This is a genomic window from Paenibacillus sp. 7523-1 (assembly GCF_002276415.1).
In the GTDB taxonomy this organism is placed as follows: Bacteria; Bacillota; Bacilli; order Paenibacillales; family Paenibacillaceae; genus Paenibacillus; species Paenibacillus illinoisensis_A.
In genome coordinates, this window is record NZ_NPBR01000010.1 from 461,373 (window position 1) to 519,043 (window position 57,671).

Annotated in this window: 47 protein-coding genes and 2 riboswitches (2 of these 49 cut by a window edge); of the genes, 11 read left to right on the top strand and 36 right to left on the bottom strand. The window is 48.7% G+C overall.

What is annotated here, in order from left to right; translation table 11 throughout:
• On the bottom strand, positions 1 to 305 hold the 5' end (the start) of the coding sequence (locus CHH60_RS14155) for a glycoside hydrolase family 1 protein (protein WP_095289585.1). The gene continues 1,129 nt to the left of window position 1, outside the view; 305 of the gene's 1,434 nt are visible here — the first part of the coding sequence; it begins with the start codon at positions 303 to 305; its stop codon lies off the left edge, out of view.
• Between the two features lie 114 nt (positions 306 to 419).
• On the opposite strand from CHH60_RS14155, the gene CHH60_RS14160 reads away from it, so the two are divergent.
• The 3 genes from CHH60_RS14160 to CHH60_RS14170 all read left to right on the top strand — a co-directional run bounded on the left by CHH60_RS14160 (position 420) and on the right by CHH60_RS14170 (position 2,922).
• Positions 420 to 1,340: a helix-turn-helix transcriptional regulator gene (locus CHH60_RS14160; protein ID WP_095359852.1), complete on the top strand. Its 921-nt coding sequence runs from the start codon at positions 420 to 422 to the stop codon at positions 1,338 to 1,340.
• Between the two features lie 73 nt (positions 1,341 to 1,413).
• Positions 1,414 to 2,229, top strand: coding sequence for a class I SAM-dependent methyltransferase (locus tag CHH60_RS14165; RefSeq protein WP_095359726.1), 816 nt, complete (start codon positions 1,414 to 1,416; stop codon positions 2,227 to 2,229).
• Positions 2,230 to 2,280: 51 nt separating this feature from the next.
• A complete protein-coding gene (locus tag CHH60_RS14170) occupies positions 2,281 to 2,922 on the top strand; it encodes an SMI1/KNR4 family protein (protein ID WP_095359727.1) in 642 nt (213 codons plus the stop codon).
• A gap of 62 nt (positions 2,923 to 2,984) precedes the next feature.
• Here the strand turns inward: CHH60_RS14170 and CHH60_RS14175 are convergent, their stop codons facing one another.
• From CHH60_RS14175 to CHH60_RS14190, 3 genes are all read right to left on the bottom strand, one after another.
• Positions 2,985 to 3,779, bottom strand: coding sequence for a hypothetical protein (locus CHH60_RS14175; RefSeq protein WP_095359728.1), 795 nt, complete (start codon positions 3,777 to 3,779; stop codon positions 2,985 to 2,987).
• An 88-nt stretch (positions 3,780 to 3,867) separates the two neighbouring features.
• Positions 3,868 to 4,284 (bottom strand): hypothetical protein, encoded by a 417-nt coding sequence (locus CHH60_RS14180; RefSeq protein WP_095359729.1) that lies wholly within the window; start codon positions 4,282 to 4,284, stop codon positions 3,868 to 3,870.
• A gap of 276 nt (positions 4,285 to 4,560) precedes the next feature.
• Positions 4,561 to 5,841: a transcriptional regulator gene (locus CHH60_RS14190; RefSeq protein ID WP_095359731.1), complete on the bottom strand. Its 1,281-nt coding sequence runs from the start codon at positions 5,839 to 5,841 to the stop codon at positions 4,561 to 4,563.
• Between the two features lie 200 nt (positions 5,842 to 6,041).
• On the opposite strand from CHH60_RS14190, the gene fabV reads away from it, so the two are divergent.
• Positions 6,042 to 7,232 (top strand): enoyl-ACP reductase FabV, encoded by a 1,191-nt coding sequence (gene fabV / locus CHH60_RS14195; protein ID WP_095359732.1) that lies wholly within the window; start codon positions 6,042 to 6,044, stop codon positions 7,230 to 7,232.
• A gap of 158 nt (positions 7,233 to 7,390) precedes the next feature.
• On the opposite strand, the gene CHH60_RS14200 is transcribed toward fabV, so the two are convergent.
• The 3 genes from CHH60_RS14200 to CHH60_RS14210 all read right to left on the bottom strand — a co-directional run bounded on the left by CHH60_RS14200 (position 7,391) and on the right by CHH60_RS14210 (position 9,726).
• A complete protein-coding gene (locus CHH60_RS14200) occupies positions 7,391 to 8,638 on the bottom strand; it encodes a winged helix-turn-helix domain-containing protein (RefSeq protein WP_095359733.1) in 1,248 nt (415 codons plus the stop codon).
• A 125-nt stretch (positions 8,639 to 8,763) separates the two neighbouring features.
• Positions 8,764 to 8,994, bottom strand: coding sequence for a hypothetical protein (locus tag CHH60_RS14205; RefSeq protein WP_095359734.1), 231 nt, complete (start codon positions 8,992 to 8,994; stop codon positions 8,764 to 8,766).
• Between the two features lie 135 nt (positions 8,995 to 9,129).
• On the bottom strand, positions 9,130 to 9,726 hold the full coding sequence (locus CHH60_RS14210; protein WP_095359735.1) for a restriction endonuclease: 597 nt from the start codon (positions 9,724 to 9,726) through the stop codon (positions 9,130 to 9,132).
• 257 nt (positions 9,727 to 9,983) lie between these two features.
• On the opposite strand from CHH60_RS14210, the gene CHH60_RS14215 reads away from it, so the two are divergent.
• Entirely contained in the window at positions 9,984 to 11,255 is a 1,272-nt protein-coding gene (locus tag CHH60_RS14215) for a hypothetical protein (protein ID WP_095359736.1), read from the top strand.
• A gap of 80 nt (positions 11,256 to 11,335) precedes the next feature.
• On the opposite strand, the gene msrA is transcribed toward CHH60_RS14215, so the two are convergent.
• The 6 genes from msrA to CHH60_RS14245 all read right to left on the bottom strand — a co-directional run bounded on the left by msrA (position 11,336) and on the right by CHH60_RS14245 (position 17,336).
• Entirely contained in the window at positions 11,336 to 11,851 is a 516-nt protein-coding gene (gene msrA / locus CHH60_RS14220) for a peptide-methionine (S)-S-oxide reductase MsrA (RefSeq protein ID WP_095359737.1), read from the bottom strand.
• Between the two features lie 204 nt (positions 11,852 to 12,055).
• On the bottom strand, positions 12,056 to 12,313 hold the full coding sequence (locus tag CHH60_RS14225) for a GlsB/YeaQ/YmgE family stress response membrane protein (protein ID WP_095359738.1): 258 nt from the start codon (positions 12,311 to 12,313) through the stop codon (positions 12,056 to 12,058).
• A 284-nt stretch (positions 12,314 to 12,597) separates the two neighbouring features.
• Positions 12,598 to 13,902, bottom strand: coding sequence for an AAA family ATPase (locus tag CHH60_RS14230; protein WP_095359739.1), 1,305 nt, complete (start codon positions 13,900 to 13,902; stop codon positions 12,598 to 12,600).
• Positions 13,902 to 15,365, bottom strand: coding sequence for an RtcB family protein (locus tag CHH60_RS14235; RefSeq protein ID WP_255247942.1), 1,464 nt, complete (start codon positions 15,363 to 15,365; stop codon positions 13,902 to 13,904). The genes CHH60_RS14230 and CHH60_RS14235 overlap by 1 nt, the downstream gene beginning before the upstream one ends.
• A gap of 544 nt (positions 15,366 to 15,909) precedes the next feature.
• Positions 15,910 to 16,728 carry a TerC family protein gene (locus CHH60_RS14240; RefSeq protein WP_095359740.1) on the bottom strand — a complete coding sequence of 273 codons (819 nt, stop codon included), beginning with the start codon at positions 16,726 to 16,728 and terminating at the stop codon, positions 15,910 to 15,912.
• Positions 16,729 to 17,021: 293 nt separating this feature from the next.
• On the bottom strand, positions 17,022 to 17,336 hold the full coding sequence (locus CHH60_RS14245) for a DUF3817 domain-containing protein (RefSeq protein WP_170948165.1): 315 nt from the start codon (positions 17,334 to 17,336) through the stop codon (positions 17,022 to 17,024).
• 161 nt (positions 17,337 to 17,497) lie between these two features.
• On the opposite strand from CHH60_RS14245, the gene CHH60_RS14250 reads away from it, so the two are divergent.
• Positions 17,498 to 18,592, top strand: a complete 1,095-nt coding sequence (locus CHH60_RS14250) for a glycosyltransferase family 4 protein (RefSeq protein WP_095359742.1) — start codon at positions 17,498 to 17,500, stop codon at positions 18,590 to 18,592.
• A 56-nt stretch (positions 18,593 to 18,648) separates the two neighbouring features.
• Here the strand turns inward: CHH60_RS14250 and CHH60_RS14255 are convergent, their stop codons facing one another.
• The 12 genes from CHH60_RS14255 to CHH60_RS14310 all read right to left on the bottom strand — a co-directional run bounded on the left by CHH60_RS14255 (position 18,649) and on the right by CHH60_RS14310 (position 36,143).
• Positions 18,649 to 19,011 carry an HIRAN domain-containing protein gene (locus CHH60_RS14255; RefSeq protein ID WP_095359743.1) on the bottom strand — a complete coding sequence of 121 codons (363 nt, stop codon included), beginning with the start codon at positions 19,009 to 19,011 and terminating at the stop codon, positions 18,649 to 18,651.
• A gap of 57 nt (positions 19,012 to 19,068) precedes the next feature.
• Positions 19,069 to 20,034: a helix-turn-helix transcriptional regulator gene (locus tag CHH60_RS14260; RefSeq protein WP_095359744.1), complete on the bottom strand. Its 966-nt coding sequence runs from the start codon at positions 20,032 to 20,034 to the stop codon at positions 19,069 to 19,071.
• Positions 20,035 to 20,307: 273 nt separating this feature from the next.
• Positions 20,308 to 20,826 (bottom strand): hypothetical protein, encoded by a 519-nt coding sequence (locus tag CHH60_RS14265; RefSeq protein ID WP_095359745.1) that lies wholly within the window; start codon positions 20,824 to 20,826, stop codon positions 20,308 to 20,310.
• A gap of 175 nt (positions 20,827 to 21,001) precedes the next feature.
• Positions 21,002 to 21,637, bottom strand: coding sequence for a 50S ribosomal protein L25 (locus tag CHH60_RS14270; protein WP_095359746.1), 636 nt, complete (start codon positions 21,635 to 21,637; stop codon positions 21,002 to 21,004).
• Between the two features lie 283 nt (positions 21,638 to 21,920).
• Positions 21,921 to 24,797 (bottom strand): type I pullulanase, encoded by a 2,877-nt coding sequence (pulA, locus tag CHH60_RS14275; RefSeq protein WP_095359747.1) that lies wholly within the window; start codon positions 24,795 to 24,797, stop codon positions 21,921 to 21,923.
• Positions 24,798 to 25,091: 294 nt separating this feature from the next.
• Positions 25,092 to 27,161, bottom strand: coding sequence for a type I pullulanase (gene pulA, locus CHH60_RS14280; RefSeq protein WP_095359748.1), 2,070 nt, complete (start codon positions 27,159 to 27,161; stop codon positions 25,092 to 25,094).
• 172 nt (positions 27,162 to 27,333) lie between these two features.
• Positions 27,334 to 28,845, bottom strand: a complete 1,512-nt coding sequence (locus CHH60_RS14285; RefSeq protein WP_095359749.1) for an extracellular solute-binding protein — start codon at positions 28,843 to 28,845, stop codon at positions 27,334 to 27,336.
• A 96-nt stretch (positions 28,846 to 28,941) separates the two neighbouring features.
• Complete coding sequence (locus tag CHH60_RS14290) at positions 28,942 to 30,045, bottom strand: glycoside hydrolase family 88/105 protein (protein ID WP_095359750.1); 1,104 nt, start codon at positions 30,043 to 30,045, stop codon at positions 28,942 to 28,944.
• Positions 30,046 to 30,068: 23 nt separating this feature from the next.
• Positions 30,069 to 31,568 (bottom strand): extracellular solute-binding protein, encoded by a 1,500-nt coding sequence (locus tag CHH60_RS14295; RefSeq protein WP_095359854.1) that lies wholly within the window; start codon positions 31,566 to 31,568, stop codon positions 30,069 to 30,071.
• An 83-nt stretch (positions 31,569 to 31,651) separates the two neighbouring features.
• Positions 31,652 to 32,524 (bottom strand): carbohydrate ABC transporter permease, encoded by an 873-nt coding sequence (locus tag CHH60_RS14300; protein ID WP_095359751.1) that lies wholly within the window; start codon positions 32,522 to 32,524, stop codon positions 31,652 to 31,654.
• A 44-nt stretch (positions 32,525 to 32,568) separates the two neighbouring features.
• The gene (locus CHH60_RS14305; protein WP_095289557.1) at positions 32,569 to 33,522 is read right to left on the bottom strand and encodes an ABC transporter permease; all 954 of its coding nucleotides are present in this window, start codon (positions 33,520 to 33,522) and stop codon (positions 32,569 to 32,571) included.
• A gap of 284 nt (positions 33,523 to 33,806) precedes the next feature.
• The gene (locus CHH60_RS14310) at positions 33,807 to 36,143 is read right to left on the bottom strand and encodes a helix-turn-helix domain-containing protein (protein ID WP_176476067.1); all 2,337 of its coding nucleotides are present in this window, start codon (positions 36,141 to 36,143) and stop codon (positions 33,807 to 33,809) included.
• 558 nt (positions 36,144 to 36,701) lie between these two features.
• On the opposite strand from CHH60_RS14310, the gene CHH60_RS14315 reads away from it, so the two are divergent.
• Both CHH60_RS14315 and CHH60_RS14320 read left to right on the top strand, forming a co-directional pair.
• Complete coding sequence (locus CHH60_RS14315; RefSeq protein ID WP_095359753.1) at positions 36,702 to 38,711, top strand: endonuclease MutS2; 2,010 nt, start codon at positions 36,702 to 36,704, stop codon at positions 38,709 to 38,711.
• A 53-nt stretch (positions 38,712 to 38,764) separates the two neighbouring features.
• A complete protein-coding gene (locus CHH60_RS14320) occupies positions 38,765 to 39,040 on the top strand; it encodes a cysteine-rich CWC family protein (RefSeq protein WP_095359754.1) in 276 nt (91 codons plus the stop codon).
• Positions 39,041 to 39,105: 65 nt separating this feature from the next.
• On the opposite strand, the gene CHH60_RS14325 is transcribed toward CHH60_RS14320, so the two are convergent.
• From CHH60_RS14325 to gcvH, 5 genes are all read right to left on the bottom strand, one after another.
• Positions 39,106 to 40,251 (bottom strand): mannitol-1-phosphate 5-dehydrogenase, encoded by a 1,146-nt coding sequence (locus tag CHH60_RS14325; protein WP_095359755.1) that lies wholly within the window; start codon positions 40,249 to 40,251, stop codon positions 39,106 to 39,108.
• A complete protein-coding gene (locus tag CHH60_RS14330; protein WP_095359756.1) occupies positions 40,248 to 40,682 on the bottom strand; it encodes a PTS sugar transporter subunit IIA in 435 nt (144 codons plus the stop codon). The genes CHH60_RS14325 and CHH60_RS14330 overlap by 4 nt, the downstream gene beginning before the upstream one ends.
• Before the next feature lie 5 nt (positions 40,683 to 40,687).
• On the bottom strand, positions 40,688 to 42,784 hold the full coding sequence (locus tag CHH60_RS14335) for a BglG family transcription antiterminator (RefSeq protein WP_095359757.1): 2,097 nt from the start codon (positions 42,782 to 42,784) through the stop codon (positions 40,688 to 40,690).
• Between the two features lie 39 nt (positions 42,785 to 42,823).
• Positions 42,824 to 44,284: a PTS mannitol transporter subunit IICB gene (locus CHH60_RS14340; RefSeq protein WP_095359758.1), complete on the bottom strand. Its 1,461-nt coding sequence runs from the start codon at positions 44,282 to 44,284 to the stop codon at positions 42,824 to 42,826.
• A 428-nt stretch (positions 44,285 to 44,712) separates the two neighbouring features.
• Positions 44,713 to 45,105 (bottom strand): glycine cleavage system protein GcvH, encoded by a 393-nt coding sequence (gcvH, locus tag CHH60_RS14345; protein WP_095359759.1) that lies wholly within the window; start codon positions 45,103 to 45,105, stop codon positions 44,713 to 44,715.
• A gap of 340 nt (positions 45,106 to 45,445) precedes the next feature.
• Positions 45,446 to 45,570: riboswitch (glycine riboswitch) on the top strand.
• Between the two features lie 3 nt (positions 45,571 to 45,573).
• Positions 45,574 to 45,676: riboswitch (glycine riboswitch) on the top strand.
• 186 nt (positions 45,677 to 45,862) lie between these two features.
• Here gcvH and gcvT point away from each other — a divergent pair.
• The 3 genes from gcvT to gcvPB all read left to right on the top strand — a co-directional run bounded on the left by gcvT (position 45,863) and on the right by gcvPB (position 49,901).
• Positions 45,863 to 46,999 carry a glycine cleavage system aminomethyltransferase GcvT gene (gcvT, locus tag CHH60_RS14355; RefSeq protein WP_095359761.1) on the top strand — a complete coding sequence of 379 codons (1,137 nt, stop codon included), beginning with the start codon at positions 45,863 to 45,865 and terminating at the stop codon, positions 46,997 to 46,999.
• Positions 46,996 to 48,351 carry an aminomethyl-transferring glycine dehydrogenase subunit GcvPA gene (gene gcvPA / locus CHH60_RS14360; RefSeq protein ID WP_095359762.1) on the top strand — a complete coding sequence of 452 codons (1,356 nt, stop codon included), beginning with the start codon at positions 46,996 to 46,998 and terminating at the stop codon, positions 48,349 to 48,351. The genes gcvT and gcvPA overlap by 4 nt, the downstream gene beginning before the upstream one ends.
• A gap of 74 nt (positions 48,352 to 48,425) precedes the next feature.
• A complete protein-coding gene (gcvPB, locus tag CHH60_RS14365) occupies positions 48,426 to 49,901 on the top strand; it encodes an aminomethyl-transferring glycine dehydrogenase subunit GcvPB (protein WP_095359855.1) in 1,476 nt (491 codons plus the stop codon).
• 245 nt (positions 49,902 to 50,146) lie between these two features.
• On the opposite strand, the gene ptsP is transcribed toward gcvPB, so the two are convergent.
• The 6 genes from ptsP to CHH60_RS14395 form a co-directional block, all read right to left on the bottom strand.
• Entirely contained in the window at positions 50,147 to 51,859 is a 1,713-nt protein-coding gene (ptsP, locus tag CHH60_RS14370) for a phosphoenolpyruvate--protein phosphotransferase (protein ID WP_095289546.1), read from the bottom strand.
• On the bottom strand, positions 51,852 to 52,127 hold the full coding sequence (locus CHH60_RS14375; protein WP_036617010.1) for an HPr family phosphocarrier protein: 276 nt from the start codon (positions 52,125 to 52,127) through the stop codon (positions 51,852 to 51,854). The genes ptsP and CHH60_RS14375 overlap by 8 nt, the downstream gene beginning before the upstream one ends.
• 78 nt (positions 52,128 to 52,205) lie before the next feature.
• On the bottom strand, positions 52,206 to 54,260 hold the full coding sequence (gene ptsG, locus CHH60_RS14380) for a glucose-specific PTS transporter subunit IIBC (protein ID WP_095359763.1): 2,055 nt from the start codon (positions 54,258 to 54,260) through the stop codon (positions 52,206 to 52,208).
• A gap of 287 nt (positions 54,261 to 54,547) precedes the next feature.
• Entirely contained in the window at positions 54,548 to 55,402 is an 855-nt protein-coding gene (gene glcT, locus CHH60_RS14385) for a glucose PTS transporter transcription antiterminator GlcT (protein ID WP_095359764.1), read from the bottom strand.
• A gap of 166 nt (positions 55,403 to 55,568) precedes the next feature.
• Complete coding sequence (locus CHH60_RS14390; RefSeq protein WP_095359765.1) at positions 55,569 to 57,116, bottom strand: flotillin family protein; 1,548 nt, start codon at positions 57,114 to 57,116, stop codon at positions 55,569 to 55,571.
• Between the two features lie 51 nt (positions 57,117 to 57,167).
• Positions 57,168 to 57,671: the 3' portion of a protease gene (locus tag CHH60_RS14395; RefSeq protein ID WP_095359766.1), read on the bottom strand. The gene runs 33 nt beyond the window's last position; 504 of the gene's 537 nt are visible here — the last part of the coding sequence; its start codon lies beyond the right edge, outside the window; the stop codon is at positions 57,168 to 57,170.

Here is a 57,671-nt window from a genome sequence, read left to right on the forward strand (position 1 = left end):
TTGGGCTCCAGATCGTAACCGTTCGGATAGATCCGGGACCAGTTAATGGACATACGGAACATTTTGAAGCCCATCTCTGCCATCATGGCAATATCTTCTTTGTAATGTCCGTAAAAGTCTACAGCCTCATGGCTCGGGTAATACGTGCCCTCTTCAAGTACTGGCGTAATCCGCCGCGGAGTTGTATGGGTTCCGCCTGTCATCATATCGGATGTGCTTGGGCCTTTGCCGCCCTGGTTCCATCCACCTTCGAATTGATTGGCAGCTGTTGCGCCGCCCCAGTAAAATCCATCTTTCATTTTCATGACAAGTCCTCCTATGAATGAGCTGCTTAACACTGTAATACCAGTGTAGCATCCATACCCTGACACCTATTGTCATGGTATAATCATGACATGGAAAATAACCGATTATTCCGAATGCTGCTCCTATTACTCGAAAAGAAGAAAGCCACCGCGCCTGAACTCGCCCGCTTGTTTGAAATCTCGGTACGAACGGTTTACCGTGACATCGACCGGCTGAGCGCAGCGGGAATTCCCGTCTACACCACCACGGGCAAGCACGGGGGCATCCATCTGATGGACAATTATGTTATGGACAAGTCCCTGCTGTCTGAAGAAGATCAGAACGAAATTTTGCTTGGTCTGTACAGTATCAGTGCCATTCCACACCTAAACAGTGTTCATATGCTCAAACGGCTGACTGCCTTGTTTGATCACAAACTGGATTGGATTGAATTCGATTTCTCCCCGTGGGGCAATATCCCTATGCAGGAAAGAGAAATGTTCAACTTAGTGAAGCAGGCCATACTGACCAAGCAAGGGATGACATTCAACTATATCGACTCTGACGGAGAAGCAAGTGTGGAAACCATCGCACCCGCCAAACTCATTTTCAAAAATAGTACATGGTATATCGAAGGACAAGACGAAGGCCTGCCGTATTCTATCGAGAAAAAGACATTCAAGATGAAACGGATCTCCGAGCTCCGTTTGCTGCCCAGGCTGCAAGAGCATGAATCAGCTTCTTCTACAGCCGATGTAGAAAAGACACCTGTGAACGCTCCCTTATCTCTGGATCTCTTATTTTCAAGTTCCATTGCTTATCGGGCGCTTGATTTCTTCGAACCTTCCCGGATGAACAAACAGCCGGATGGTCGGCTGCGCGTGACGTTGGAAATTCATGAAGGAGAGCGGCTCTATTCGTTTCTGATGTCATTTGGTGCGGAACTGACCGTTCTCGAACCTCCACATGTCAGACATGAACTGCTCCGCCGATATCAAAAAGCCGTTAAACACGTGCAAGAATTCATTCATGACGGTACCAAGCCCAATGAATGATATAATGGAATCGCCAATAACCTGAATTTATGAATTCATTGTAAGTCGCCCATTTTGTAGAGGAGGTTTATCCATGCAAGACATCAGACGCAACAATGTGGAACGTTTCAAAGGCTTCGGTACGTTATATGACCAGAATCGCCCGGCTGCACCCACAGAAGTCGTGGAAATTCTGAACACCTATCTCGGTACCAAACCAAGATTGGTTGCAGATGTGGGCTGCGGCACCGGATTATCCTCATGGATCTGGCTGAATGAAGCTGAACGCATTATTGGTGTAGAACCCAGTGATGACATGAGAGCAGTGGCGGAGGCCAAATGGGAGGCTGCGGGTAAACCGGATCATCTGCGATTTGTATCAGGCCTGTCGCATGAACTGGGATTGCCAGACGGCAGTGTGGATATTGTAACCTGCTCCCAATCGTTCCACTGGATGGAGCCTGAGTCCACATTGCGTGAATTCGCACGTGTACTGCGACCAGGAGGCATATTTGCCGCCTATGATTGTGACTGGCCGCCTATCCTCGATTGGCAGCTGGAGCAGGCATATCAGCAGTTGATATACGAAGCCGATCATCAAGCCTCCAGTCTGGAAGCACAGGAAAACCAGGCTCATAAATGGAGCAAGGACGGACATCTGCAGCAAATAAGCCAATCGGGCCTGTTCCGCTATGTCCGTGAGATCGTATTCCATCACCATGAGACGTTTGATGCAGATCGTTATGTCAATTTGGCCCTCAGCCAGGGCGGCTTGCAGACAGCGCTGAAGCTTGGAGCGGACGAACTATTAACGGCCGCGGAAGAATTCAGAGCGCTCGCAAACCGGATATTTGACGGGCAAACGAGAAAGGTCATGTTTTCTTATCGCATGCGACTGGGTATCATCTGATCATTTCATCATTCCAATTATACAGATTCAAACCGGGAAGAAAGGCAGTGAATGGATTTGAAAGATTCGAACATCTTGCTGCAAGAACGGGCTTATATTGAACAATGCCTGGATAACTATTTCAATACCCCTCATCAAGACATCCTGATGTCCCTTCCTGCCAAAACAAAGGACGAGGATTACGGTGTTCCTGTGGATATGCAGGATGGCGCGGTAGATGAAGAAGGCTGGGTTCGCTGGAGAATGCTCGCTTCTATGGTGACGGAGGATGAGATTCGCGATCTGGAAAAGTCCTGTGGATTGCCCGTTCCCGTCCCGCAGCTATATCGTGCATATCTGAGCACAAGATATGTCATGAATGTCTATCTGCGTTACGATGATTTTGTCATAGGTCTGCCGGATTTACCCTCCGATCGTCCATTACGTCGCCTACAGGATTTATGGGTAGCCTGGAAACCACTAATCGCCGAAGGGTACATTCCACTCGCTACATACGAAGATGACGCCGGACCGGTATGCTGGGACATTCGCAAACCCGATGGTGACCATGATTATGCTGTCGTTTGGTTCGATCATGAACTGCTGGTGCATCATGAATTGCCTAGTCGCGAACAGCTTGAAGGCTGGGCTGTACCTCTATTCCCATCATTCCGGGATATGCTCAGCCCACTCGCGTCCAGCCACGATTCATAACATTGAGCTATTCAAAAAAGACGGTTCCTCCTCTGTGGAGAGAACCGTCTTCAACATATGGATCACGATGAGAACAAATGGCTTAACTGCTCCTCCTGCACATTCAATGCAAGTACCAGCTTGGATGGATCCTGCTTGGAATAGATGACGTTAATGATGTGACCCTGCTGAACCTGAGAGAGGGCGGAGGGCAGAATATCCTTTTGCGTTGTCACTTGAAACGTCCCCCCATTCGGTGGGGTCACACTGAGCGTGAGCTGAAGCTTGATCTTGCCTGTTCCCGAATTCCCCAGCGGGGTGACGTCGAGAATTTTGGCCATGGCTTTCTCCCCCGTACGTGCAATATCCATCATATCTGGAGAAACGCCCTCCTGGATCATCTTCTCGTTAAGCAGTTCCTGCAGGTCCGCTTGCGATAGCTGTCCTTTCAGATCAATCCCCACCTTACGTTCATCCTTCTCGGAAACGACCAGCGGAACAAATCCTCCTGGCTGAAACTGTGCCAGCGCTGTAAGGGGGACGACCGTCTTTAATTCAGTGTCATATTTCTCCCGGCCTTTGCGCGATACAGTCAGGCTGAGCCGTACTTCTGGCTGTTCATTAATATACGTGCCTGTCTGCTGAACACTTCGAATGACGCCCACAGCAGGCAGTCCTGACTTTACCCGACCCACGCCGAAGATGTTACTTAGAATGGTCGGAATGAAGATTAATCCAAAGCCTGCAAAGATCGCCGGTTTATACCACCAGGCCTGCATGATAATAAAGGGATCATTCCAGAGCTGCTGTGCCAGAAATGGCGAAAATCCCACCCCGAATACGGTCAACACACCAATCATTCTCAATATACCTGTCATATCCCCCACTCCTTCATCTCTATCTATCGTTGTTATAAGAATAAATACAAACTGTCTCTATCCGTACTGCTTAATCCTTGGGGTGCACTTAACCTGTCAACAATCCCATATAAATCAGTTCTGACGGATTCGCAGGATTCTGACCTAATCCAACCCGGTCTCCTACCCGGGGAATCTGCATCTTGGATACTAGCGTTTCCAGCGTTCGCTGATACTGTCTGCCACTCGTCTCAGTTACATCCAATACGAGCACCACAATGGGATCAAAGTTGATCAGCTTGCCTGTATCGGTTATTTTGACGACCGTAGCCGTGGCTGTTAAGGGAAGTGAACCCGTCGCCGCCAGTTGTGCCTGTTTCGCCGAATCCAGACTCTGATTGATTGCTTCCCGGTGCTGCTTGGGTACGAAGCCTTTCATCATCAGGCCGGTCAGTCCTTTGTTCATCATTCGATCTGCTTTTGCAATGGCGTCTTCCTGTTTGTTCTTTTTGCTAAACCATCCCATCCGAAACACCTCATTTGTTTGTTTTTTGTTATATATTAATTATAAACAGGAGAGCCTCGCCTTGAATATACTTCTGACTGCATACAAAATAAACGCCAAATCCGTAAATTCAATCGCGATATTATGGCTGATTTTTATGTTATATCATTTAATTAGCAAAAAAAGAGCCGAGTATCGGCCCTTTAATTGGCTCCAGAATCTTTTGTTTTGTAGAAAATGGACCACCGCTGAACAAAAAATGTGATCCAAGCATGAATTTCAAGCCGATTCAGTCCCTTATTTTTTGCGCAGCAGATAAACCAGCTTCTTATAATACATCGCTGCCTCTTTATACCTGCGCTGATCCTCGGATACCACGGCGAGCCCCTCATATAACGGTTCCAGTCTCATTGCATGCTGTGTCGATTCGAAATAGGGGAGGCAAGCGAGCGCCCGTTCCATAAACGCTTCACGATTCCCATGTGCCAGGGCCAGATGACTCTGATAAAACGTTCCACTCATCTGTTGATCCTCTGTTATTGCACATTTCAGCAGTTGATCCACACTTTGCGCTAGCATGCCCCAATGTTTGCGGCCAAGTGCCACCTCACAGCGATACACACAGGTGAGCGGCTTCATCGCCTGCTGTGTTTCCTCCGGTTCCTGGATTAGCAGCGTCTCAAATCGCTCAATCTCCGTCTGAGCCTTGTCTAACTCACCCGTCATGGTCAGCATGACAATCCGATTGTTTGCAATTGCAGTAACGAGATCTCCCTGATTCCCGGCATACACCAGATTGGCTTCCGCCATCGTAAGAGCCGAGAGGGCTTCCTGCACAAGCCCCATGGCGAAGCAATAACCGCTATATGCAACATATAAACCCGACAAGCGGTGGAATAGACGCTGATCATACACATGCCGCATCGTCATTTCAAAGACCTGTTTGGCCTCTTCATATTGTTTGACCTGAATATAGGCTTCCATTTTGATATTTTGTACCGACAGCCAAAATTCACTTCCAGGGAGAGCCAGCTCACTGAGCCTTGTTGCATGAGTCAACACGTCGACGTATGCAAGCTTGGAACGATAATATTGCACTTTGTAATACAAGAGGGCTTTCGCCAGCGGACGGGGCAGATCGACATCATCCGGACGACCGTATTTCTCCAGATAATAATTTAAATAGGAAGTATGTATGTATTCATGAGCGGCTGCATCGTTCAGCTGCTGGTAATACACTGCTTTCATAAGAGCGGTCGTCAGTTCAACCGTCAGCGCATCATCCCGGTCTTCCAGCGCATGCACAGTGTCTTCCGGTATGGCTGAAGCCGGCATGGACAGCTGTGCAAAAATAGCCTCTGCCCGTTCCAGCGTCTCCTCACTCTGATCCGCTGCGTGCAGCAGGTAAGACGGCTTGACTGCTAGGCGTGAAGCAATCGCTTCAGCCAAGTCATCGGGAAGCGGGTAACGATCCGCCAGTATGTTCGCAAAATGAGCCTGTGTCACCAGACCTTCAACAAGGTCCTTGCGGGTAATTTGCTTTCTTTTGCTTAGAAATTCAATCCGTTCCTTCAGCATGGGCGTGTGTTCCTTTCGATTCATTGCTGTAAATGCTATGAACTATCATCGCAAAATCAGGGAATCAATGCCACCCTTTTGACGAATTCAAATGAAACGGTTTCCGTTTCGGTGACAATTGTTTTACAATAAGGTGGTATGCAATGGAGAATATGGACTAGCTATTGACACATGAGTTGATAATGAAAGGATGCCAATGAATGATTATTAAACCAAGAACGCGTGGTTTTATTTGTACGACTTCCCATCCTGTAGGTTGTGCTGCACAGGTGCAAGAACAGATTGAATACGTGAAATCCCAGCCGGCGCTGAAGGGGCCACGTAATGTGCTCGTTATCGGTGCTTCTACCGGATACGGACTCGCATCACGTATTGTCTCTGCGTTTGGTGCAGGAGCGAATACCATCGGTATTTACCGCCCAAGCAGCTCGACGGACAAGCGCACCGCTTCGGCAGGCTGGTACAATTCTGCTGCATTTGAGAAGGCCGCGGAAGAAGCAGGTCTGAAATCGTACAGCATTACTGGAGATGCATTTGCAAACGAAACGAGAGAAAAAGCGGTTGAGCTGATCCGCAGCGAATTCGGCCAAGTTGACCTTGTGGTCTACAGCGTTGCGTCCGCACGGCGCACCGATCCGAACACCGGAGAAGTTTCCAACTCCGTGCTGAAACCGATTGGACAATCGTACACGAACAAAACGGTCAATTTCCATACGGGCGAGATTACTTCCGTTACCCTGGAGCCTGCAACCGAAGAAGAGATTCGCCAAACGGTAACGGTAATGGGCGGCGAAGACTGGGAACTGTGGATGGATGCACTGCAGCAAGGCGGCGTGCTGGCTGACGACGCAACGACGATTGCATTTTCCTATATCGGTCCTGAACTAACACAAGCCATCTATCGTGAAGGCTCCATTGGACAGGCCAAGGATCATCTGGAGGCGACGGCACACAAACTGAATGATCGCATGAGTGCAACGGGTGGACGTGCATATGTGACTGTAGCGAAAGCTCTTGTCACCCAGTCCAGTTCCGCGATTCCTGTTGTACCGCTGTACATCTCTGCCTTATACAAAGTCATGAAGGAAAAAGGACTGCACGAAGGCTGTATCGAGCAACTGCAGCGTCTGTTCGCTGATCGCCTGTATGCCGGAGGAGACGTTCCAACAGACGAACAAGGACGCATTCGTATTGATGATTGGGAGATGAGAGAGGATGTGCAGGATGAAGTCGCGAAGCTCTGGAATGAGCTGACTACTGACAACATCTACGATCTGTCGGATCTCGAAGGGTACCGTCGCGAGTTCTTCCAGCTGTTCGGTTTTGAAACCGATGGCGTGGACTACGAAGCTGACGTGGATCCCAATGTAGAAGTACCGCATCTGCGCTAATCGCTATTCTGAGATAACGCAAAGCGGGTACGTACATCAAACGAAATGATTAAACGTAAAGGAGAGCCTAGGGGCTCTCCTTTTGTTATGTTCAGAATTATAGAGTGAATGATTTATCTTTTTCCAAAAGCCTCATATCCCCTTCATGCATCAGAGGATCAGAGGGACTTCAATCCTTTTTTTAGAGCTGCCGGTACCGTCTTTTCCACCTTGATCGACTGCGCTCCATGCATCGTTGCGAAGAAGGTGAGTCCATCCCGAAAATCGGACATCCATTCTTCCACGGGGGGAGCACTCTCCTCCATGGATAACAAACGGACCGTGAGTGTTCCCGTTTTACGATCCAGTCTGGGATCCATCCGTCCGATCAGCCGATCCCCGTGAAGAATGGGCATGGCGTAATAGCCATACGTCCGTTTCGCTTCTGGCGTATAGATCTCCCACTTATAATGAAAATCAAACAAATCCACAATCCGTTCCCTTCTCCAAAGCAGGTTATCCAATGGGGGTAAGAAACGGACCGGACCTGATGCCTCATAATGTGTCTCGTCCTGCTGCATTCTCAGCAGCAGTTCTTCATCCTCTGTCCGGATGTAGTAGGGTGTCACGACCCCCTCAATCTCCAGCGGGATCATTCGTCCATCGGCCACACGTGCAGCGATTTGCGCACGCCGCTCAGCTGCGGACCATTTAAGCCATCCGAGTCTGGCATCACGGGTATCCACTACCCGATAAGCATGGATGTATTTATCCAAAAGTGCTTGCTGTTGTATATGCGCCTCCTGTTCGGCACTAAGGCCAGGCCTCTGTTGATACAGATCCGGTTCAGTGATCTGGAAGTATCGTTCATTGCCCTGCCTTGCAACGACCCGGATGGTGGCAGTATCCAGCAGCAGGTTCAGTGCAAGACTTGTATCCTTGGTCTTCGGTGCATCCGGACGATCCCAATAACCACTGACTCGTTCAACCGCACGAAATGCTTTGGAGGGTAGCGGTCCTTCCTCTGCAAGACGCTGCAGGACATGCTGTACGGTTATCTCCAGACCCTGCAGGGATGGATTAAGCCGTTCCCTTAATCTTGCACGCACAGGTTCGAAGTACGCGTAGTCCTCCATCGGGATGACACATGCGGCATTGGCAAAATACTCGAATACCTTGTGCTCACGAAGCAATGTATGTAAATATGCAGGATCGTACCCCGGATCACGTGCACCCAGTACTAAATGCTGATTGCCGGTCACTGCTGCGACAGGATCGATCTGCACACAGCCTAACGTACGAATCAGACGCATAACCTGATCCGGCCCGGACGATCCCGATTCTGCTGGCCAGTGTTCCAGCAGCAATTGTGTATACAGCAAAAAGCGCCGAACAGCTGCCTTTGTCGTGCGCAGGGTTGTAGTCATGATGGATCATTCGTCCTTTCTCACAGGATTCATGGTTCGCATTTACGATTTTACAGTTTGTCCTATTTTTCCATTTTATCAGTCTTCAAAGAAGCAATCCAACCAAAGCATTAAGAAAACATTCATTAAGCGCCCTTGCCGCACGTCCGGTGGACAAAATAAAAAGAAGCACCACCATCCTGGATGATCCGCTTCTTGTGTTTGACCTTTTGCAGTTTTTCTTGTTTGGTTGGCATGAGTCGAACATGTTGGGATAATGCACCATAATTTTCGTTTACTCTTCGGCTCTGTTCGGGACAATATTGTCCTGAGCGCTCTGCTCTGCGTAATGCTTTTTGTGTTTGGGTACGTGCCATAACGGATATACACTCTCCTTTGGTTGAATACACTCAATATATCATGTGCAGGCAAGCAAGTGAAGGTGAACCCTGCCTAATTTCTTCGTAAAAAGGCCCAATCGGGCCTGAGTAATGCATTTCTAATTGAGAACTCTAGCGTGTAGTTCGTTTTCGTCTCGATTGCCACGTTTCTACCGGTTCCTGATCATCTTCTTCAATGAGCTCCATGGCTTCTTCCACTCTTCTCGACTTGAACAGGACAATCAGATCCATCAGATCTTCCCGGTCCAGCAGCTTTACACCGTTGACCGCAGCCAGGGTCCGGCAGGCTTCCGTGTACCTCGCTGAAGTCAGGACGATTGAGCGGTCTGCTTCATAATAACGCATCGAGGTGTAAATCTCCTGCACGGCACTCAAACCAACCGGATGATTTGCTCCATATCGTTTGGCCTGAATCACATTCCGTCTGCCCAGCCGGTCCGTAAACACAAGATCCGCTCCGAAGTCACGGCTGCTGGTCGTCTTGTGAACTTCTTCGTATCCGAGCTGTTGAAACAAATGAAAGAGATACAGCTCAAACTCCGAACCATCTTCCATTTTATCGATGTCCTTGATTGAGATCTTTCGAGGGTTGGCTTCACTGCGTATACGCTGTCCCCGCCGGATGATTCGCCGAATTACCCAGGCCAGCAGCAGCAATACAACGATCGATCCAATGACCCAAGGGGTTAAGTTGTCATTCCAATTCATGTCTGTTCTCCTTGTACATTCCTCTGTCTGATCGTGCCTAGGTTAGAATCAACCATGATTACCGCACTTAATATAACAAACTTCTACCCGGTTCGGAAGAAGATGAATTCCCTGTAACCGTTACACTTCATCAAACATAGATAATAGGATACATCACGGATAAAAGGTTACAGTCTCTCAGGTTGAATTCAAACTGGCTTAAATGGTAGAATTCAACAATCGGTTCTATTTTGAACTGAAGAAAGGTGGTTTATAACTTGCTTACATTAAACAAACGCAATACCAAAACATGGGCAGCCCTGCTACTCAGCGGCGTGCTCCTCTTCAGTATGAATTCAACGGGCTATGCCGCAGTACAGAGCGAGCCGCTTACCAAACCTGCTTGGACTTCGCCTTCACTGATGCAAGCCCAAGTCAACACGGAGAAAGACGTCCTGGTCAAGGAGATCCACGCTGTCCCTGCCAAAAACCTGGTATACGTACATTCCTCCCAGCCTGTGACCAAGACAAGCAGTGCCACAACGCTGGCCTGGCAGCTGGATACACTTCAGGCCCTGGATGCAACAACCGGTAAAGTGAAATGGAATTATATTTTTCATGAGAAAAGCGGGCCGTATACGACCTACTCCGATTCAATATACACCAGCTACGGCACAGCCTATGTATATATGGAATATTCGGATGGAACCAAGAAAGTATACTCATTCAACACATCCGGCAAAACGAATTGGGTCAGAACGGTAAATGCTCCTTCCGATCTGTATCTTCTCGATGACGAAACCTTGCTAGTCGCTTCCAGTCAAGGCGCACAGTCCAATGGTTCAGTTCGAACGGCAATCTCGCTCTTTGACAAGAAGGGCAAGCTGATTACCGAAAAGACAATTAATGGTGCTGTGTTCCAGGCAGGCAGTGACCGCATTGTGGTAGATGCCAGCAAACGAATCAAAGTCGGCAGTTACTGGCAGCCTGCAGCGAATCCCAAAGTGGAGATCTATGATCGTTCGCTCACCCGCCTGTCCTTCTATCAATTCCCGAGCAATGCAAACACGCAGGGAGACGGCGGTGGCGAGTCACTTGCCATACTGAACGATGGCTCCGTCATCATGCGTGCCAACTTCGAGAACACGGGCAACAAACTCATGGGCTTCGGAGCAGATGGCAAGCTTGCTTGGGGACGCAGCATTCCAGGTAATGCCTTCATTCAGACAGCAGGCGACGGATATACCCTGTTTACAGGTTCCAAGCTGGAACTGTACAACATGAAAGGCAAAGTAACCGAGCGTACGTTCAAAGATCAACAGCCTGTGCTGATGCAAGTGAAGCGGACACAGGATGGACAGTATCAACTTGATTTTGCCAAAACCGGTTATATTGTGGATCCCAAAACCCTGGAAGACGTGCATGTGTACACAACCAGCGCTTCGGTTCCTTCTATTATAAGCCCTTCAACGTATGTCAATGATGTCCTCTATACCATTCAGAATGATACACTATCCAAACATGTGCTTAAGTCCATGTCCACAAAATAATTCATCAGCCTAGATTAAAAAAAGCCGGGTCGACTCCAAAAGGAGCCTGCCCGGCTTTTGCAATATGATCTTACATTCTCTTAATTCCAGTTTGCTTCAATAAATTCATCCCGTCCGGACTGGGCACGGTCTTCCTTGTAATGCTTCTCATTTTTCTTATGGTAATCCTGATGATAATCCTCGGCCGGGTAAAATACAACCGCATCCCGGATTTCTGTCACAATGGGCTGGTCAAATCGTCCACTTGCGGCCAGTTCCTGCTTGGACTGCTCAGCCAGTTCACGCTGTCGCTCATTGTGTACAAAGATCGCTGTACGATACTGGGTTCCGCGATCCTGGAACTGACCTCCGTCGTCGGTTGGGTCAATCTGCGGCCAGTAAAGCTCCAGCAGCCGCTCATAGGGAAACAGCTCCGGATCGAATGTGATTTCAACCACCTCAACGTGTCCGGTTCCCCCTGTTTTGACCTGCTCATATGTGGGATGTTCAACGTGACCGCCTGTATACCCGGATACAATTCCGTGAATGCCTGGCTGTTCTTCAAATGGTGTAACCATACACCAGAAACATCCCCCGGCAAATGTCGCTTTTTCCAAGGTCTCTCTCTCCCTCGTGCACTCATCTATTATTAGGAAACCTTGCTTGTCACCCAAACCAAGGTTTCGTTATGAACCGCTGCCTATATATCTTAAAACAAAAAGAGGTTGATGGAAAGCCATTCATATGGCTTCTCATCAACCTCTTCATTATAAACGGGAAACACTATTTATTTCCCATGGATTCGTAGTGCAATAACATCGTTACCCGCGACTACGACCCATTGAACGGAAGATCAAGCTTACGATTGCTACAAGTACGATGGCACCAATTAATGCCGGTACGATGTAGAATCCGCCCATTTCAGGACCCATCTCTCCGAAGACCACGCCGCCTAACCATCCACCGATGAAACCAGCGATAATGTTACCGATAACACCACCTGGGATGTCACGACCAACGATCAGACCTGCCAACCATCCAATAATACCACCGATAATTAATGACCATAACCAACCCATACTACTCACCTCAATTAAAAGTTTTTGTTGTTGTCTGTCTACTATTAACCGCTACAGAAGCATTTAAACAACTGAATTAAAAATTGTTGTATATTACCTTTTATTCATATGCTTCATATCCGCACGACAAGCCTGTCTCAGCAAGGAAACAACTCATTTTTGCTTTCCGTTCGACCTTTAATAGCTTCAACGGCTTAAGTGTACCTCCCGAAGGTCATTGTATGTAGGAGCAGACAACCGTAGTATATCCAATTGAGATGTATAATATTTGGTGGTGTATGATATTAATAAAAACCGGCACGTCCCTTTCCTGGCTGAGTCAGCCAGTTATGCTTATGGCTCTTGTCCAGCTCTCCCCGCATGGACTGAATAACTTGTACAAAGTCTGTCTGGCCATTCTGATGCCATTCGAGTGCAGCACTGACATATAACTCACCGAGCTGTGCAAGGGAGAATGTATCGGTGAGCCGAGCAGCTTCCTGCGTTCCTTCTTCGCCGGCAAAGACCTGAAATCCCCGCTGCTGCAAGTATTGCAGTCGCAATGCTTCATCTGGCAGCGGAATTTCATAAGCCCGATCAAACCGTCCGGCACGGTTCATGAGACCTGGATCTATTTTCTCCGGATAATTCGTTGTACCGATCAGAAAAATACCTTCTTTGGATGTTGCTCCATCCAGTGTATTGAGAAAGAAGGAGCGCACTTCGTCCGGCATCGAATCAATATCTTCAATGATCAACACCATAGGAGCCAGGCGTTTGGCTGCCTCGAATACTTCCCGAACGGACTCACTGTTGGTATACTCGGTAATTTGCCAGTATGCAGCTGGACCCGGAATGCTGCCCGCAATGGATTTGACCAAGGTTGTTTTCCCGTTGCCAGGGTGACCATACAGCAGAATCCCCCGTTTATAGGGTATATCATATTCCCGGTAGAAGGAGCGATCCGCTTCGAAGAACTGATCCAGCGAGCGGAAAATATCCTGCTTAATTTGGGGCGAAAGGACCACATCGTCTCTTCCCACCGAGCGGGTGATGGATTCGACATGGCGTTCACTTCCATTGCGGGCATCGGTATACACCGTAACCTTTTTCATATTTTGCTGACGTTCCCGTTCACGTACACTGCCCAGAAACTGCTTGAGCTCTTCCTCACCTACCGCGAATACAAAGTCCTCATTGTAGATACCATTATCCCGGAAAAAGGGAATACGGACGAGTGCAACCCCCCATTTGGGATACGCAAACACGTTGTTCCGAATGGAATAATGCACTCCGTATGTAGGCACATCACCATCATCTTCATAATGCAGGGTACGGAGCTCCAGATCCTCGAAAATACGGGCAACCAGCTCCACTTCGTTATTGTCGCTCAGCAAATCCTCCTTCAGCAGCTCCCAGTATTCGTTGTTCGGATCATCACTGGCAAACAGTTCATAACGAACCCCGTACTTGCTGCTTAATGCTTCAATAATGCCCCGGATCAGGCGTGCATATGTCGCATAGCCCTGGATTCGGATCTGGTCGTCCTGTGTTTGGTCATAAGCATAGATAGCTCGGGTTTGAGTTACTTTTTCATTTGGTATGATCATTATTTCGCTCCTTTCACAGCTGCAAGCGGTTTGCATTTGGCTACAACCTGAGCCAGGCCTGCACCGGTAACACTATCAATAATTTCATCGACATTTTTATATGCCTGTGGCGATTCATCTATAATCGATTCGAGTGATCGCTGATTCACCACAATTTCATCTTCTGTACCTACGCCAAGTGCGGATGCAAAATCTTCTACCGTAACCAGACGCTTGGTTGCAGTACGTGAACGAATGCGCCCTGCCCCGTGGCAGATCGAATAATAGTTATTTTCGCCCTGCGGCTGACCTACCATGATATACGAGGCTGTCCCCATCGATCCTGGAATAAGCGCAGGATGACCTGTAGCCATATAAGGTTTCGGATTATCCGGGTGCCCGGCAGGCAGCGCACGCGTTGCCCCTTTGCGATGGACGAATACGCTGCCTTCTTTTGCATGAGATTCCTCCCAGGCATAGTTGTGCATCAGATCATACAATGTGCGGAATTCACATTTGGGTCCGAACACTTCCCGGAATGCCTCCCGAATAGCAAAAGCGATCAGATGCCGGTTAACCACAGCATAATTCAAAGCGGAATACATCATGTTGACGTAATGACGGCCTTCAGCGTGTTCCAACGGAGCAAAAACCAGTCTCGGGTCCGATGTACCAAGCCCGTTTCGCTGCATCACTTTGGCAATGGCAGACGAGCTGGTCTGGCTCACATGTCCGCCCCAGGCACGGGAACCTGAATGAATCATGACGACTATTTGACCATCAACCAATCCCCAGGCTTCCGCAATCTCACGATTTTCCTCTGCAATTTCAATAGACTGGATTTCGGCAAAATGATTGCCCCCGCCCAAGGTGCCCAGCTGACGGTGTGCACGGTGCCATGTCATATCCGGAACAAGATTCAGTACTTCCTCATCGTAGGCAAATTTGCTGCTTTCCACATGGGTGATGGATGTCGACTTTTTCGGCGTGTAACTGTCCGGAATATATTTTTTGGGTAAGCCGTGCAAGCCTTTGCGAACAATGTGTTCGAGCCTTATATCCGAGAAATGCCCCCGCTGACTAGCCTCCATTGGCAGGACTTTTTCAATGGCCTTGACCAATTTGCGGCGCAATTTTACATCTTTCAGATCGTCCCTGTGCAGATTGGTCATATGCACCCGCATCCCGCAGCCGATATCACTGCCAACAATGGATGGAGACACGTAACCCGTCTTTGCGTCCCATACGGCCGTAGTGCCGATGCAGGTTCCTACACCTACATGAACATCCGGGGTATAACTCATATAGGAAATTCCAGGAATTTGCAAATTGTTGTTAGCCATTTCAAACACTTTGTAGTCCAGAGAGGAAAACAATTGTTGTGCGGCATATACCGTCAAGTCTCCTGCTGGCAATTTCACTTCATGCCGATATCCCCCAGGGAATTCGTTTTGACTCGTAAATAAATTGGGTTCTGTATTCATAAATGTGATTTTTCCTTCCTGTTCTTCATCTTTAGTTGTTTTCAAAATAAGCAATGTTTGTATCGCATCGTTCATGTCCGCTTCATTCGATACAACAAAAAAGAAGCCATGGACGCATCCGCCCATGACTTCTTCATAACAATAACAGAGAACAGAACGGCATGAAGATGCCTACCTATGTTCTCCATCGCTATATAAGCCGAGATTGACATATCTATGCCTGCATAATGAACAGTGAAAAGATATGCCGATTCTCCTATGTCGCCCGTAAGAGGCCAAAGAGACGATGAGCTGGATATGCAGTTGTATCTATACGACTTGGTGTCTGTGTCAATCGAACATCATAACCAACCATCATGTCTTTCGGCCTCCCTTCGTAAATGATAAGTCTTATATTAATAGGACTCGTTTCGATATGTCAACCCTTTTCTTGGAAAATAAACCGTTTGGCATGAATACGCATATACTAAAAAATCAGGGGTCTGTATCCATACAGCCCCTGATTTTTACGACAACATATGTTGTTTGTGTTAAGCTTACACGCTTAGTTTCCTGCTTGTTTTTCCAACTCTTCAATCGGATTTTCATCTTCTTTGGCTGGTACTTTGGACGACAGGAACCAACCGCATACCGCAATAGTAATCAATACGATATAGAATCCGAATTTCCAAATTTTATTTTCCGGGAAATGTTCATCCAGAACACCAAGTGAAGGATGCGCTAGCGTAATGACTGCCAGCTTAACCCCTACCCAACCTACGATAACGAAGGCAGCCACTTCAAGTCCCGGACGGGAATGAAGCAATTTAACGAAGAAGGAAGCTGCAAAACGCATAATGACGAGACCAATAAATCCGCCCAGGAAGATGACGATAAACTGTCCACCGTCCAACCCGCCAATTGGAGGTAATCCACTTGGTGGCAACGCCACAGCCAGTGCTACGGCTGCGAGAATGGAGTCGACCGCAAAAGCGATATCCGCTACTTCGACCTTGAAAACCGTCATCCAGAAACCGGATTGTTTCTTAACTTTCTTCGGTGCATCATCGGCCGCTTCGTCTGTCTTGTTGCGGCTGCCCATAACTTTCTTGGCAATGTGGTTAATCGAGATGTAGAGAAGATACAGCGCTCCGATCGCCTGAACCTGCCACACATCGACGAGGAACGAGATCAGGAACAAGGAACCTAACCTGAAGATGAAGGCTCCGAGCAAACCGTAGAATAGCGCCTTTTTGCGCTTCTCATCCGGTAAATGCTTAACCATAATCGCAAGCACCAAAGCATTATCTGCTGCCAGCAATCCTTCCAGGACTACTAGGACGATTAGTACCCATCCATACTCCAATAATAATGACAAATCCAAATTTGACTCCTCCTTAGTATCCTTATGATGTACAAAAAAAGGACCTTTACCATCGCTGGTAAAGATCCTTTTTATCCATAAAAAGAGACCTTTACCCAGCATGAAAACTTGGTAAAGGTCTCGCTAACAACAAATTGCTGCCAATAAAGCCGGGGATGTGATCCCGAATTGACGACTTTACTGTGAAAGCTACTCCCCTTTAACATCAGGAATATGCAGTTTTAGTTGGTGCATTTCTTACAGTTCAAATAACCTGTTCTCATCATATTCACAACACTACATAAAGTCAAGCTTTATTTAACAGTACCTTGACCCTGATCCATTTTGCGAAAAACGAAAAAATCATAAACGAAATTGCCCAGAGGGATAAACGATATGAAAAATAAAGCGATCGGACGGCGTAAACGCCACTTTTGCGTCGTATACAGACTAACCATAAACAACATATACATCAGAAACAGAAAACCGTACAGATTGCCAAACCATGTGACCGATTGAGGTAAAATCCCTGCATTTTTCAAGGGGAATGCAACAAACAGCAATAATACATATGAAAGCCCCTGCAGCCACAGCAGTAATCGGAAGCGGCCCAGTGTTGAATGTAACATCATGTTCCTCCTGTTTCTATCCACGTAACGAGTAATTTGCAACCTGTTCATTATATCACAAATACCTATTTCTTCGGTACTGCCGAGGCGCCAAACGCTTCATAAAAGCATAAGATGTGACGAAGATTCGATACGCGTATGGGACAAGGAGGAGCCGCCCAATGAAAATAGCGATGGTCGCACCGGAGAAACTACCTGTGCCTGGAAACGGTTCAGTTGAAATAAGCATTCTGGGTATCGCTCGCGAACTTGCACTGCGTCATGAAGTAACAATTATTAGCCGCGAAATGCCTGGTCTTCCAGCCAAAGAGCAGCTTGAGGGCATTACGATCCGCCGTGTTCCATCCAGCAGTCCTGATCGATATATTCAGGCGGTTATTCAGCTCTTAAAGGAAAATTCGTTTGATCTGATCCAGGTGGATAACAGGCCACGCTGCTTAGCACGTATCAAACGAAGCCTGCCTGACACCCCTGCAGTTCTGTTCCTTCACTCCCTGACCTTCGCTCAGCCTGGACCAGCAAGATTAGCGTTGTTACGACAAGCTGACTGCATCGCTGTCAACAGTTTGTCGCTCAGAGACAGATTAGGGCGCAGGTTCCCTTCGGTGAAACATCTGATGAATGTTATCCCTCTGGGTGCCGATCTGACCCGCTTCGTTCCAGCGCTAAGTGATGGAACAAACTCCAGGCCGTCAGAGCGTTCACAACCCTTTTCCGTGCTGTATGTCGGCAGACTGATTCCAGGCAAAGGTGTGGACATTCTGATTCGCGCAGTAGCACTTGTGCAGCAGAAGGCTGATGTACAGCTGATTATTGCAGGCAAGGGGCCGCAGGTCTATGTGCGCAAGCTGCGTCTGCTAGCTCGAAAACTCGGGATACGATCATCTTTTCTCGGACAGATTGCCCATGAACAAATACACCACTTGTACCGGGCCGCTGATTGCCTGGTCTGTCCGTCTCAAATGCACGAAGCCTTCGGGTTAGTTAACGTTGAAGCGATGGCTTCCGGTCTGCCTGTGATCGCTTCAGACAATGGTGGCATTCGAGAAATTATTGAGTCCGGCAGCAGCGGTTATCTGGTTTCTCCATATGACAAACCTCAACCATTTGCTGCTTGCCTTCAGAAGCTTGCCCGGGATCCGAAGCTAGCCGCATCTCTTGGCAAGGCTGGGCGAGCAATTGCCGTGAACCAGTTTGGCTGGTCTCGAACGGCCATGCATCTCGAAGCAGCTTATACAAGACTTATCCGCCAATGAGCATAAATTGGATAGAAGTCATAACAAAGCTGCCCCAATTGCTGCGAGGGACTGGTTTATGCTTTTTCCCGTGACTGCCAGCTTGTGATCCATGACTCCATTTGGGAGATGGGGACATGTACCATTTCAATGAGCTCAACAATAATCATATCTTTCATGGCAAACCGGACCTTCGCACAGGTCTGCTGGTGAAAAACATCATAAAATCCAGAGCCTGCCCAGCACCCGTGAGGAACAATGACTGGGTCGTTCACGATATATCCCACAGTACCTATTGGTGGAATAACAACCTTGATCGCCTGATGATCTGTACGATTATTGGGATCTTTAACCAAAAATACGGTATCATCTATATTTAATGCCTGAATACCATGATAATGCTCCATTCGATCCATGGCCGCAAATAAGTTGCTGCTCATAACATGTTCTTCTCCTTTTCCTTCATTCCAAGTTTCAAGTTAAAATAACAAATCAAATTATTCATCTCCCTCATAGTGCTTCAACCATTGAGTCAGTTGTTTGCGAATCTCTGTTCGAAATTCTCGGGGCTCAAGAACCTCCGCTTGAGGGCCAAATTGATATAACCACATCAGGAACTCACGACTGCTGTTTAGTGTGACTTCGAATAACAATCCGCCATCGGGCAGATCCGTCATACGTGGACGAACAAACATTTCTTCTTCTTTTATGTAGGGTGCCATTCTTTCTGTAAATCTCACCTTGAAATGAATATGTTCGTCCCCTCGATCAACAGACCACGTATTTTTCATATACTGCGCTATGTTGAAATCCGCTTTGTCGAAGTGGGTACCTGACTGATTCACGTCCAGAAATCGGCTAATGCGAAACAATCGCACCTTTTGCACCAGATGGCAATACCCGACGAGATAAAAGCGCTGATCGCGTGGAATAAGATAATAGGGATCAATGTCACGAACCGTAATATCATTGTTGGTCAGTGTACGATACCGGGTACGTATGGTTTCCTGATTAAGAATAGCTTCAATAATCGGGATAAGCAGATTGGGGTCTTTTCCTTCCTCCCGGTATGCAGGCGTTCCCATGCGTATGATACCTGCAATGTTTTCCACGATATCACTGTTTCTTGATTTTAACTTGGTATGGACCGACATCACTTTGTCAAAAGCCGCATCGAATTCAGCCGGCAATTGGGAAGTATCCAGGACAGACGGAAGCATGGAGAAGACCATGGCCTCCTGCTCCGTGAAATCGAGTGGATACAAGGCGAAATTCCCAATAAACCGATAACCCTTGCCGTAGCCTTCATTCATGATAGGGGCAACCCTGTCCAAAATCCGGAGATCGCGATAGATCGTGCGTACAGTTGTATCACATTTCGCAGCCAACTCCTTGGCTGAGATTCCGGGATACGCTTGTATAGCCTGAAGTATACGCAGCAGACGAATTAATTTCTCTGTCATGTAGTTTCTCCCCTTCGATATTTTTATCGGCAAGGAAAACTAGTTCCTTTAGTACATCTATAAATCTTTAGTCCCATTCATTATTTCGCAAATTCACCAATTATGTATAGTTCAATTGCACTTTTTCTCCTTTATTAATATACAATTTCTGACTAGCTTGCGTAAAATATTAGATACAAGCCCTTATACCTAAGTCTCTAAGCCTATTCAACAATTCTAATAAAATGACAAAAAAGCCCCGTCTCGTGGGAAGAGACAGGGCTTTACGGATGATTAATTATGCAGCTGGACTAATTTTTTCAGCACGTTCACCAAATGTTCACATAATTCCGGAATATCTCCCATTTGGTCTTCATTCACATTTCGATCAAAATACACATGACTTGAAACGTTATACCTGATGGGTTCCTCTCCGTACACAAAATGAATGTCCTGTACCAAGCGCTGACCTGGCCAGCTCACTTGTATGATGGAGCGAATTGCGGGACATAGCCTATCTGGCTCAGGAGTCTCCTGGCTAAACCGAAGTTCTAGCCGACATCCCGGCTGGCTGCCGGGTGACTCCAATATTTCGGCAGCTAGCGCTTCTAGAGAGCTTCGGAGTATAATCTCCCCTTTGACCTCAGAATGCTCCCTTAGAACGAACTGCAGCACGAACTCTCTGGACATACTCGCCATCTCCAGGCTGTCTTTCCGGTTGGATATGTGAATGATCTCATCGAGATTGTCGAGATCATATAGATAGTTCTCGAAACCGACCTTGAGATTGTCGTACACGGTTGGATCAAACATGAACTTGCCTACTTTCCTAAGAACTTATATTGACCTGTTTGCCAATATGACCTTGATCCGCTTCGGATCAGTGTATCACTTGTATCTATTATAACCATCTCTACGATTGCAAAAAAGCCCGGTCATGATGACCGGGCTTCGTCTGGGGTAGGGGAGCCAAACTCCCACACCCCTATTATTCTTCTGCTGCCTTCTCTTCCTCTGCAGCCACAGGTTCTGCCTCATCAGCAGAAGCTGTTGGCTCTTCCTCAGCCGCTTGTGGTGGCATAACGGATGCGATAATGGAATCGGGTGACGTAATAAGTGTCAAGCCCTTATCCAGTTTGATATCTTCTGCTGTCAGGCGATCACCAATGTCCAGCCCGCTGACATCCACCTCAATGGAAGACGGCAGGTCGGCTGGAAGTCCTTCAACTTCCAATTCGGTTTCCTGCGTCTGGAACACGCCGCCGGCTTTGGAGCCCGCAGCCGTACCTTGGAAATCGATCGGCACACTTACGCTGATCGGTTTATTTTTGGATATTTGCAAGAAGTCCACGTGCAGCAGACGTCCATTGCGCTCCTGCTGATCCTTAATCAGCACAGGAACGGTTTTGCCGCCCTCCAGATTGAGGTTGAACATCTCGGAACGACCTGTACGCGCGACCTTGAGCATCTCTTTTTCATCCACATGTATGGAGGCCCCTTCAAACTCAGGACCATAAACGACAGCCGGAACACGTCCGCCTTGTCTTAACAGGCGCAATGCCGCACCTTTCTTTTCAGTTCGTGGAGTTGCAGTAAGTTGAGCCATTTTTCCGTTGGATTTCATGATTGAACATCCTCCTTCAAGGGATCCCTACTTTGTTTGGTGTTGGGAAGCATTCGGCTTCTCTCATAGACCAAATGGGTCTTCTTTTTCTGCGGCCAAATCTGGGGCCATATCTATATATACCCCAATGAACGTGTTTCTCAAACATTGGCTTGTACAATTCATCCCTTTTTCACAACACAATCCAAGCTCTGCGCACAAAAAAAGACAGCCGGAAATCCCCTCCGACTGCCTGCTGCTTCTAGGTTTATCTACAGCTACTATACGGACCTAACAAGAGGATTCAAGCACTGGTACGGTTATCCTCTTCATCACTCTCGCGTATAACCTGCATTTGGTCTGTACCGCTCTGCACAACAATCTGCACATCCCCGTCTTCTGGCACAATATCTACATATCGGTCTCCACAGGTGTCCTTGGCCTGCCACTCATTCAGCCGAATAATAAGCCCCAGATGGTGCAGGCCTGGAGCCACGCGAATACGGGCCTCTGCGGCATTGCCCACTCGTTCAAGGGGTACCGCTCCATCTGCCATTCCTGTGCCCCATACCCAAACATCCCATCCCTCGTACTGTTGATCCTCCCGTTCATAACGAAGCGTAACCAGACGTGAGACATGCTTGTGGACTTTGATTGTCGCCGTAGACTGTATGCTGCCTGCCATGGCTGTAATTTGCGCTGTCCCTGGGGACAAGGCACGAACGATTCCAGCCGTACTGACCGTTACAATATCCGAATTGGAGGAATGCCAGCGTATGGCGGTGCCTTGAAGCGGCTGCCCAAATTGATCCAGCACCAATGCGCGGAAGCGACTGATTCGTGTCGTATACAGAACCGTTTCACCGACAAGCTCAATTCGTTCAGCATGACGATGATCGACCTGCAAGAGGCTTGTAGCAAAGATATGACCACATTGAACCGTTATCGTTGCTTCACCTGTCTCTTTTGCATGGATCGTTCCATCCGGATCGATCTGGATCAGCTGCGGCTCCGAAGAACGCCACAGGACTTCGCAATTCTCTACTACATTACCGAGACGGTCACGCACAATCGCCCGCAGCCCCGCCGTCTCACCTGGGCTATACACCTGCCGTGGAGCATTAATTTCAATTGTAGCCGGTTCCGTTCCGCCAACATGTTCGATATCATACAGCACCATTAACGACCAGCGCTCTATAGGAGCAATGCCGCTAATCGTCCCAATCGAGTCTGTACCTGCCTGATGATCGTTAACAACCACATGCCAGTCGCCTTCCGGCAAATGAATCTGCTGCTGGTACGCTGTCGCATTATAGGCCACGATAATTCGATTCCAGGTGTCCTGATTGGCCCCATCCTGCAGCATGAATATGACGACATTACCGTCAGCACGTAGAATGCGAAGGTGATTCCTGATCTGGTCTGCGCTGATCATGCGGAAGGCAGGATGAGTACGGCGCAGATGTATTAAACCCCGGTAATAGTCAAAGACAGGTCTGAAGCGGGATTTGTTCGCCCACTGGATGGCGTTAACCGCATCTCCGCTGCGGTAACTGTTGTGATCTCCCGCTTTTGATCTCAGGAGCTCATCCCCTGCATGCAGAAAAGGTATCCCCTGAGAGGTTAGCAATATTCCGGAGGCTAGCAGCGAGCGGCGAACCATCTCATGGTTAAGCACATCATCAGCATCCACATACCGATAGGGATCTGCTGCCTTTACCGCCGATTCTGCACTCCCTCCCTCCACCGGTTGCCCGTCTCTCCATGCTGGGAAACCCAATTCATGTCTGAGATTCATCGTGGTTGCGATTTTGTCCCACAGGTTCAGGTTGTCATGGGCCGTGACATAATTGACGGTCTCCACAGGTGACGATGTAAAGTCATCGATAGCTCCGGAAATTCCCTTAAGCAGCTCATGCTCCAGGCCATCTGCTCCGGTTACATACCCTTTCCCGCTGCCATCACTGTCCCCTTTGATCGCACTGCGGAAATGATCATTGAATACTGCAAATCCCTGGCCCCGTTGGGTACCTTTCAGGGTTTTGCGATCCAGTGGTGAGTCTCCGCCCGTCCACGGCTCCCCATAAATTAGCATGGCTGGATCAATCTGCTCACGCAGCTCACGGGTCAATTCGTTCATTGTATCGGTGTCAATCAGACCCATGAGATCGAAACGGAAACCATCCACATGATATTCCTCAGCCCAGTACAGAAGAGAGTCTATAATATATTTTCGCACCATTGGGCGCTCTGTAGCCAGTTCATTGCCTACACCCGATCCATTACTCAGTGTGCCGTCTGTCCGATAGCGGTAAAAATAACCGGGTACAATCCGTTCAAACGGACCTTCGTCCACACCATACGTATGATTGTAGACCACATCAAGCACAACACGTATACCCTGGCGATGCAGTGACTGCACCAAGGCTTTGAACTCACGAATTCGCACGGCTGGATCCCGCGGATCTGTAGCATAGGAGCCTTCCGGGACGTTATAGTGCTGTGGATCATAACCCCAATTATAGGGTGCTCTGAACGTTGTGCCTTCTTCAGCGGATTCCAGTTCATTTACCGTCTGATAATCCGCCACAGGCAGAAGATGCACATGGGTAACCCCAAGTTCGGCAAGATGATCCACACCGATACGATGGCCTGCCCTGTCGGTCAGTCCGGAAGCGGTGAAGGCCAGGAATTTCCCTTTATACGGAATGTCCGCATGGGGATCGGAGGAGAAATCGCGCACATGCAATTCGTAAATGACGGCGTCAACCGGCCGCTGAAAAACAGGCTTCACGTCCAGCTCCCAATCCGGTGGATGCGTTGTATCGAGATCAATAATGGCCGTCCGCTGCCCATTGGGCGACACGGCGCGTGCATAAGGATCTACCACTACTTCTGTGCGTTGATCATCGTGTGTAATGCGGTACATGTAATAAAATCCTGCCCAATCGCCTGCCAGCTTCACGCTCCATATGCCGTCTTCATCACGGGTCATGTCGCTTGCCTGCCCGCCAACATGTTCCGTTACCCATCCACTTGCATTGTAGCTGCCCTCATCTTCAAAAACCAATATAGAAACCTGCTGGGCCGTTGGGGCCCACAGCTTGAATGTACTGGAAGCACGAGTATATGTTAAGCCAAGATCGTTGCCTTCGTAACGAAAAGATGTCCATTCCGGCATCGTTCCCACCGCCTTTATATCCATTGATTTCGTGTTGTCCCGATGGTACGGAGTGGGACGTCATTTGTCAACCCGGGGTTGTCTGTACTCAACATATCGGTTGAACAGAGGCTTTCATGAAGTCACTCGCTTGATATTAGTCAAACTCTTGCAGCAATCGCTTTCAAAATACAGCATATGTAAACAAACGCTGTAGATTGACAGCATTTGTACCTGTCTGATCAAAAAAACAAAAATAAAGTACCCTTCTCTCCGTAGCGGAAAAGGGTACTTTACTACAGTACGCAAAAAAATTTAATTATTGGCATACATGACTATTAGGGATATAGGCGGTACGCTGACTTCCCCATCGTTGACGGTGCGCAGTGGTTCAAGACCTGCTTGTCCCTGCTCTACAACAATATTCCACATTCCGGAAGGAATAGGGAGGATTCGACTTTCCTTTGCCGCGTTGTAGATCACGATAATCCGATCCCAGGAATCCCCGGCAGCCGTGCCTGATAGCTCATAGGCAAGCAGGCTTTTATCTTTTTTTAACAGAGATACATGTTGATTAATGTCGTCCCGGGTTCTCAACCGGAAGGCTGCATGTTCTAGGCGAAGACGAATCAGTCCGCGGTAGTAATCGAATACCGGCTTGAACCGCTGTTTTTGTTTCCAACGAATCGCATTGACGGCATCACCACTCTGATGACTGTTGGCATCGCCGTATTTGCTGCGCAAAAACTCATCCCCGGCCGCAAGCAGGGGAATTCCTTGGGATGTGAGCACAATGCCATTCGCAAGCAAGCAGCGCCGAACGGTTTCATTCTCCAGCACACGATTCGGATCAATCTGCATATACGGATTCGCATGCTGTACTGCCTGCTCTACACTGTCATATCCACGAACGTGTCCCTCATCATCATAGGAGATAAACCCGAGCTGCTCTTCCAGTCCTTGTGTATGCACAACCTTGTCCCACAGATTCAGATTATCGTGAACCGTTACGTAATTCACCGTCTCGGATGGACTGGCCGTAAAATCGGTAATCGCTCCCCTTACACCCGTCCAGATATCCTCTTCCTTTCCCTCCGCACCTGTCGCGAATCCTTTCTCTGCTCCATCACTGTCCCCTTTGATCGCTCCACGATAATTATCGTTGAATACGGCTAGCCCGTCTCTTTTCTGATCTCCCTTGAGGGTCATTAGTTCCCCTAGTGGGGATTCCATTGCCGCCCACGGCTCACCGTACAATAGGATGGATGGAGATACATGTTCATGCAGTTCCGCAGCAAGTTCCCTCATGGTTGTCGTATCAATCAATCCCATCAGGTCAAACCGGAACCCGTCAATATGGTATTCCTCTGCCCAGTAACGTACCGATTCCCGGATAAACTTGCGTACCATGGGACGTTCTGAGGCTACCTCATTGCCAGTCCCTGAACCGTTGCTGTATGTGCCGTCCGCATTCTGACGATAGTAATACCCCGGTACCAGCTTCTCAAACGAACTTTCGGCCGTATTAAACGTGTGGTTATACACCACATCCATAATCACTCCGATACCTCTCTGATGAAGGGCTAGCACCAAAGCCTTGAGCTCTCGGATGCGTGTACCAGGCTCATCTGCATGTGTGGCATAAGAGCCTTCGGGAACGTTGTAATGCAGCGGATCATACCCCCAATTATAGCTGGAATCCTTGGAATCACCGTAAGCACTGTCTCCAGCCTTGGATTCGTCCACGGTGGCAAAATCAAACACGGGCAGCAGGTGCACATGGGTAATCCCAAGCTCGGCCAAATGATCAATCCCCAGTGTATTGCCTTCGGAATCGCGCAGTCCTGTTTCCGTAAAAGCCAGATACTTGCCTTTGTTCACCATGCCTGATGAAGGGTGAATTGAAAAATCCCGCACATGCAGCTCGTACAATACGGCATCCACCGGACTCTTCAGCTCTGGACGAACATCCCGGCTCCATCCTTGGGGATCTGTCTCTTCCAGCCTGATAACAACTCCCATTTCACCATTCATGGTAACTGCCCTTGCATAGGGATCCACTGCTGTCTCCTGTCGTCCCCCCTTGAAGGTGGCCCGGTACATATACCGATAACCATTCCATTCTCCATCCAGCTTCAACAACCAGATGCCCTGCTGCTGTCTTTCCATTAGGAATTCCTTTGGCTCGGCAGATTGTTCCCCGGTTCCTCCCTGTCCTCCTGGAAGCTCTGCAGTGGTTGCCGGGTAGAGCAGCACGTGCATCTGAACGGCATCTGGCGCCCATACTTTGAATTGGCAGAATTGGGCGCCGATCGTCACCCCCAGATCTTTTCCCTCGTATGTATCATTTGCAGCTATGTCTTGCTTGTCATGTTCTTCAATCATGATGTCTTTCCCCTCTCGGCCTGAGTATAAATGGATGTGAAAAAGAATGTTCCTTTCTTTTATACCCGTTCTGCTGCCCAACCATAATCCTGTGATAGAAAAAGAAGCCATGCTTCACGTCCATTCACGTAAAACACAGCTTCTTCGGGCACACGTATACTATGCGTTTTCTTTATTTCCCGTTCAGTTCAGCGTACGATGCCTCCAGTTCAGAGATCAGCTGGTCTCCTCCGGCTTTTCGCCAGTTAGCCACTTCCTGCTCCCATCCTGCGTCGTCAATCTTGCCCATAATGTACTTCGTCTGTGCATCCCAGATCATCTGATCCAGTTCCTGACCCCGCTCGGTGTAGATGGCCGATGACAGTGTCAGCGCAGGATTCGGAATGGCATACTGCTCATTCTCGCGTGCCATCTTGGTGCCCTTCATGCCAATCGGGACATCAACCAATTCAGCCACGTTGTATCCTTCAACACTTAACAAATTGTCACGGTACGGCTTCACTTCGCGTTGATAAGCATCAAAGTCCTTGAGTTCGGTTTTACCGTCCGCTGTCTTGGTGTAGTGCACATCGAGCAGCCCGCGAAGCTGCAGCGTACTCAGCTCCTCATCCATCAGCTGATCGAGGAATGTGAGCACTTTTTTCAATTGCTCCTCATCCGGGACGGCGGCCTTCGGGATCACCAGCATGCCATAGTTCCCCGGTTCCCCGGCGATGCGTATACCATCTGTTCCCTGGAACGGAGCTACATCGATCACCCCATCCGGAGCGTTAGGCGTCAGCCGCTGCTGGGATGACTTGCCGTTCTGTGCCACGCCGTTCAGCTTCATGCCAATCAGGCCAGAGTCCATTTTTTTGTCCGCATCCGAAGGATCGAGAGCAGGGAAATCACTGTTAATCAGCCCTTCGCTGAACAGTCGCTTGAACAGCTTCATGGTGTCCACATATTCAGTGGTCAGGAATTCCGGCGTTAATTTGCCCGCATCATCCACCCCCCACTTGTTCACACCCCCGATACTCACGGCAATCCGGGTCAGCGGAGAAGACACGCCTTCGTTATACTTCTTGAAGAGCAGCGCACCATACGTATCTTCCTTGCCGTTCCCGTCGGGATCATCCTTACGCATGGAACGCATCACTTCATACCAGTCATCCAGTGTCTTCGGCACATCCAGCTTCAACTTGTCAAACCAATCCTTGCGGTATACAATGGCCGTTCGTCCGATATCGCGGAAGTTCGGAATGCCGTAAATTTTGCCCTCAATCTTGATATTGTTAAAATAGGCCTCGGATTGGGCAGACAGATTTTTATAATCCTTCAGGTAGGGTCCCAGCTCCCAGAACAGTCCCGTTTTGGCTGCATTGAACGTGGTCGGCACGTAATTTACACGCATAATCGTCGGCATCTCTCCGGAAGCAACCATGACGTTCACCTTGTCATCAAAAGCCGACTGTGGAATCCACTGAACATTGACATCGGTATTCGTATACTCCTCAATCTTTTGCTCCACCCCATTTTCCTTCGCGGGCACATCGCCTACCTGCATCAAAGAGATGGAAATGGGAAACTTGCCTTCCCCGGCGGCTGGAGCCTTTTCTCCTCCACAACCTGCAAGCAGTCCGGCGGACATTGCGCCAATGACAACAAATCCACCTATACGGGACACCCGACCTTTTGGACTCATGAACCATCTCTCCCTTTTATATTATCGTTACTACCAGCATTAGGCTCACCTAAATGAATGCGCTATCATAATTCTGTCTGAAGAAATGAACCAGCGTTAAGCCAGTTCCATCTCCACACCTGCCAGAATAAACGGGGCAACCGATTTCGGATCATTGATTCGGATCGACTCGGTTACATAATATTCGTACGACCCGTCACGATACGGACTTCCCCCAAGACCTGCACCGCCATTGCACTGGGTCAGCGACAGTACACCTTCACGATCGGTTTGCAGCAAGTGCTGGAGCAGCCCCTGGTATCCTTTATTTGCAATCTCCTTGAACTTGCCGCTCAGGTAACCTTTACGTACACCTTTGGCCAGCGCATATACAAACATCGATGTACCCGACGCTTCCAGATAATTGCGCTCACGCCCCGGCTGGTCCAGCAGATGAGGCCATAGCCCTGTCTGTTGATCCTGTACATGCACAAGTGCGTTTGCCACGCGTTCAAAAATGCCGACAATCTGGCCGCGCTGTTCATGATCTACAGGCAGATGATCCAGTGTATCCACCACGGCCATCACATACCACCCCATGGCCCGGCTCCAGACATGAGGAGAACAGCCGGTTTCGCCCGAACTCCAGCGCTGCTCCCTGCTTTCATCCCAGGCATGATACAGCAAACCGCTGCGTGGATCACGGGTATGCTTCTCCACCAGCAGCAGCTGCAGAGCCGCCCGGTCAAACCACTTTTCTTCGCCCGTTACTGCCCCATACTGCGTGAGAAATGGAGTCGCCATATACAATCCATCTAGCCACATCTGAAAAGGATAGATCTTCTTGTGCCAGAAACCGCCTTCGCTGGTTCGTGGCTGCCCTTTGAGCTGAACCATGAGCAGGTCTGCTGCCTTGCGGTATTTCGCTTCACCTGTTTGATCCATTAGGAAGAATAAGGATTTCCCCTGATTAATCTGGTCCAGATTGTACTCCTCAACGGTATACGAGCGTATCGTGCCATCCTCCTGAATAAAGTGATCCATCAGCTCCCGGATGTAGTCGTAATACTTGGCTTCCCCCGTACGATGATACAGTTCTTCCAGCGCCTTCAGCAGGCAGCCGTTCTCATAATGCCAGGTAGGGTACAGCTGATGATTGCGGTAACTTTCCATGAACTGATCGGCCATTCGTACCGGTGTGAACTGCAAGGTTTCCTTCATCGATGCCCTCCGCATCCGCTCGCTTATTGAGCCTGTTTTTTGTAGTCTTCAGCATATTCCTCGCGAATCTTCGTTCCGCCCGCATTAGCCCAGTTCTCAATCTCCTGTTTCCAGCCATTTTCATCAATCTTGCCCATGATGTATTTGGTTTGCGCATCGGCAATCATCTGATCCAGATCAGCCCCGCGATCACCATAGGTCGGTGAGTATAACGTAAGCGCAGGATTCGGAACGGCATGTTCGGCCAGCTCTTTGGCAAGCTCGGTTCCTTTTACCCCCAGCTCGGTATCCTTCAATTTTGGCACATTGTAACCTTCAACGTATGGCAGATTATCACGATATGGTTTCACCTCACGCTGGAACGCATCGAAGTCGCTCATTTCCACTTCATCCTCGCCCACTTTGGAGTAATGTTTGTCTTCTATTCCACGCATGAGCAGTGTTGCCATCTCCGGTTCCATCAACTTATCCAAAAAGCTCAGCAGGCTTTTCAGCTCCTCTTCGGATTTCACTGTCGCTTTAGGAAAGGCCAATATGCCGGAGTTACCTGTCTGGCCCGCAACACGGTCGCCGTTCGCTCCAAGCAAACCTGCAATGTCTACAACCCCATCCGGGTCATTCTTGGAAAGACGCTCCTGCTGACTCTTACCGTTCTGCGCTACGCCGACACGCATGCCGACAACGCCGGAGTCGTACTTTTTCTCCGCTTCCGTGGAATCAAACACAGCAAAGTCCTGATTCAGCAGCTTCTCATCATACAACCGTTTCAGCAGATCCAGCACCTGCATGTATTCCGGCGTCATGAACTCCGGTGTGAAGCTGCCGTCATCCTCAACCTTCCACTTGTTCGGTGCACCGAAGCTTACGCCAAGACGCGTTGTGAAGGAATATTGATCTTCGTTGTATTTTTTGAACAGCATCAGACCAAACGTGTTATCCTGCCCATCTCCATCCGGGTCGGAAGTTGCCAGGGTTTTGATCGTTTCATACCATTCATCCGGCGTGGTCGGCACCTTGAGATTCAGCTTATCGAACCAGTCTTTGCGGTAAATGACTGTCGCCCGTGCAATATCAGAGAACACCGGCACGCCATAGATTTTTCCGTCTACCTTGATGTTGTTGAAGAAGCGCTCGTTCTGGGCGGACAGATTTTTATAATCCTTGAGCAAGGGACCAATCTCCCAAAACACGTCGTTGCGCATGGCACTTGTGACTGTCGGGTTGTACTGCACTTTCACGATCTTCGGCATATCGCTGGAAGCGATCATGACATTAATTTTGTCATTGTACGCCGAAGCGGGAATCCACTGAATATCCAGTTTCGTGTTGGTAAAGGCTTCGATTTTTTGCTGAACCTCATTTCCTTTACCCGGCACATCACCTACCTGCGCAATCGCAATGGAGATGTTCTGTACGCCGCCTTCGGCAGCCTGACCCTCGTCTGATCCGCATCCAGCCAGCAATCCCGTTACCAGTGCAAGTGTGCTCAGAACAGCCAGAGCTTTCTTTTTTGTTCCTCTCATCAAATGAAAACCTCCCCTTTTATACATTGCTGATTCCGCATGCTGCATGTTGTATTCTGCAACCATCCATTCAATTACCAATCTCAACCTTTCACAGACCCCAGCATCACTCCCTTGGCAAAATGCTTTTGCAGGAATGGATACACAAGCATGATTGGAATCGTTGAGAATACAATGACAGCCATGCGAATGGTCAGCGGCTGAATCTCCGTCTCCTCAATACTCGTGTCACCAATCCGGCTCTGAGCCAGAATGACAATCTCACGAAGCCATACTTGAACCGGCCACTTCTCGCTGTCATTGATGTAGATGACGGCGTTGAAGAAGCTGTTCCAGTGCGCGACTGCATAGAACAGGGAGAACGTGGCCATCGCCGGCATCGATAAAGGCAGTACAATACGGAACAGAACGCCGACATCATTACAGCCGTCTATTTTGGCAGCATCCTCCAATTCATCCGGAATGGCCTGGAAAAAGTTCTTGAGTACGATCAGATTGAACGCACTGATGGCGGTAGGCAGCATCAGGGACCATAACGTATCGGTCAGATGCAGCGACTTAACCACGAAATAGGTGGGAATCATGCCTCCGCTGAACAGCATGGTGAACAATACACCGAGCAGAATTGGCTGCCGTCCTCGCAGATATCTTCTGGATAGCGGATACGCCATCAGCGACGTGAATAACAAGTTAATTAATGTACCGACCACAGTAATGTAGATCGAGACTCCGAGACTGCGAATCAGTGTATCTGTCGAGAAAATGTAACGATAGGCCGCCAGGGAGAATTCTTTGGGGAAAAGGATGAATCCTCCCTTCGCCACCTCATGCGGGCTGGTAAACGAGACAGCCAGAATGTAGATAAACGGAATGACGGTCACGATTCCGATCAACAGCAGCAAACCATGATTGATGATATCGAAGATTCGGTTGCCCCACGTTTTATCCTGTTGCATCTTAATGTTCACTCCTGTCTGGTGAAGACGTCTGCTTACTCATGTTAGTAGACGCCTTCCTCCCCGAATTTTTTGGCCAGCTTGTTGGCACCCAATACAAGCGCCAGTCCAACAACCGACTTGAACAAACCGACAGCGGCACTGTAGCTGTACTGTGCCTGCGTCAGACCTTTGGTGTATACGTAGGTATCGAATACCTCACCCACATCCCGGTTGGTCGGCGTTAGCATCAGGAAAATCTGTTCAAATCCTGTATCCAGGAAGTTGCCCAGACGAAGAATGAGCAAAATCACGATCGTACTGCGGATGGCAGGCAGCGTAATATGCCATGTCTGGCGCCAGCGGTTGGCTCCATCAATTCGTGCAGCTTCATAGAGCTGCGTGTCTACACCGGAAAGTGCCGCGAGGAAAATAATCGTGCCCCAGCCCACCTCTTTCCATATGGATTGTCCGACAATCATGGATCGGAACCAGCCAGGCTCCAGCAGGAACGCAATCTTTTGCCCCGTCAAACTGTACAGCAATTCGTTGATGGCGCCGCCCTCCGTGGTAAACAGCATATAGAACACACCGACGACCACAACCCACGATACAAAGTGCGGAACATAGACCAGCGTCTGTACAAAACGCTTGAAACGCTCACGGCGCACTTCATTCAGCATCAGTGCCAGTACGATAGGCAGTGGGAAGAAGAAGACCAGATTATAGATCGCCAGCAAAAACGTGTTCCGGAACAGGGTCCAGAACTGCGGTTCCCCGAAGAAACGCTGAAAATGCTTAAGTCCTACCCAGTCACTCCCCAAAATGCCTTTGTACGGTGTGTAATCCTGAAAAGCCATCGTAATGCCATACATGGGTATATATTTGAAAATAACAAAGTAAAGCACTCCCGGTATCAACATGATGTAGAGCCACCGGTTTTTGATAACGTCCCTCCACAGCAGGTTTTTGTCACTGCGGGCAGCGGGCCGTGTCCGAGCCGTCGTTTCGGCTTTCATAGTGTTTTCCTCCCCACATTGGAAACGATTACAAAAGTTCAATTCCTGAACTCATGCCTTCATTGTGGAGGATAAACGGATCACTGGCTATCGTCCGGTTTTAGCTTCTTATTTTTCCTTGCCAGGCAAGGGTTTACGATACTTCCCCCGCTGGAATATCAGGCGTGAATGCACTCGTTTTAACCTCTATAATCCGGTCTTAACCCGGGACGAAGGAGCGTGGTCAGCAGGGTGTACAAGCAAAAAAAAGCCTGCCCGCCATGGCAGGCAGAGCAGGCTTTGTTTTACCGCTGCTGTTCCCGGTACTTGCCGGGAGTTGTTCCCGTAATTTTACGAAACGTTCGGATAAACGCAGTGGGGTTGGTGTAATTTAGTTTCTCGGCAATTTCCGATATTTTGAGGTTGGTTGTCTGAAGCCAGGTCTTGGCTTTTTCCATTCGATACTCTGCCAGATATTCAGTGAAATTCACGCCAGCTTCCTTCTTGAACACCCGGCTTAAATAAACAGGATGAAAATTCAGCTCTTCCGCACAGGCTTCCAATGACAGTTCACGGTCATAGCGTTCCTCAATCAATCGGATCATCCGCCGGGCAATGTTCATATACTGCGATTCTTCCTGCTCCCGCCAGAAACGAATGACGGGTACAAATAACCGTTTACGGAACCAGTTCGTCATTTCATCAAGGGTGGAAAGCTTCAGCAGCTGAGCCATGGATGCCTTCTCGCCAAGTACTTCCGCCACATCCCCTCCCTGTTCCTGCACAAGCTGGTACACACGGGACAGAAGCTGAACCATAATGACGGGATATTCACTAAAATGCAGTTTCTTGGCGGCGAGCAGCCCCAGATACTGTGTAAAATACATATCGGTTTTCTCCTCATCGCCTTGTTTCAAGGCAGAGGCCAGCTGATCCTCGATCATTCTGAGCTGTGTATATAAGGCTGCCTCGGTCTGGCCTCGCGGCTGGATATCTTCATAATGCAAAATGATACGGCTTCCCAGACTCACCCTGCCCTGCAGCGCCTCTCGGCTCTCCTGATACGCTCTTGGTGTATCTCCGATGGCAAAATAGGAACGGCTTATGCCGATACTTACGGGAAGATTGAGATAGGTGACTACGCGTTCCCTGATCCATTCCGCCTGGGTGTGCATCCATTCCTTGAGCTGCAGCTCATCATTCAGCCTTGTAGCCAGAACCGTCACTTGTGCATCATCGATCATAACCGGGGTGAAGCGCAATTCCGCAGGCAGAAGCTCTCCAACCATGTTGTTGACGGCAAACAACAGCAGGTCCCTGTCCTGTTCTTCGTACCTGGTTCCTTCGAGCGTATCAATCTGCAGCGTTAGCACACCAAGGCTCGACCAGTCTGCCGGAAAATCATAACGTTCACCCTGATACCTGAAATCCTCTTCCGAGATTTTGCCGGTCAGCAGTTTGGTCATGAAAAATTCCTCCAGATGAACATGCTGTCCCTTCATCTGTTCCCGCAGCGATTTTTCCGAGCTGAACAGCGTGGATAAACGTTCCTCAATATAAATAAATTCATCCTGACGGCGGCCCGTCTGCAAAACCGGAGAATCCAGTCCCTTCGTAAACTGCAGCAGTCTGGAGATGGGGGAATACATCCGGCGGCTGCCATAGATTGCAAACAATCCGGTCACGCATAACATGACAAGCGTAGCCACCCCGGTCACAAGAGCAATTTTCTGCGACTGGGCAGTGATCTGTCCAAGAGATACCACTGATACATACAGCCACCCATTGAGTGGTGATTTTCTGTAGCTTACAGCCACCGGGTTTCCTTCCACTTCAGCGTTAAAAAAGCCTTCTGCCTGATTGCTCGTTTGCACCTTCGCCTGAATCTCCTCATTCAAGGCAGCATATTTCTCCTCTTGCCCATTCTCGTTCAGAAAAAAGTTCTGATCCCGGTCCAGTACATACATATCTCCGGTGTTCGGATTTTGGCTCAGAAACGTGCTAATCTCCGCATCTGCGATGTCAATCACGAGAAATCCCTTTGGGCTATTATTCGTCGGCACCATAGGAATTTTGAATACCATACTGACCACGTCATCCGATGAAATGAGTGTGGGCATCTGCTCCTGTGAATCTTCGGCTATTCCAGCCGAAGCCGGTATGCTTTCCGTAGACAAATGATCATTCTGAGTCACCCAGAACAGACTGTTCGTATAGGTGAGATAAGAGCCAATGCGGTCCCGAATACTGAAGTCATCCAATTTTCCAAATGATCTCATGGAGACCACCCAGTCCTGATCCAGGTTAACCAGATAGGCCTGATCTATATTTGTAACCGCTTGCAGGTTGTTAAACCCGGACGTGAGATCACGTATTTCCTGAAACTCGGAGCTGTCCAGCGGCTTCTTCATGGCTTGCAGCACCAAGGGAGAATTCACATACTGGATGGATGACAATTGCAGGCTGCGTAAAACTTGTTCTACCCGCATTTGGGTTTGATGCAAAATCTGCAGATTGCTCTCACGTACTTTTTGTTCAATATCACGCGAAGCGATCGAATAGGAAACGGAACCGATGACGATGACTGGAAGGGCTCCGAGAATCATGGTAAAACAGAGCAAACGCAGCAAATATTTAGGCAATGTGAGCATCCTCCTTTATATAGAATCTGCATATTTGAATGCCTGATGGAATGTAAATCCATATGTATAATATCGCTTTCATTGGATTAATTTACTATTGTTATTTTAAAACTCAATCTTATCCAAGTCCACTATTTATTCTTAAGATTGACTTTGGGGCCGTTTCCAGTTTATAGTGGAGGCATATTCCTCAATTCGAAGGAGAGATTTTGATGTCGGTGAGCGTTCTTAACTAATCAAGTTTCATATTCAGGAGTTTGGCCTTTCATGTGCGCTTGTGCCTTATGGCATACGTGTATTTCTTGATGCGCCATAACCCTGTACTTAGTTAAGAACAGCGGATATCATAAATCGCCTCCGGGATTGTACTTGTCCGGGTCTATTTCCGCGCTGTGTTCAGCGTGGATTTTTTTGTATAGACCTATCATGGACTCTGCTTTCCCCTACATGAAGGGCGGAGAATGACGTTTGTTCATTCTCCGCCCTTTTTGCGTTTTCAGGAATAGATTCTGAGTTACCACCGAAGTTACAAATTCAAAATCCAAGGAGAGATCAAGCATGAATGAAAACACAATGAATACACTGGGCTATCATCAAATTCAAAACAACGTCGCTTCCTGCGCACTTTCTTATCTGGGCAAACGTTACGCGAAAGAAATGAAACCCATGGTGGACCCCGGGCTGATTCAGATGCGCCTCGCCGAAACAGAAGAGGCCTCTGCTCTCATCCGTTATGGCGCCAGTGTTCCCATCCCTTCGCTTGATGGTATGGAGACCATTATGGATCTGCTCGGTACCGGTTATCTGTTTAGTGAACGGGACTTCACTCAACTTGCGCAGTTTCTGCGAAGCTGTGCACAATTAATGAAATACATGGAGGGCAAATCCCAAGCAGCTCCTACGGTAAGCCGGTATGCTTCATCCATGATGCGGATGGAATCCCTGTTAAGCGAGATCGAACGCTGCATTTACAGCGGCCGAATTCAGGATCAGGCGAGCAAGGAACTGACGCGTATCCGGAAAAAGATGACCGTGAACGAGGAACGAATGAAGCGCAAGCTGGATTCTCTCGTAAGCAAGCACCGGTCCATTATGCAGGAGAACGTAATCAGCCAGCGCGGCGGAAGAACGGTATTACCCATCAAGAAAGAATTCCGCAAGCAGGTGAAAGGCAGCGTCCTGGATGAATCAGGGAGCGGGCAAACCGTCTATATCGAACCCGAGGAACTGGTGGGACTGCAGATGGAACTCGCTTCACTGCAAGCTGAGGAATCCAGAGAAGAAATGAAAATTCTGGGTGATTTAACGTCGCTCGCAGAATCCTATAACCGCGAGATTGCGCTGAATACCGAGACGGTAGGTATCCTTGATTTCCTGTTTGCCAAAGCGAAATACGCGGCAACCATGGATGGACGTACGGTCCAGGTAAATACATCGGGCCGAATTACGCTTCAGCAGGCGCGTCATCCTCTGATGGGCGCCTCCATGATTCCGCTTGATTTTGCCATCGGAAGGGATTATTCCTCACTTATCATTACAGGGCCGAATACAGGTGGTAAAACGGTAGCGCTCAAAACATTGGGGTTGCTCACCCTGATGATGCAGTCCGGTCTGCTCGTTCCTGTGGGTGAAGGCGGCGAGATGGCCGTATATCATGAAGTGGCTGTCGATATCGGAGACGGACAGAGTTTGGAACAGGCACTCAGCACCTTCTCGGCACATATCCGCAACATGATCGGCATCCTCGAACAGGCGAATTCATCCACCCTTGTCCTGATTGATGAGATGGCCTCCGGGACGGACCCTGGAGAGGGGGTTGGTCTTTCCATCGCCATGCTGGAGGAACTGCACAGCCGCGGCGCAACCGTGGTGGCTACCACTCACTTTGGGGAAATCAAGCATTTTGCTGCTGCCGCGCGAGGATTTGAAAATGCACGGATGGAATTTGATACGGCTACACTGCAGCCCCTTTACCGTTTGCGTATCGGTGAAGCAGGTGAGAGTTACGCCTATTCCATCGCCTTGAAGCTGGGGATGCCACAGCGCATTATTGATCGTTCCCAGTCCATATCGGATCAGGGCATATCGAAGAGTCCTATCAACAGCATGAGCTCCATCATGCCGATAGTGAAACCAATACCAACTGAGAGTTCTGTTCTTGAGCCATTTCCGAACGCTACAGCTGCACAGAAGACGGAGAAGAAAGTACATTCTCCGGCAGCGTCTGAAGCTGGAAATCCATCCCTGCAGGTAGAAGATACAAAATCGGTTCCGCCGGCGAAAAACTTCCGAAAAGGGGATCGTGTATACGCAGCCTATCTGAACCAGTCAGGAATCGTCTGTGACGTGGAAGACAGTCGTGGAAATATCGGGGTAATGCTGCGCGGGCGGAAAGTCAAAATTCACAAGAAACGCCTTACACTTCATATATCTGCAGATGAGTTGTATCCAGGCGATGACTATGATCTGGATATTGTGCTGGAGACCAAGGAGAATCGGAAGAAGCGCAAATTAATGGGACGCAAACATGTTGAAGGGCTGACCATTGAATTGCCACCTGAAGAATAGGGCCAGCCCTGTTATACTATGAGGTATGACGATATAGAGAAAGTAGGCATACCATGGGCGGAAATTTCAATTCCAATTCACAGGCCAAGACGACGAACACAAGTGCCTCCCCGGTCAATGTGCTCTTATGCCCATTATGCGGAGAGGCCAATGGCTGCTCCTATGCGGCTGGCCGTCCCCATTCCGAATGCTGGTGCAATGATGCCGAGTTTCCCGAAGGTGTATTTGACCGCATACCGGCAGAGCAGCGGCGTAAATCGTGCATCTGTCAGCGATGTCTGGAATTTTATACAGAACAGGCTGAACACAAACAAGAGCCTCACAGTTAACTCCTGTGAGGCTCTTGTTTTGCGATGGGGTGTCATAACACGGCACGCAATCGCTATATGAGTTGTTACATTTGATGATAATGTTCTACTGCCTGCTTGAGCACAGGGTGCTGCTCATCCATGGCTGTGTAGTGACTAAGTGCTGCAGCAATTCCCTTTTGTTTGATCATATCCTGAAGCTCTGCTGCCTCCGGATCATCCTGTACATCGAATTTGCAGGCTGCCGCCATGCCTCTTGCCAGGTTCGTCGTGCCCATTCCATAGTCATGTGCCTGTAGCGCTGGACGAACCAGACGGTCGTTGGGCGACAGCTTCCGCAGCGGCGAACGACCTACCCGAGTGACTTCATCGGTGAGATGCGGATTTACAAACCGCTCCAGAATTTTATTTATATACTTCTGATGATCTTCGAGGTCGAAACCAAACCGTTTCACAAGAACCTCACCCGTTTCCTGCAGTGCACCGTAGACAAGGGATTTCACTTTGTCGTCCGCAATCGCCTTCTGAATCGTATCATACCCATTCACGTAACCGAGATATGCAGCGCAGCAATGTCCCGTATTGACGGTAAACAGCTTCCGCTCGATATAAGGCTCAAGGTCATCCACATAGAGTACACCTTCAATCGGAAGGAACGCAGGGGCCATCTGTGAACGATCCACAACCCACTCATAAAAAGGTTCAACCTGAACGTGAAGCGAGTCTTCGTGATGCTGTATGGGAACAATCCGGTCTACTGCGGAGTCAGGGAAATACACATATTGATCAGCAAGAGCCTTAACGGGTTCTTCCAACAGAGCATACACATGCTCTTTCAGCTGTGTGCTGGCCCCAATGGCATTTTCACATGCAATGATGTGAAGTGGTTTCTGTACCGAACTTGAATTCAATCTTGCCTCAAGCCCCTTGGCAATGCCTGGTGCAATATGTTTCAGGATGCCCACTCCGACTGCGGTCGTAACGAGATCTGCCTCTGCAACGTTCCGGGCAACCGTCTCCAGCTGCGTTCCATCGATGGCATTAACCCCTTTGACCGTTTCCATATCTTTTGTTTCGTTGGCCAGTTCGACCGTATACTGTCCACGCTCCTGTAATGCCTTAACCAGCTCCTGGTTCACATCCGAGAAGATGACATTATATCCTGCCCGTGACAGGATCAATCCGATGAACCCGCGTCCGATATTGCCTGCTCCGAAATGAAGGGCCCTCATAGTTCCATTTCACTTTCGAGAATGGTAATGATCTCTTCCGCCGTTTTGGCATAACGAAGTGCTTCCATGTTCTCATCTTCCGCACAAATGACCGCAATGCTGGTCAGAATCTCCATGTGCTCACCGCCCTGAGCAGCGATACCGATCACCATGTAGGCTTTTTCATCCCCAAAATCTACACCTTGCGGGAACTGAATCACTGAAATACCTGTGGACAGAATGAACGATTTGGATTCTTTGGTTCCGTGTGGAATGGCAAGTCCATTGCCCACATATGTCGATACGATCTCCTCGCGCTCAAGCATCTTGTCGATATAATCGGCAGTAATGTGTCCTGCGTCTTTCAGAATCTGTCCTGCCATGCGAATAGCCTCATATTTGTCCTGTGCCGTTGCGTTCATAACCACTTTATCTGTTGTAAGTATACTCATGTTTGTTAACCTCCAATTTCGGTTTTACTTCGATAAAATCCAACCAATTCCCGGGACAGATAATGAATAAGATCATCCCGGATTCCCTTTTCCAGCAGTGTAATCATCTCATCCTGCAGTAACAATGCGCTGATCTCGCTTAGCACCTCCAGGCTCTCCCGGGATAGCTCCCTCGGCCCAACCATCAGAAGAATATGGCTGATGCCAACCTGGTCCTCCGTCGTCACAAGCAGCGGCTCTGATAATTGAAACAGGCTGATGGACGGCCTATATATGCTATCACTGCGGGTATGAAACAGCGCGAGTGATGTATCGGGAATTTTCTGGCTGCCCACCTTCTCCCGCGCTTCAAGCAGCCTGGCGATTTCTTCTGGATCCTTAAGCACCCCGGATTCCTGCAGTACCTTACACATGGCAAATGCCGTTTCATAGAAGCCCATCTTACGGTTATCCAGTGGAAACACCTGAAACTTGCCTGTGATCCTAACGATTTCAATAAGTGTGGCATCAAGCCCCGCTGGATCAGCATGGCGGTCAGGTGCCTTTCCACTGGCTTTACTCTCTCCATACTTAACTTGTACCCGCTGCAGCGTCGTATTTTGAATGTACAGACGCAAACGTTCACTTTCTTCCGCTGTTAACAAGGGACTTACCTTGTAATACTGATGCGGTTCCATCGGCAGATCGACTGTGGATAAAATGAGGTCATAATCCTCTTCGGGGATCCGAGCCGCCTCATACCATGATGCACTGTCAACGATCCGGATCTCCGGAATCTCTTTGGACAACCGGCTGGAAAGCATACGGGATGAGCCAATTCCGCTTGTGCACACGATAATGGCCCGAATCTCGCGCTTCAGCACACGCAATCGCTCGATGGAAGCGCCAAAATGCATGACCAGGAATCCAATTTCCTCATCCGGCACGTCCGTATCCGGCCATGCGTCATGCACTGCGTTCTTCACATCCCCGAACAACGAATCGTAATCCTTGCGAATCTGCTGAAGCAGTGGATTACGTATGCTTTGCCTGCCTCCAATCCGCTCCATCACCGGCTGCATATGGGCAATCAGCCCTTCCCGCAGAAGACGATCTTCCTGAAATGCATAACCCGTTCTCCCCTGCATCTGATCCATCAGGGAACGAACCATGTCCAGCAATACCAGATCGTCAACAGGCAGTAAGCGTGTGGAGTGAATAAGCTGCTCGGTTTCAATTAATAATTTGTGCAAATAGCTCTGTTCTTCCTTGGCAAACGAGATGCCAAGCTGATCGGAGAGCACGCTGCATAGTCTCGCAGCCATGTATTCAGGCACGCTCTGATCTCCAGTAGAAGGGTAAACCGCTTTTTTATCCGAAGAAGGAATACGTCCGACGATAAACCCCTTGCGAATGCGCACCAGCGCAACGGACAGTTGAATAAGCAATTTGGTATACTGTCGCTCGGGAATATTTTCGAGCCAGTCAATATCCGGCTGCCATAACGCATTCTCGACCGTCAGTACATCACGATGACCAATCATGCCCAGCAGCTTCTGGTTCACCTTGGAAATTCCCTGGTCAGGTTGCCTTCCGAACAGATCAGATTCATCCAGATATTCAAGCGCAAGTCCTGCGATTGCTGCGCGATAGGCCGTTTCACTGCCATTGATCTTCACTCCGTAACCTCGCCTGCGAACGAGCTTCAGGCCCGCTTGACGAATCCGGGGTTCCAGTTCATCCAGATCATTGCTCACGGTCGAGACTGTTACTCTCAGATCCGATGCGAGCGCAAGCAGTTTTACAGGCTCCGCCTCATCCAGCAAAATACAAAGCATGAAGAGTTTACGCTCTTCGGGCGTAAACTCCACATATTCGTTCAGCTCCAGCTGCTCACGCAGTGAAGCCAAATCATCGGAACCAGGGTCTATTCGGACCCCGGTTCCTGATTTTTTTTCCAATTTCATGCCAAAGGGTTCAAGCCACTTCTCAATCATCTGAAGCTCCCGATGGACGGTTCGTGTACTGACTTTGACCGCTATTGCAATGTCGCCGGCGGTTACTTCCTGCGGATGTTCCAACAGGAACTCCACAATTTCACGCTGTCTTTTCGTAATACTCATATCTCAAGCCTCCGGCTCAGGGAAAACGATCGCAACCTGTTATTTCAGGCGTTCAACGAGCGCATCGTATTCCGGGCTTTTTAGGAAGTTGTCGATGGATATATGTTCTGCGTTCGGTGCCACGCTGCGGGCACGGTCCGTCAATGTCTTCTGCGTAATAACAACGTCTGCGTCCTGCGGGATATCACTGATTGCCGTGTTGGTTACTGCAACGTCAATCCCTTCAGCTTTCATCTTCTTGCGGAGAATGGAAGCCCCCATGGCACTTGAACCCATACCTGCATCACAGGAGAAGACGATTCTCTTCACATCGGTTTTTGCTTTCACAGTTGAAGAAGCCAAATCCGCGGCTCTGTCTGCTTCACGATTATCTGCTGTAACAGCAGCATTCGCTGTATTGCCCTGGCTCTTCATGTCTTTCATGCGATTCGCTGCAGACTCCAGATCTTCTTCTTTTTGCTTACCTGTTTTCAGCAGCAGTGCTGCAACCAGGAAGGATACGATAGCGGCCACAGCCACCCCGGCGAGCATCGGCAGATATCCACCTTTTGGCGTTAACAGGGAATATGCAATGATACTACCCGGTGAAGGTGCTGAAACCAGTCCTGCTCCGGTAAGCATGAAGGTTGCTGTACCTGCCACGCCGCCTGCGATTGCCGCAAGAATCAGAATCGGTTTCATCAGAATGTAAGGGAAATAAATTTCATGAATTCCCCCGAAGAAGTGGATGATAACCGCACCCGGTGCGGAAGATCTTGCTGTTCCACGACCGAAGAAGCAGTAAGCCAGCAGGATACCAAGTCCGGGACCCGGGTTCGATTCAAGCATGTATAATACGGATTGACCCAATTCTCTCGCTTGATCTGTTGCAATCGGTGTTAGAATGCCGTGGTTGATTGCATTGTTCAGGAACAATACCTTCCCTGGTTCAATGATCAGGTTGACGAGTGGGAGCAATCCCAGATTCATCAGCCCCTGTACACCAGCCGATAATACGGTGCTAATTCCTTCTACAGCAGGTCCGATACCCAGCAGTGCAATGATCGCCAGGATACCACCGATAATACCGGCTGAGAAGTTATTAACCAACATCTCGAACCCTGCTTTGATCTTGCCTTCAACGGCTTTATCAAACTTCTTGATGATCCATGCAGCCAGTGGTCCGGCAATCATGGCACCCAGGAACATCGGAATGTCACTGCCGACGATAACCCCTATAGTCATGATGGCACCAATGACACCACCACGCTGGCCATGCACCATCGTACCTCCAGTGTAACCGATAAGCAGTGGCAGCAAATATTTGATCATCGGATCTACTAACAGTGCCAGATCCGCGTTAGGGAACCAGCCCTTTTCAATAAAGAGTGCCGTTATTAATCCCCATGCAATAAATGCACCCATATTCGGCATAACCATACCACTCAGGAATCGGCCAAAACGCTGAACGCCTACCCGGAGACTGCCTTTGGAATTGGACGTTTGGTCCAAGTTACTCATTGTATTATCCTCCTCGGATCAAGTAGTTATCATTTATGAAAGGGGTATCATTTCTCCCCTGCTGTTATCCTAAGCCAGATTGGTCTCCGGTTCAACGAAATGAAAGCGTACTTTCGTCATGATCATTGATGACAACATTGTGTTTATGTAATCGTTTTTATGGTGATGAGAGGGTTCTAACCATTGATATACTTGGCTTTTTTCGTGTGTGACTTATATCATTTACGGTGTTGGATTCTATAATATAGCTTGTGCGATTCAGCCTTATTCCATCCTGTTCAAGTACCTCATCTGACAACAAGCCTGTCTTTCAGAACACGAAAAAGCCTGCATGAGCTTTAAAGCTCACACAGACTCTGAAGACGTGCACGACCGTCCAATGTATAAAAAATCATAGATTAATAAAGGTTATTTAGTGCAAATATATTCTACTCCTCGGTGTGCTTACGATATGCATCAGCATTCATCAGTTTCGACAACGCTACTGTCAAATCACCTTCAACACGTATCTCGATCATCCAGCCTTCTTCGTAAGGCGAACTGTTGACGAGTTCAGGTGCATCCTGCAGTGCTTCATTCACGGCAATAATGGAACCACTTACCGGAGAAAACAAATCTGAAACCGTCTTAACGGATTCAATCGTACCAATACTTTCTTCCGCTTTTACATCCGATTCAAGGTCAGGCAATTCCACAAACACAATGTCACCCAGCTGATGCTGCGCGAACTCGGTAATGCCGATCCGTACAGTATCCTCCCCTACGGTTTGCACCCACTCGTGCTCTTCACTGTACAGGAAATCACTTTTCAATTCGCTCATCGATATCCGCCTCGCTTTTCATTAATGAGTGCATGCGTCCTTCGGCCAACCCTTTTTCCCAGAACATAGCGTAAGATATTTTTGAATGAAATGTCAAGATACCTCACAAATTATTTGATTTTTGATGATTACAGCCTGTAACGCAAACACCCTCACTCTACATATAATGGGTAATATTAGAATAGTAAGCGCACTCTTTTTATATACACGAACAATAATTATAAACTAATAAATATTATTCGGTTTTTTATTCATTTTCGTGATATCGTTCTTGACATCGATAGTGGATTCACGTTTTAATGAGAGAGTAAATGTTAATTGTTGTGTGCATCACCCGCGGATGAATGTAAAGGGAGAGATTACCCGTGACGCCCAACTCTTGGGATGCATGCGGTAACGCCGAAGGAGTAAACCACCCGACAAGCGGGAGGTGAATCTCTCAGGCAAAAGGACTTTTACGGGACGCAACTCTGGAGAGCATCTATTCGCCCTGTATGGGGCGTTTTGATCACCCAAGGGGAAACCTGCTGCAACTTATTGGCGGGGTAACTCTCAGGTACCAAGGACAGAGCCTAAGAATACAGCGTGCTTCTGGCATGCCGGTTCTTTGGCCTGTCCTTTTCCTTTTTCCCAAAAAAACGAAAGTCAGGATCGAGCCGGCGCTGTCATCAGCAGCCTTAATCATACTTATCCAAGAAAAGAATGCATCATTCATGTTATACACTCGGCCCGGTAGCGGCCATAACGAGGTGATTTGATGTCCGATTTGCTTAGAACTCCACTCTATCCACTTTATCAGCAATATGAAGGTGTACGGTGCATCGATTTTGGCGGCTGGGAGCTTCCGGTGCAATTCAGCGGGATTCAGAAGGAACATGAAGCGGTGCGCGAACGGGCTGGACTGTTCGATGTATCCCACATGGGTGAATTCACGGTGCAGGGTGAACAGGCCGAAGCATTTTTGCAGAAACTGACGACCAACGACGTGACCGCACTGGTTCCCGGCCAGGCACAATACACGTTAATGTGTTACCCGGACGGTGGCGTAGTGGACGATCTGCTCGTATACAAGCTGGAAGATCAGCATTATATGCTTGTCGTGAATGCCTCCAATATCGACAAGGACTGGGCATGGCTGCAGGAGCACATGGTCCCTGGGGTGAGCATGACGAATGACTCCGCGGAAACAGCTCTCCTGGCTCTACAGGGCCCGCTTGCTGCAGACATCATTGGAAAAGTTACAGATACCGACGTATCCATAATAGAGCCTTTTCGTTTTGTACAGAATGCTGAGGTCTGTGGTGTAAAACTGCTCCTGTCCCGCACCGGTTATACCGGAGAAGACGGCTTCGAACTATACGTACAGGCAGATCAGGCCGCTGCGGTCTGGAACGGATTGATGGAGGCTGGCGCTGATCACGGACTGGTTCCGGCTGGGCTTGGTGCACGGGATACACTTCGATTCGAAGCGAAGATGCCCCTCTACGGACAGGAATTGTCGCCGACCATTTCACCGCTGGAAGCAGGCGTTGGCATGTTTGTGAAGCTGAATGCCGGACCTTTTATCGGACACGAAGCGCTATTGCAGCAAAAAAATGATGGACCTGCCCGCAAACTGGTTGGTATTGAAGTACTGGAACGCGGGATTCCACGTCCCCACTATCCCATCTACTCTGAAGGTGTGCAGATCGGAGAAGTAACGACAGGTACACAGTCGCCTACGCTGAAGCGCAATTTGGGACTCGCACTGATTGACAGCAAGTATGCTGCGCTGGGTACCCAGCTGGAGATTGAGATTCGCGGCAAAAAGCTGAAAGCCGAAGTTGTGAAGACCCCTTTTCATAAACGGACACGTACGTCAAAGACACCTACCCAAGGAGCTGAGCAAGCATGAGCAAGCACCGCTACATTCCCATGACTGAACAGGATCAGAGCGCCATGCTCGCAACCATCGGTGTGGACACGATTGAAGATCTGTTCCAGGACATTCCGCAGGAGATTCGTTATCAAGGCGAGCTGCCTGTTTCCTCCAAACTGGATGAATACGCACTGACACGTCATATGTCTAAGCAAGCCGGCGCGAATGCCAATTTTGAGACACACGCCAGTTTCCTGGGTGCAGGCATTTACGATCATCACATCCCTTCCGTTATTAATCACGTCATTTCCCGTTCCGAGTTCTATACTGCCTATACGCCATATCAACCTGAAATCAGTCAGGGCGAGCTCCAGGCGATCTTCGAATTCCAATCGTATATCTGTGAACTGACCGGCATGGCTGTAGCCAATGCGAGCATGTATGATGGCGCAACCGCATTTGCGGAAGCAGGGAACCTGGCCGCTGCGGCAACCCGTCGCAAACAGCTGATCGTATCCCGTACCGTTCATCCAGAAGCGCGCCAGGTATTGCAGGCTTATGCACACGGTCTGAATTTGGAGATTGTCGAGATTGGTTATCAGAATGGGGTGACCGACTGGGAGGCCCTTCAAGCGGCCGTATCGGATGATACCGCAGCCGTCATGATCCAGAGCCCGAACTTCTTCGGTGCCGTGGAAAATGTAAAACAGGCTGCAGACCTCGCGCATGCGCACAAGGGTCTGCTCGTAGTCAGCGCAAATCCGCTGGCGCTTGGTATGCTTGAAGCTCCAGGCAAGCTGGGTGCCGACATCGTTGTCGGTGATGCACAGCCCCTTGGCATCTCCGCTTCGCTAGGTGGTCCTACATGTGGATATTTCGCTGTATCCCAGACGCATATGCGCCGGATTCCTGGCCGAATCGTTGGCCAGACAACCGATCGCAACGGCAAACGCGGTTTTGTACTGACGCTCCAAGCGCGCGAACAGCATATCCGCCGCGAAAAGGCGACATCCAATATTTGCTCCAATCAGGCATTGCTTGCCCTTAGCGCTTCGGTGTATATGTCTACTATGGGAAGACAGGGCATGATGGATGTGGCTGATCTGAATTTGCAAAAGAGTCATTATGCTCTTCAAGCACTGACTGCAATTCCTGGAGTCAGCCTTACTTTTAAAGCACCTACATTCAATGAGTTTGTCATCAAGCTGCCTGAAGGGACAGACATCGATGCCCTTCAGTTGAAGCTGCTGGATGCCGGTTTCATCGGTGGATATGAACTTGGACGGGATTACCCGGAGCTTGCCGGACATATGCTGGTCGCTGTTACGGAACGGCGCAGTAAGGAAGAGATTGACGAATTCGCACGTGTATTGGAGGGATCGCTGTGACTCAGGAAATAACAACCATCCAAGGACAGCCGGAAACGGCAGCTCCTTCGCAAGCCGAAACCAGCACGCAACAAATGACACAAGCAGCATCGCCTGCTCCAGAGCAATCGCTGATCTTTGAACTGAGCAGCCCGGGGCGTGTCGCTTACTCCCTGCCTGAATGCGATGTTCCGCGTCAAGATCCCGCCAGCTTGATTCCCCGGGAAATGCTGCGTTCGGAAGCAGCTGCACTGCCTGAGGTATTTGAAGTGGATGTCATTCGTCACTATACTGCCCTTTCTCGCCGGAACTTTGGGGTAGATAACGGATTCTATCCACTCGGCTCTTGTACAATGAAGTACAATCCGAAGATTAACGAAGATGTAGCTCGCTACAATGGATTTGCCAAAATCCATCCGTATCAGCCTGAATCCAGTATCCAAGGTGCACTTGAACTTCTGCATACGTTGCAAAACGACCTTGCAGGTCTGACTGGCATGGACGCGGTGACCCTGCAACCAGCTGCTGGTGCACATGGTGAATGGACCGGCCTCATGATGATTCGTGCCTATCACGAAGGTCGTGGTGAACAGCGGACCAAAGTCATTGTTCCGGATTCTTCACACGGCACCAACCCGGCAAGTGCAACCGTGGCTGGCTTTGAGACGGTAACCATTCCATCCCGTGCGGACGGTCTGGTCGATCTGGATGCACTGCGTGCGGCCGTAGGTTCCGATACCGCAGCCTTGATGCTGACCAACCCAAATACCCTGGGATTGTTTGAAAAGGACATTCAGGAGATTGCCTCCATCGTGCATCAAGCTGGTGGCCTTCTCTATTATGACGGAGCCAACTCCAATGCCATTATGGGTATTACCCGTCCTGGGGACATGGGCTTCGATGTCGTGCATCTGAACTTGCACAAAACGATGAGTACTCCGCATGGCGGAGGTGGTCCTGGTGCCGGACCCGTCGGCGTAAAAAATCGTCTGATTCCGTTCCTGCCGAAACCGATGGTGATCAAGAACGATCAGGGACAATACGCCCTGGATCGGGAAGGAGATCAATCGATTGGTCGGGTCAAAGCCTATTACGGCAACTTCGGCATCTTGGTACGCGCCTATGCCTACATTCGTACGTATGGACCTGAAGGCTTGCGCCGGGTATCCGAATGTGCCGTACTCAATGCAAACTATATGATGGCACGTCTTGCACCTTATTACGAAATTCCGTACCCAGGCGTATGTAAGCATGAATTTGTCATGTCTGGCCGAGGCCTGAAGCAATATGGTGTAAGAACATTGGATGTAGCCAAACGGCTGCTTGATTTCGGGTATCATCCGCCAACCGTCTACTTCCCGCTCAACGTAGAGGAATGTATCATGATTGAACCAACGGAAACAGAAAGCAAAGAAACGCTGGATGGCTTTATCGATACGATGATTCGCATTGCCAAGGAAGCAGAAGAGACACCTGAACTGGTACTCAATGCCCCCTATGGCACGCCGGTTACCCGTCTGGATGAGACCACAGCAGCACGTAAACCTGTATTGAACTGCGCGTGCAGTTAACCCAGCCATTCAACTAAACGGCTCCAGCTGATGTTTCAACGTCAGCTGAAGCCGTTTTTTATTTGCTAATGTCGCTGCCTCCTACGCGCCGAACGCTCTCTTTCTCATTTCATATAATCCTAAACTTGCCCGCAAAAAAAGCCGGCATCCGCTGTTCGCAGATACCGGCAATATTGCTGCATTTCTGCAGCCCATTCATCGGAAAAAGAAAAGACCTTAAAATCTGGAGGAAAACCCTCGCAAAATTACGCTTTGATACTTTGAACCAATTCAACCACTTGCTCAGCAGTTTGCATGTCCAGAGCTTTGGCAGCCAGTTCCTGCATGTCCGCACGGGACAGCTTGGTGATCTGGCTACGAGCTGGCAGGATGGATGTTGCGCTCATGCTGAACTCATCCAGTCCGAGACCAAGCAGCAATGGAATTGCTGTTTCGTCTCCTGCCATCTCTCCACACATGCCAACCCATTTACCTTCGCGATGTGCTGCATCGATGACCATTTTCACCAGACGCAGAATAGCAGGGTTGTATGGTTGGTACAGATAGGATACACGCTCGTTCATACGGTCAGCTGCCATAGTGTATTGAATCAGATCGTTCGTTCCGATACTGAAGAAATCAACCTCTTTGGCGAATTGATCCGCAAGCACAGCAGTTGAAGGAATTTCAACCATGATACCCAGTTGGATGCTGTCGGAAACAGCAATACCTTCAGCTACCAGCTTTTCCTTCTCTTCGAGCAGGACCGCTTTCGCTTCACGGAATTCACCCAGTGTTGCGATCATTGGGAACATGACACGCAGGTTGCCATGTACGCTAGCACGCAGCAATGCACGCAATTGAGTACGGAAAATATCCAGACGGTCCAGACACAGACGAACTGCACGGAAACCAAGGAATGGATTCATTTCTTTTGGCAGATCCAGATATGGAAGCTCTTTGTCTCCACCGATATCGAGTGTACGAACAACGACAGGCTTACCTTCCATTTTTTCAAGTACAGCTTTGTAAGCATTGTACTGAATATCCTCGGAAGGAAGTTTGTCTCTGCCCATGTACAAGAACTCGGTACGGTACAGGCCTACAGCCTCTCCACCGTTCTCCAGAACACCAGTAACGTCATTCGGCGTACCAATGTTAGCTGCCAGTTCCACATGAACGTTATCCACCGTTACAGTTGGTTCGTCACGCAGTTTTCTCCACTCGGCACGTTGTGCATCATATTGTTCCTGTTTGGAACGATACTCCGCAATTACCTCATCTGTTGGGTTAACCAGAACATGACCGTCCAAGCCATCAACGATAATCATATCGCCTTGTTTGGCTTGAGCCAGAATGTCTTTGGTTCCCACAACAGCCGGGATTTCAAGAGAACGAGCCATGATTGCAGAGTGGGAAGTACGTCCGCCAATGTTGGTTGCAAAACCTTTTACATATTGACGGTTCAATTGAGCTGTATCGGAAGGCGTCAGATCCTCCGCCAGCACAATCACTTCCTCGCTGATCTCAGCCGGACTCATGAAGTCGATACCAAGCAAGTGATTCAGCACACGTTTGGTTACGTCACGCATATCTGCAGCACGTTCCTGCAGGTAAGCACTCTTCATGTTCTCGAACATGGAGATAAATTGCGATGCCGTTTCGTTGAGTGCAAATTCTGCATTCACTTTTTCATCAGCAATTTTTGCTTTTACCGGATCAATCAGTTCCGGGTCATTCAGAATGAGCAAATGGGAAGCAAAGATTTCAGCTTTCTTCTCGCCAAGCTCTTGTAAAGTACGCTCTTTGATCGCCTCAAGCTCAGACTGGGACTTGCCCAGTGCTGAGTCGAGTTTTGCGATCTCTGCGTCAACGTCGTTGATTTGGCGTTTTTCTACAGAGTAATCAGGATGCTCCAAGATAAACGCCTTGGCGATAGCAATACCCGCCGAAGCCGCGATCCCGGAAACATTAAGCATTAATTTCGCCCAGCCCTTCGTTAACCATAACGTCAGTCAGAGCTTGAAGAGCTTCAGCTTCGCCTTCGCCTTCAACGATGATGCTGATGGTGTCGCCTTGTTCCAGACCGAGGGACAGAACGCCCAGGATGGATTTCAGTGTTACTTTTTTACCATTAGCTTCTGCAAAGGATTCTGCACCTTTAAATTTGTTAGCTGTATTAACCAAGGCTGTCGCCGGACGTGCGTGGATACCATCTTCGTCTGTAATTCTGAATGTTTGTTGCATTACAATCATCTCACTTTCAAGTAGTTTATTTTAGGCATTGCATATATTTACACTTGCTTGCCATTGTCGGAACACTTCTTATTTTATCTCAATGATTGGCTGATCGCCAATTTTCAGTACTCCACTCTTCTTCAGGGTCACCGTGGAGCCTTCGGGCAAGTTGGTGAAAATCACTGGCGAGATGATAGAAGGAGCGTTAGCTTTCACATACTCCAAGTCCACTTCCATAATCGGTTGACCGGCCGATACCAGATCACCTTCCTGCACAAGCACGTTGAAACCTTGACCTTTCAATTTCACCGTGTTGACACCTATATGAACCAGTACTTCCTTGCCGCCGTCAGACATGATACCGACAGCATGTTTGCTAGGGAATACGTTAAACACTTTACCGTACACAGGCGAAGTAATCTTGCCATCATGCGGCAGCACAGCGAAACCGTCACCTGTCATTTTCTCGGCAAAGACCGGATCAGGTACGTTAGTGATATCCATCAATTCACCGTTAACCGGCATGACGATATCTTCGGCAATAATGCGTTCGCCTTCTGCTCCCGCCGCCTTCTCCTCTTCAGGAGCAGGTGTAACATCAGCAGCTGGTGCTGGTGCCGGGGTGCGTCCTGCAATGATGTCCTGCATTTGGGACTTGATTGTATCTGAACGTGTACCGAAAATGGCCTGTACATTATTACCCACTTCAAGCACGCCAGATGCACCTAATTGTTTCAAACGATCTTTATTTACATTGGATTTCTCATTTACTTCAATCCGCAAACGAGTGATACATGCATCCAGGTGTTTGATATTCTGCTGTCCACCGAAGGCTTCCAGAATATTGTGTGGCAGATCGTCTGTTGAACCTGATCCTCCACCCGAGTTTGTTTCAGGTGTTGCATCTTCGCGACCTGGTGTTTTGAGGTTGAACTTGCGAATGATCATTCGGAATCCGAAGTAGTAGATCACGGCAAGAATCAAACCGACGATAATAACGTCCCACCATGGTGTGCGGTTCGGGATGATCCCGAAAATCAGGAAGTCAATGAATCCACCGGAGAACGTCATCCCGATTTTGACACCCAGAATTTGCATTGTCATGAAAGACAAACCTGCGAAGATACAGTGTACTGCAAACAGGACTGGCGCCACAAACAGGAACGAGAATTCAAGTGGCTCTGTAATCCCGGTAAGGAACGAGGTCAGCGCAGCTGAACCCATGATCCCTGCAACATACTTTTTGTGCTCCGGTCTTGCTTCATGGTACATCGCAAGTGCCGCAGCCGGCAAACCGAACATCATGAACGGGAATTTACCCACTTGGAAGGTTCCCGCCGTGAGGTTTACACCATCACGCAATTGGTTGAAGAAGATCTGCTGGTCCCCACGAATAACGTCTCCAGCTTTGTTCACATACTCACCGAATTCAAACCAGAATGGAGAGTAGAAAATGTGGTGGAGTCCAAACGGAATAAGGGACCGTTCCACAACTCCGAAAATGAATGCCGAGAGCGTCGGACTCGTATCTACCATGAAATGAGATACAGCATTCAGTCCATTTTGAATCGGTGGCCAGATGACCACCAGCAGTAGCCCGAGCAAGAGGGAAACAACCGAAGTGATAATCGGAACAAATCGTTTACCTGCAAAGAATCCAAGGTAAGACGGCAGTTCGATTTTGAAGAACCGATTGTAACACAGTGCTGCGGCTATACCAATGATGATACCTCCGAACACACCTGTACTCAGTGTAGGAATACCCAAAATACTGGCATAACCTGGTACTTCGCCGATCATTGCCGGCGTTACACCAACTGCAGTACCCAAAGTGACATTCATCACCAGATAACCAATGATGGCCGCAAGACCTGCCACACCTTCGCCTCCGGCTAGCCCAACGGCTACACCTACGGCAAAGAGCAATGCCAGATTGTCAAATACGATCTGACCTGCGTTCATCATGATTGTTGCAATTGAGTTCACCCATGGGGTATCCAGTGCCGTTACATATTGCAAAAAGTCCGGATTCACCAGCATGTTACCGATTCCGAGCAATAAGCCCGCTGCTGGTAGAATGGCTACAGGAAGCATAAGAGCTTTACCTACTCTTTGCAAGACGCCAAAAAGCTTTTTAAACATCGCGTCGTATTCACCCTTTCGTTAGATCTGTATGTCGTGATGCAAGCAAGGGAAATCAAAAAAGGCATAAGCTAATAAAGCGAATTGTACCAACCTTCGGGTATAGCATACCCTGTATAAGGTAAGAACAATCACACTCTAGAAACTCATGCCTGATCGAGTCAGTAACACGTCGCTTATGTTTTTTTCAGTTGCTTGATTACGGACACCATTGTAGCATCACTTCCAAAACAGTGCAAGCCTTTACACTAAAATTCTCAGGACGCCATTCCATACGTGGAAAAATTTCACTTGTTCTCTTCTTCTTTCCTTTGATACAGCCGTTGAAGATGAATAGTCAGATACCCCACCTCTGCAGGATAGACAGGAAGATTCAATCTTTTCTCCATGACTTTGGTAAGCTTCCATGCAAGCGAGTACATTTCGGGATACTCCAACTTGAGCAAGGAATCGAGCTTATGAAGTTCTTCCACCTTGTCCCCTCGACGCACACGTTCCAATGCAAAGCGGAGATGCGTAAGCAGGCGCGAATAGTCCAGCGACTCCGTTTCAAACGAATATTCCAACTGATCCGAGACGATTCCTACCAGGTCGGTAATCAGCTGTGAATGTTCGCGTACTTGGGATATGTTTTGGTTGGTCATGGCACTGTAGATATGCAGCGCTATAAAGCCAATTTCGTCCATGCCCAAGTCGACACCGAGCTTCTCCTTAATGAGGCGAACGGCGTAATCTCCCATCCGATATTCTTCTGGATAGATCTCACGAGTTTCATATAGAAACGGATTTTGGATGACAATGCCCTGTTCTTTGCGCTTAAGTGCAAAAGAAATATGATCAGTCAATGCAATATGAATATGTTCATTAAGCGGAACATCCGTACGCTCTGCAATATACGTAATGCATTCGTTAATAATCTCGATCAATGCCTCATCCACTTGAGGAAGAAGTTGTTTGTACTGTTCTTGTTCCTGCTGGTTTTTCAAAATGAACATTTTCTCCACAGCCATCAAGGGGATGATGTCACCGGTTTTCCGGTTGAAGCCAATGCCTTTACCGATGACGACGACTTCTCCATGTTCAGGATGCTGTGCAATAATTACATTATTATTTAACGCTTTGTTTACATGCAGGCTGCTCACTGTTTGCACCTCTTTTTTCATACCATCTGGAATGTGATGTCGTCACATCCTCGTAATGAACGAAAAGACGTCCGATGCGGGCAAACCGCGCCGAACGTCTCGCTTAAAAAGTAACAAAAAATCACGTTAAGGTCAATAGAGCTTCACGCATCGTTCACACCTAGTCCTAATCCTCTGCCCCAGTTCTTTCCACAATCTTGTCAATCACAGATGGAGTCGTTGGTGTCTCGCTTTGCTGAACAGCAACAGGTGCTGGTGTTTTGGACTTGGTCAGTCCTTTAATTAACTGCTCTACATCGATGCCCGATACGCTTTTCAGCATCTCAGGAGCTGTAGACATCAGTTCGGTCACATAGTTGCTTACACGTGCTGCACCCTCACCCTTACCTGTATCTACTACCGTCAATTTATCAATGGATGAGATCGGCTCTGCAATTTTACCAGCAAGTTCAGGCAGCATTTTGACGATGATATCGAGTACTGCAGCCTCGCCAAACTTCTGGAACGCTTCCGCCAATTTTTCCTTCGCTTCAGCTTCCGCCAGACCGCGCAGACGAATGACTTCTGCGTCCGCAGTACCTTTGGCCCGCTCTGCATCTGCCATAGCCTGACCTTCAAGCCGTTTTTGTTCGGCTGTTGCTTTGGCTTGGGTTTCGATGGAGTATTGTACTGCATCGGCTTCGCGCATTCTTTTTGCTTTATCCGCTTCGGCCGCCTGCTCGACAGCATAACGATCTGCTTCCGCTTTTTTCTTCACTTCCGCATCATACTGCTTCTCACGTACGGTAATTTCTTTTTCTTTCAGGTCAATCTCACGTTCTTTACGCACGAGTTCAACTTTCATCTGTTCTTCAACAACCGTCTGTTTCGCACGTGCTTCTTGGATATGATACGCTTGGTCCGCTTCGGCCTTAGCTGTATCCTGGTCGCGCTTAAACGCTGCCACTTTCAATTCCTTCTCTTTGGCTGCTTCGGCGATATTGGTATCACGTAATAACTCAGCCTTCTGCCCCTGCTCTTCCGCATTTGCTTTTTGAATACGCGCATCTCTCATCGCTTCCGCTTCCGCAATTTCGGCATCCCGCTTCACGGCAGCAATTCTCGGTTTACCGAGCGCGTCCAGATATCCTTGTTTGTCACGAACATCCTTGATGGTAAAAGATACAATCTGCAGACCCATCTTTTTCAGATCTCGTGCAGCCACACCTTGAACCTCTTGAGCGAACCGATCCCGATTTCGATAGACTTCCTCCACAGTCATCGTTCCGAGAATGGCCCGCAAATGCCCTTCCAGAACTTCCTGTGCTTCGCCTCGTAACGCTTCAACGGGTTTACCAATAAATTGTTCGGCTGCTGTTGCTACATCTTCCACAGCACTACCAACTTTGATAATTGCAACACCGTCCGCAATAACCGGAACACCCTGTTCCGTATATACTTCAGGTGTGGATACATCCAGCTTGTGAGACAGCAAGGAGATAAATTCCGATTGCTGGAACACAGGCCAGATGAAGGCACCACCGCCACGTACAATTTTAATTTTCCGACCGGACTCATCTTCGGAAATATTTTTATTACCCAGGAATGAACCCGTAACAATCATCGCTTCATCGGGTCCAACCGTCTTATATCTCGCCCAGAAGGCCAAACCAAGAACCAGAATGACACCTACAACAATAGCAGGAATCAACAACACATCCATATCAAAATTCATCCACATCTCTCCCTTATTTCATTGATGACGAAACAATTTCTCGCGTCCTACTTAGACGTCTTTAAGTACATCTTCATCCCATTCTGCTACACGAAGTACACCTTCCGTAACGTCCACCACAACAACACGCGCTCCTGCCGCAATAGGGCGATGTTCGAAGCTGGACGCGGTATGAATCGTGTTACCGGAAGCAACACGGATCATGACCTCACCGAAACCCTTTTCAGGTACTGGAATCGTAATTTCTCCGATTTTCCCGGACAATTCCTTCATGGAAAATGCAATGGAAACCTCACTGTTCCGCATCGGTTTGATATAAGCAAAGAATACCAGCATGGCAGCAGCAATACCTATAAGCAGGGATAAGATAAGACCCGCAATGGCACTTACCGAGCTATAACGTGTCAACATGATGCCAGCCCCGCCAAAGGCTGTAATAGAACCAGCAAGTACAACAGGTTTGAGAAAATCGATGCCTGGCAGTTCAAAAGCTCCATCCAGCAATCCGTCAATCAAGTCACCCAGCACCAGGCTGACGACCGCAAATATGGCTCC

Coding starts and splice junctions, on each gene's coding strand:
- CHH60_RS14160 (WP_095359852.1), top strand. CDS start 420: ATGCTGCTCCTATTACTCGAAAAGAAGAAAGCCACCGCGCCTGAACTC.
- CHH60_RS14165 (WP_095359726.1), top strand. CDS start 1,414: ATGCAAGACATCAGACGCAACAATGTGGAACGTTTCAAAGGCTTCGGT.
- CHH60_RS14170 (WP_095359727.1), top strand. CDS start 2,281: ATGGATTTGAAAGATTCGAACATCTTGCTGCAAGAACGGGCTTATATT.
- CHH60_RS14175 (WP_095359728.1), bottom strand. CDS start 3,779: ATGACAGGTATATTGAGAATGATTGGTGTGTTGACCGTATTCGGGGTG.
- CHH60_RS14180 (WP_095359729.1), bottom strand. CDS start 4,284: ATGGGATGGTTTAGCAAAAAGAACAAACAGGAAGACGCCATTGCAAAA.
- CHH60_RS14190 (WP_095359731.1), bottom strand. CDS start 5,841: ATGCTGAAGGAACGGATTGAATTTCTAAGCAAAAGAAAGCAAATTACC.
- fabV (WP_095359732.1), top strand. CDS start 6,042: ATGATTATTAAACCAAGAACGCGTGGTTTTATTTGTACGACTTCCCAT.
- CHH60_RS14200 (WP_095359733.1), bottom strand. CDS start 8,638: ATGACTACAACCCTGCGCACGACAAAGGCAGCTGTTCGGCGCTTTTTG.
- CHH60_RS14205 (WP_095359734.1), bottom strand. CDS start 8,994: ATGGCACGTACCCAAACACAAAAAGCATTACGCAGAGCAGAGCGCTCA.
- CHH60_RS14210 (WP_095359735.1), bottom strand. CDS start 9,726: ATGAATTGGAATGACAACTTAACCCCTTGGGTCATTGGATCGATCGTT.
- CHH60_RS14225 (WP_095359738.1), bottom strand. CDS start 12,313: ATGGGTTGGTTATGGTCATTAATTATCGGTGGTATTATTGGATGGTTG.
- CHH60_RS14230 (WP_095359739.1), bottom strand. CDS start 13,902: ATGATCATACCAAATGAAAAAGTAACTCAAACCCGAGCTATCTATGCT.
- CHH60_RS14235 (WP_255247942.1), bottom strand. CDS start 15,365: ATGAATACAGAACCCAATTTATTTACGAGTCAAAACGAATTCCCTGGG.
- CHH60_RS14245 (WP_170948165.1), bottom strand. CDS start 17,336: ATGTTACATTCAACACTGGGCCGCTTCCGATTACTGCTGTGGCTGCAG.
- CHH60_RS14250 (WP_095359742.1), top strand. CDS start 17,498: ATGAAAATAGCGATGGTCGCACCGGAGAAACTACCTGTGCCTGGAAAC.
- CHH60_RS14255 (WP_095359743.1), bottom strand. CDS start 19,011: ATGAGCAGCAACTTATTTGCGGCCATGGATCGAATGGAGCATTATCAT.
- CHH60_RS14260 (WP_095359744.1), bottom strand. CDS start 20,034: ATGACAGAGAAATTAATTCGTCTGCTGCGTATACTTCAGGCTATACAA.
- CHH60_RS14265 (WP_095359745.1), bottom strand. CDS start 20,826: ATGTTTGATCCAACCGTGTACGACAATCTCAAGGTCGGTTTCGAGAAC.
- CHH60_RS14270 (WP_095359746.1), bottom strand. CDS start 21,637: ATGAAATCCAACGGAAAAATGGCTCAACTTACTGCAACTCCACGAACT.
- pulA (WP_095359747.1), bottom strand. CDS start 24,797: ATGCCGGAATGGACATCTTTTCGTTACGAAGGCAACGATCTTGGCTTA.
- pulA (WP_095359748.1), bottom strand. CDS start 27,161: ATGATTGAAGAACATGACAAGCAAGACATAGCTGCAAATGATACATAC.
- CHH60_RS14285 (WP_095359749.1), bottom strand. CDS start 28,845: ATGAGTCCAAAAGGTCGGGTGTCCCGTATAGGTGGATTTGTTGTCATT.
- CHH60_RS14290 (WP_095359750.1), bottom strand. CDS start 30,045: ATGAAGGAAACCTTGCAGTTCACACCGGTACGAATGGCCGATCAGTTC.
- CHH60_RS14295 (WP_095359854.1), bottom strand. CDS start 31,568: ATGAGAGGAACAAAAAAGAAAGCTCTGGCTGTTCTGAGCACACTTGCA.
- CHH60_RS14300 (WP_095359751.1), bottom strand. CDS start 32,524: ATGCAACAGGATAAAACGTGGGGCAACCGAATCTTCGATATCATCAAT.
- CHH60_RS14305 (WP_095289557.1), bottom strand. CDS start 33,522: ATGAAAGCCGAAACGACGGCTCGGACACGGCCCGCTGCCCGCAGTGAC.
- CHH60_RS14315 (WP_095359753.1), top strand. CDS start 36,702: ATGAATGAAAACACAATGAATACACTGGGCTATCATCAAATTCAAAAC.
- CHH60_RS14320 (WP_095359754.1), top strand. CDS start 38,765: ATGGGCGGAAATTTCAATTCCAATTCACAGGCCAAGACGACGAACACA.
- CHH60_RS14325 (WP_095359755.1), bottom strand. CDS start 40,251: ATGAGGGCCCTTCATTTCGGAGCAGGCAATATCGGACGCGGGTTCATC.
- CHH60_RS14330 (WP_095359756.1), bottom strand. CDS start 40,682: ATGAGTATACTTACAACAGATAAAGTGGTTATGAACGCAACGGCACAG.
- CHH60_RS14335 (WP_095359757.1), bottom strand. CDS start 42,784: ATGAGTATTACGAAAAGACAGCGTGAAATTGTGGAGTTCCTGTTGGAA.
- CHH60_RS14340 (WP_095359758.1), bottom strand. CDS start 44,284: ATGAGTAACTTGGACCAAACGTCCAATTCCAAAGGCAGTCTCCGGGTA.
- gcvH (WP_095359759.1), bottom strand. CDS start 45,105: ATGAGCGAATTGAAAAGTGATTTCCTGTACAGTGAAGAGCACGAGTGG.
- gcvT (WP_095359761.1), top strand. CDS start 45,863: ATGTCCGATTTGCTTAGAACTCCACTCTATCCACTTTATCAGCAATAT.
- gcvPA (WP_095359762.1), top strand. CDS start 46,996: ATGAGCAAGCACCGCTACATTCCCATGACTGAACAGGATCAGAGCGCC.
- gcvPB (WP_095359855.1), top strand. CDS start 48,426: ATGACACAAGCAGCATCGCCTGCTCCAGAGCAATCGCTGATCTTTGAA.
- ptsP (WP_095289546.1), bottom strand. CDS start 51,859: ATGCTTAATGTTTCCGGGATCGCGGCTTCGGCGGGTATTGCTATCGCC.
- CHH60_RS14375 (WP_036617010.1), bottom strand. CDS start 52,127: ATGCAACAAACATTCAGAATTACAGACGAAGATGGTATCCACGCACGT.
- ptsG (WP_095359763.1), bottom strand. CDS start 54,260: ATGTTTAAAAAGCTTTTTGGCGTCTTGCAAAGAGTAGGTAAAGCTCTT.
- CHH60_RS14390 (WP_095359765.1), bottom strand. CDS start 57,116: ATGAATTTTGATATGGATGTGTTGTTGATTCCTGCTATTGTTGTAGGT.